We start from the raw sequence: 56360 nt of genomic DNA on the forward strand, positions 1-56360 counted from the left end.
AGGATCACGGCGTTGGACAGGCCGACGTAGCCGGTGCCGACGATGGCGATCTTCATGCTCCGACGGTGGACGGCGGATGCGTCGTGATATGGACGACCGCGCGAACGTCAGGTGGCGGGCAAGAGCACGTTGCGTTCAGGGCTGTCCCACTCCCACAGCGCCGAGATCGGCAGACCCCACATGCCGGGCTGGTACTTGAAGCCGACGGACGCCGTGTTGAGCACGATCCCGCCGCGGAACCGCGATCCGGCGCGGACCGCCAGCGCCTCGAGCGCGCGGAACTGGTGGGGCCGGAAGCCGGCCGCCGTCCTGATCTCGATGCCGTAGACGGTGTCGTCGGGCAGCTCCACGAGGAGATCGACCTCGAGCCCGTTGCGCTCCCTCAGGTGGCCGAGGCGGTACTTCACCTCGCTGGTGCCACTCTGGCGGATCAGCTCGGCGAGGGCGACGCCCTCGAGCAGCGGCGCGAGCCGGCTGCGGCCCTCGAACTCGGTCAGCCGGTCGACGGAGATGCCGGCGAGGTGCCGGGCGACGGCCGGGTCGGTGAAGACGACGCGGGGACGCCCGACCGCGCGTTTCGCGACCGGCGACCCGGTCCCGGGCAGCAGCCGCACCAGTCCGAGCCGTTCGGCCACGTCGATGTACGGCGAGATCGTGGTGGCGGGGATCCGCGCCGCGGCCGCGAGCCGGGCCTTGTTGAGCTCGGCCGACGGCGGTCGCGCCATGGCCTCCAGGAGGGAGAGCAGCCGCGCCGGGTCGAGGCGGCGCAACGAGCGCGCGGCGTCGTACGCCGTCCGACGGAGCTCGTCGTCGATGCCGTCGTCGCGGGCCATGAGGTCGACGTACTCCGCGACACCCCAACGGGAGTGCACCTCCTCCGGCACCGACGCACGCGACCCGAGCCGGGCGACGAAGTCGCTCCCGCTGGTCGAGCCTGTCGAGACCCCCACCAGCGCACCCTACCGACCAAACTCGTAGATTTGTCTACACGATTCGCGCCGATGTCACCCCGCAAGGCGGTGCATGGCACGATGCTCCGCATGTCCCAGACCCACGCTGACTACCGGTTGAGCCAGCTCGACCAGCTCGAGGCCGAGTCGATCCACATCTTCCGCGAGGTCGCGGCCGAGTTCGAGAAGCCCGTGCTGATGTTCTCGGGCGGCAAGGACTCCATCGTGATGATGCGCCTCGCCGAGAAGGCCTTCTACCCGGCCAAGATCCCGTTCCCCGTGTTGCAGGTCGACACCGGGTACGACTTCCCCGAGGTGCTCGCGACCCGCGACAACTGGGTCAACCGGCTGGGTGTCCGGCTGATCGTGGCGTCGGTCGAGGAGGCGCTGGCCAACGGCATCGTCGTCGACGACGGCAAGACCAGCCGCAACCGCCACCAGATCGGCACCCTGCTCAACGCCATCGAGGAGAACGGGTTCACGGCCGCGTTCGGCGGCGGCCGTCGCGACGAGGAGAAGGCGCGGGCCAAGGAGCGCGTCTACTCCCACCGCGACGAGTTCGGCCAGTGGGACCCGAAGATGCAGCGCCCCGAGCTCTGGAACCTCTACAACGGTCGCCTCCACGAGGGCGAGCACATGCGGATCTTCCCGATCTCGAACTGGACCGAGCTCGACATCTGGGACTACATCGGTCGTGAGGGCATCGAGATCCCCTCGATCTACTTCTCCCACCAGCGCCGGGTGTTCGAGCGCGACGGCATGCTGCTGAGCGAGAGCGAGCACAACTCGTGCCGTGAGGGCGAGGTCGTCGAGGAGCGGACCGTCCGGTTCCGCACCGTTGGTGACCTGACCCTGACCGGCTGTGTCGAGAGCACGGCGTCCACGATCGACGAGATCATCGCGGAGGTCGCGATCGCCACGGTCACCGAGCGTGGCGCGACCCGCGGTGACGACCGGTTCTCCGAGGCTGCCATGGAGGACCGGAAGAAGGAGGGCTACTTCTGATGAGCACGACCAACATGGATCTTCTCCGGTTCGCCACGGCGGGCTCCGTCGACGACGGCAAGTCCACCCTGATCGGCCGGCTGCTGCTGGACTCGAAGTCGATCTTCGAGGACCAGCTCCAGGCGGTCGAGGCGACCAGCACGTCGAAGGGCTACGACTACACCGACCTGGCGCTGCTGACCGACGGCCTGCGCTCGGAGCGGGAGCAGGGCATCACCATCGATGTCGCGTACCGCTACTTCGCGACGCCCAACCGCAAGTTCATCATCGCCGACACCCCGGGCCACGTGCAGTACACCCGCAACATGGTGACCGGCGCCTCGACCGCCGACCTGGGCCTGGTGCTCGTCGACGCCCGCCAGGGCCTCACCGAGCAGTCCCGCCGGCACGCGGTCATCCTGTCGCTGCTCCGCGTCCCGCACCTCGTGCTCGCGGTGAACAAGATGGACCTCGTCGACTTTGCCGAGGACGTCTACCAGAAGATCCACACCGAGTTCACGCAGTTCGCGACGAAGCTGAACATCCCGGACCTCCAGGTCATCCCGATCTCGGCGCTCCAGGGCGACAACGTGGTCAACCGCTCCGAGAAGATGGCGTGGTACTCCGGACCCACGTTGATGCACCACCTCGAGCACGTCCACGTCGCCTCCGACCGCGACCTGATCGACGCTCGCTTCCCGGTGCAGTACGTCGTGCGTCCCAAGTCCGACGAGTTCCACGACTACCGCGGCTACGCCGGTCAGGTCGCGGGCGGCGTGCTCAAGCCCGGCGACGAGGTCGTCGTGCTGCCGTCCGGCATGACGTCGCGGATCGCCAAGATCGACCTGTTCGACAAGGAGGTCACCGAGGCGTTCCCGCCGATGTCGGTGACGGTCCACCTCGAGGACGACGTCGACGTGTCGCGCGGCGACATGATCGCGCGGGTGAAGAACGCCCCCGAGCCGCTGCAGGACATCGACGCGATGGTCTGCTGGATGACGACGACGCCGCTCAAGCCGCGGCAGAAGCTCGCCATCAAGCACACCACCCGCACCGGTCGCGCCCTGGTGAAGGACATCCAGTACCGCCTGGACGTCAACACCCTGCACCGCGATCAGGAGACCAAGGAGCTCGGCGTCAACGAGATCGGCCGCGTCCAGCTGCGCACCACGGTGCCGCTGCTGAGCGACCCCTACGCCAAGAACCGCGCCACCGGCTCGTTCATCCTGATCGACGAGGCGACCGGCGTCACCGTCGGCGCCGGCATGATCAACGGCTGACGCCGCCGGATCCAACGCGCCCTGGATGACGGGTCAAGGCCCCGTCGCCAGGTGCTCGGAAGCGGATCTCGTCTCGGTCCGGAGGTATTCCAGGAACGACTCACGCATCCGCGACGAACGTTCAGGGCTGATCACCTTCTGCAAGTTGCGGGTGGCCACTTCGTTCTTGACCTGGAATCCCATCGCGCGCGCGTGGGCGACCACGCGGCTCGTCGTCTCGTCGACGTGCCGGGTCAGCTCTTCGTAGGTCACGAGCAGGCCGAGGTCGGCATGGGCCGCGTGCGCAGTGAGGAGCGCGTTTCGCATCTGGTCTGCCCAGGAAAGCCGCCACAGGATCTGCGCGTTCATGTCCTCGATCGCGTGCGTCGCGTACTCGGGCGTCCGAAAGGCTGGGTCTGTGGAGTGGTAGACCCCGGTCGACTCGGCGACGACCCGCGAGATGGCTTGGTCGACAGCGTTCCTGACGAGGAACACGAGGAAGACCCGGTCGAACCTCTCGCGGGCCCACGAGATCACGCCGGGCAATGCCTCGCTCCGGGGCGCCGAGTGACCGACCAGCGCCTGGTAGGTGAACCCGGCCTGGCCGGGCATCAACTTCGTGGCCGCGACGCCCGGCGCGTCGTCCTGACAACCCCGCGCCAATCGTTCGAGGACGTTCTGCTCCGAGACGGGCTCCTCCAGCGCCTGCTTGTCGAGCCCGGTCATGTACTCCTTGGGGAAGCCCAAGCCCCCGAGGCTGCGAATGTCGCGGCACAGCAGTGAGGACCCGGATCGGGCCGAGGACACCACGAGGGTCAGCGAATGGAGTTCGTCGTTCCTCATGGTCAAACGCCTTCCCTCGGTTCGCGGCCGGTCTCGTTCTTGAGGTAGTCGAGGAAGCCCTCACGGATCTCGGTTGACCACCCCGCGCCGCTCACCTGCTCGCGCTTCCGCTCGACCACGTCGTGCTTCACCTCGAACCCGGCCTTGCGCGCGTGGGTCACCAGCCTGGTCGCGGACTCGGCGGGCTCGAGGTAGAGCTCGTCGTAAGTCAGTAGCATTCCGATGTCGGCGAACATGCTGTAGGACTCGAGCAGGATGCTGCGCTCGCGAACCACCCGGCCCAGGTTGGCCCGGATCAGCCGATGGATGTTCGGGATCTCCAAGTTACGAGCCTCGCCCCCGGGGGCGCCCACGGCTTTGTCGGAGGACGGGCCGCTCCCGGTCGATTCAGCGACGGCGTGCGAGATCGCCTGGTCGAGGGCGTTCCGCACCAGAAAAACCACGAACAGCTTCTCGAACCGCTCCTTCGCCCAGCTGATCACACCGGGAACGGCATCAACCGACGGGACACGTTTCCCGTAAAGCGCTTCGTAGGTGCCTGGAGCCTGGGGCACCATCAGGTTGACGGAAGCCACCCCGGGGGCGTCGTCCTGCACACCCATTGCGACCCGCTTCAGGACGTCCGCTTCGGCAGGGCCTGCCCCCCGCGGCCTTTTCCGGAAACCGCGCAGGTACTCCTTCGGCATCCCGAGTCCACCCAAGCTGTTGATATCGCGGCACAGGAGCTTCGATCCGGAACCCGCGGAGGACAGCACCAGGATGAGGGAGTGCAGGTCCGCCGGGCTCGTACCCGGAGCAGGGTCCGACATCGACACGACTTCTCCTCGCTCATCGTCCTCGATCGCATCGACAACGACCGGAAGGCTCGGCTGGGCAGCCTATAGTCCCGGGCCGTGCGCATGGGACCGTTTCGTCGACAGATCGCTCCGGCAGGGGGTCAGACGACTTTGAAGATCATGTCGTTGGATATCTGTTTCACCGCACGGTCGTAGCGGAACTGCTGGCCGCGTTCGGCGTCCACGTCGCCGAGCTGGTCTGCGTAGAGCGACTCCAGGGCCTTCAGGGTGTCGAGGGCCTCGTCCTTGTGTCCCTTGAGCGTCATCAGGTAGGCGCGAGACAGCTCCATGCGGAACTCGAACCGCCGGTCCAAACCGGGGAACTCCACGGCGTCGTGCATCTCGAGGCACTCCTCGTAACTCGCCTCGACGAACGGGTCAAACGCCGCGACGTCGGCCGGCACCTCCTTGATGCTGCGGTAGATCGAGCTCGAGAGGACCTGGCCCTCCCAGCTGAAGTAGTCCTTCAGGTATCCCATGGTCACCTTGATCCACGGCAGCCGGTCGAAGAAGAAGTCCTGGTTGATCAGGGTCGAAGCACCGGGAATCAGCGCAGGGTAGAACTCCCTCGAGACATGCGCGTTGAGCTGGATCGTCTTGCACACGTCGATGAACGCGATCTCGATCGGTGCATCATGCGGCCAGGTCTCCTCGGTCAGATCGCCGATGTGCAGCCGGACCAGGTCCTCGAACGGCGCAACAGTCTTCTCCAAGATCGGCACGAAGCTCTCACCGAACCGGTACTCGATCCCGTGCCAGACCCGCACCTGCTCCTTCCAGCCGTCAGGCAGGGGCAGGAACCCCAGCTCGTAACCATGGATCGGCTTGCCGTCCGGAAAGTTCTCCAACCTCAGCCTGTCGTGAACGTCGTTGTCACGAATGCCCTCGGCCAAAGCCACGATCGAGGACCCGAAGAAGCTGCCACCGTCGATGATGGCACCCTCGCCCCGCCACGTCCTGGCGACCAGGTTCGTCAGCATGGCCCGCTCGAGGTAGGAGATCATCCCCGGCGCGACCGCGGTGTCGCGAAGTCCGTCAGCGGTCTGGGGTACGTCGAGATCCCGGACGAACTGCGTCCCCAGCGCATCGCGGATCAGCCGCTCAACGCCGTCCGTCTGCCCGCTCGCCCGGTCCGGGGACGGCTGACCGGACTGGTGGCGGAGACCATCGCCGTTCCCGCCCCCGGAGTGGGAGACCTTGAAGATCATGTCGTTCGAGATCTGTTTCACCGCACGGTCGTACCGGAACTGCTGGCCGCGCTCGACGTCGTTGTCGCCGAGGATGTCGGCGTACTCCGACTCCAGGGCCTTCAGGGTGTCGAGGGCCTCGTCCTTGTGTCCCTTGAGCGTCATCAGGTAGGCGCGAGACAGCTCCGTGCGGAACTCGAACCGCCGGTCGAGGCCGGGGAACTCCACGGCGTCGTGCATCTCGAGGCACTCCTCGTAACTCGCCTCGACGAACGGGTCAAACGCCGCGACGTCGGCCGGCACCTCCTTGATGCTGCGGTAGATCGAGCTCGAGAGGACCTGGCCCTCCCAGCTGAAGTAGTCCTTCAGGTATCCCATGGTCACCTTGATCCACGGCAGCCGGTCGAAGAAGAAGTCCTGGTTGATCAGGGTCGAAGCACCGGGAATCAGCGCAGGGTAGAACTCCCTCGAGACATGCGCGTTGAGCTGGATCGTCTTGCACACGTCGATGAACGCGATCTCGATCGGTGCATCATGCGGCCAGGTCTCCTCGGTCAGATCGCCGATGTGCAGCCGGACCAGGTCCTCGAACGGCGCAACAGTCTTCTCCAAGATCGGCACGAAGCTCTCACCGAACCGGTACTCGATCCCGTGCCAGACCCGCACCTGCTCCTTCCAGCCGTCAGGCAGGGGCAGGAACCCCAGCTCGTAACCATGGATCGGCTTGCCGTCCGGAAAGTTCTCCAACCTCAGCCTGTCGTGAACGTCGTTGTCACGAATGCCCTCGGCCAAAGCCACGATCGAGGACCCGAAGAAGCTGCCACCGTCGATGATGGCACCCTCGCCCCGCCACGTCCTGGCGACCAGGTTCGTCAGCATGGCCCGCTCGAGGTAGGAGATCATCCCCGGCGCGACCGCGGTCTTGCGCAGTGCGTTGGCGGTCTGGGGTATGTCGAGATCCCGGACGAACTGCGTCCCGAGCGCGTCTGGGATCAACCTCTCCACCGTCATGAGTACCTGCACCTTTCGGGTCGCCGCCAGGGCCTTCGCTGCGCGGCACAGTACCCGGACGTCGTCGGACAACCGCCGCCTGTGCTCGCTATCTCGTGTCGCAGGTCGACGAGGGGCGGTGCGGGCACAGCACCGGGGCTTCCTTCATCGGCTTCCTCATCACGCCTACCCCTTGCCCGCCGCACGACTCACCGCGCGCCGCCACGCGGACGGTCTGGTCGACACGGGTTGCGCGACCCTCTCCGGGATGCGTCGGAGCAGCGGGGCGCCCTTGCGGTCGACGAAGAACCCGCCGCGGTGCACTGGGGCGGCGCCCTCCCAGATGTTCAGGTGCAGCTCGTCCGCGGCGAGGAAGTCGGGCAGGACGGGGATCCGGAAGCCGTGCGCACCACGACCGGGGACGTCCTCCAACGAGCGGTCGAGGACGTCGGCCGGCACCACCAGCAGCGGCTCGTTTCCGCGCATCACGGCGACGTGGAGGATCCGGTCCGGCTCCTCGCGATCCCACGCCCAGCCCGAGAGCCAGTCACCCTCTGCCCAGCCTCCAGCGGGACGACTCGACGGCCTGAGACCGGATCGGGGGTCGGTGGCGGCCGCCGCTGGCGCGGCCTGCAGGAGCGCCCGGCTGCGCTCGACGACGACCGACGAGTCGGTGGGCACGTTCTCGATCGTCCATTCCGCGCGCTCCCCCTTGGGTGCCCCGGGCGGCCGTTCCATGAGCTCGGCAATGATCCGCGCCGACAGCGCCGGCGTGCGGCCCGAGACCGCGAAGGTCCTGGGACCGATCTTGTTGACGCGCAGGAAGACGTTGCGGAGCTTCTCCTCGCCGTCGTAGAGCCCCCAGATGAGCGGGTACGACGTTGCCGGGCTCCAGGTGTCGGGTAGTCGGAGCACCGAGATGCTGGCATAGCTGTCGGTGCCCTCGACACCGCGGGTGGCGACGAGCTCGGTCGGCACCTCCTCGTCTCGGACGAGGAGTCGACGCTCCCCCGGTCCGCGCGCGTAGAACCAGAGCTCGCCGAGGGTCGTATGGAGACCGATGATCACCCGGCGGTGCTTCGCGAGCTGGATGCTCTCCGGGTCCCACGTCGCAGGGGTCAGCCACTGGGTCGAGTCCCGGTCGACCGTGTCGGTGCGCAGCAGCCACTCGCTCACCGCGCCCACGGGCGCGGGCTGCCGGTCCGGCGTGCTGCTCAGAGCGGCGAGCAGCACCTTGCGCTGCGACAGGGGCGAGGCGTCGATGAGGGGCTTCGCCTTGAGATAGGCGTACATCTGGTCGGACGTCAGCTCGCCGGCGGTCTCGTCCGCGGCCGACCAGGACAGCAACTGCTCGGGCAGCACCAGCAGGTCGTGGCCGTCCTCCGCCGCGCGGGTGACGTACTCGTGGACGATGCCGTGGCGGGCGTCGTACGGCTCGAAGCCGCCGATGACGTCGAACATCTCCTTGCGGAGCGCGATCACCTCGGGCCCGTAGGCCCGGGAGGTGAGAATCTGGGACGCGACGTCGCCGCCGAGCGGCATGCCGACCTTGGTGTCGTCGGTCGCGAAGAACGTGGTGAACAGGGTCGAGGGCCGGTGGCTCAGCGCCAGCCGCGCCGCAGCGAAGAAGCCGAACTGCGGAAGCGTGCTGAGCCCGTCGGCGACCAGCATCGCGTCGGACGACTGGGCCGCGGCCAGGGTGTTGAGCGCGGTGCCCGAGGTCTGCCCGAGGCAGTTGACGACCGCGAGGTTCGGGCACCCCTCCTCGATGAGGCCGCGGACCTTCTCGATCGCGGTGCGCACGCCGACGTCGGTGTAGCCGAGCACCAGCTCGTCGGGCGGCTCGGCGTGGCAGGCCTTGACCAGCTCCTCGAGCGCGTCGCTTCGGCGGACCAGCGCGACGTAGCTGACCGAGCCGACCGGATCTGCCGGCTTGTCGACGCCCTCGATCAGACGGGCGATCGCTTTGGTGCTGCCATGCTCCTCGATCTGCTCGCCGAGGTAGGCGTGGAAGCCGTACCAGACGTCGAGGTTGTCGTCGTTGGAGAACTGAGGGTGGGCGATCATCTGTCCTTCGCGGAGGGCGATCGCGAGCCGGTCCGCCAGGTCCTGCGCGGTGGGCTCGACCAGGCAGGCGGCGTGGTCCCGCTCCGCGACGAGCTCCGGCGTGCCACCGACGGAGGTCGCGATGAACGGCACCCGCTGTTCCAGCGTCTCGTAGACAGCCATCGTCGAGTTCTCGATGAGCGACGGCATGACGGCAATCAGGTCGCGCGAGGTGAGGAAGGCGAGTGCCTCGGGCTGGTTCTTGTCGGTGACCGTGACGACCGGGCACTCCCACGACTCGGCCTTGTCGACCAGATACATCTCCGGCGACATCCCGCCCTGCGCCTGCAGCTTCCCGCCCCACTTGCCGAGAAAGGTGACCGAGTCGGGGATCTCGCCACGCTCGTGGAGCAGGTCGATCGCGTTGCAGAAGATCTCGATGCCCTTGCGCGCCTCGAGGCGTCCGAAGAACACGAGGTCGCGGCTCTTCACCACGTCGCCGTGCTGGCGGGGCGGGCCGGGGCGTCGGTCGACCACGGGGACGTTGGAGAAGTCGACGATGTTGGGCTGCACGAAGACGTTGGTGGGGGGCAGTCGGTAGCCGATCCGCTCCATGAACGACAACAGGTGGGCGGAGCCGCCGATCACCATGTCGGCGAGCTCGACGCACTTCTGCTCGGCGTACGCCGCGGCGACCAGGTTGGTGTCGGTGATCGGCAGCATCTGGTAGTGCCGGTTCCAGATGTGCGGGGACGACGTCTTGACCAGGAACAGGGTGTCGCGGAACGCCAGCCCGAGCCTTTTCGCCATCAGCGCGTAGACCAGGCCACCCCGCCACTCGGAAGTGTGGACGACGTCGAACGGCTCTTGGTCGCGCAGCCACTCGTAGGCGCTGGCGTAGCGGCGCTGCCAGTTCGGGGACGCACACCACAGGGGCGACTCGGAGACGTCGAGGTAGTGCAGTGTCACGCCGAACTCGGCGTACCTCTCCACCCAGAACTCGGGGGTCTCGTCCTGCACGACCGGGCCCTTCAGGAAGAGCACGTGCACCTCGTGGCCCTGGGCGGCTAGACCCTTCGCCAGGTGGTAGTACGTCGACGCGATGCCGCCGTTGCGCACCGGACCGATGATCTCCTCGGTCACGATCGCGACGCGGAGTCGGCTCGGCGCTTCGCTCAATCCCACGGACTCGATCCCGGGGAAGCGCCTCACCTTGAAGTCGTCGCGTTGCATCTGTCTCCCGGGTGCCGGTGGCTGGGGGCGCCATTGCCGCCATGACAATATAGGAGCGACACCCGGGGGCACCGACGCTTCCTTCGATTCAGACCGGGGAGAACGCCAGGTGGATTCACGTGAAGACGCTCCGAACGACGACCGACCGGCGGAGCCTCCCACCTCGAAGAGCCACCGTGACCGTTCCGGAGGTTTCATTCGTCGTCACAAGGCGCTGACGGTCCTCATCGCGCTGGCGACCGTGGCCGCCGTCGTGGTGGCTGGCCTCGGCATCTGGGTGTGGACCCTGAACAACAAGATCGACGACATCCCGCGGGTCGACGTCGACCTCGAGCGCGACGACCGCCCGGACCGCACGCAGCCGAAGGACGCGCTCAACGTGCTCCTGGTCGGGGTCGACGGCCGGGGGACGGACGTCCGACAGCGACTCGAGGAGGGCGACACCGGCCTGCTCAGCGACACGATGATGATCTGGCACCTCGAGGAGGACCACCAGAACAGCCAGGTGGTCTCCTTCCCCCGCGACTCCTGGGTCGACATCCCGGGCTACGGCGAGGCCAAGCTCAACGCAGCCTTCTCGTACGGCGGGCCGGAGCTGCTGGTGCAGACCCTGGAGGACACGCTCGACATCTACATCGACCACATCGCCGTCGTCGACTTCGAGGGCTTCAAGGGAATCACCGACACCCTCGGCGGCGTCGAGCTCGAGACCGCCGGCGGCGGGACGCAGAACTACGACGGCGAGGAGGCGCTGGAGTACGTCCGCGAGCGGAAGTCGCTCCCCGCCGGCGACTTCGACCGCATCGACCGGCAGCAGAACTTCCTGCGCCAGGTCCTGCACGAGGCCACCCGCACCGGGACCCGGATGAACCCGTTCACCGTCGACAACCTGATCGGGGACCTCGGCCAGCTGCTGGTGCTCGACGACGACTGGAGCAACGGTGAGATCCGGGACCTGGGGTTCGACGTGGTCACCCAGGGCGCTGGCGACGTCGTCTGGATGACCGCCTTCAACAACGGCACCGGCACCTCCGCCGACGGCCAGAGCATCGTCCTGCTCGATGTCGAGAAGACCAAGGAACTGATGGCCGCCATCTCGCGGGACGAGTTCGAGGACTACCTCGAGGACAACAGGATCGACCGCCTCCCCAAGCCGGAGGACGTCCCCTGAGCGTCGCTGGTCGAGACTCCTCGAGCTGACGGTCGTCGGCCGGGGAAGGACCGGCCAACCCGGCCCGACGGTCACCCGCCGGGTCTTCCCGAGGACCGCGACCACGGCACCCGAAGCGCGCCTTCGCGCGCCCCCGCACGAAAGCGTCGTGCGTGTCGCACCGGCTGACGAACGTCGTCATCCCTGCCGTCATACGCATCGTGCGATGACGTGCCATCCGATCGATCGGGAGCGTGACACCCGCAACCGCAGCCCGACTTGCACGGACACCCACCGGCACCGGGCACCCACCTCACGAAGGAATCAAGGATGTCCGCAACACCCGAACCCTACGCACGACGTTGGCAGGCGCTAGGGGTCCTGGCCGCCAGCCTGCTCGTCATCACCATCGACAACACCATCCTCAACGTGGCGCTGCCCTCGTTGAGGGCCGACCTTGACGTCGACAGCAGCCAGGCGCAGTGGATCGTCGACAGCTACCTGCTGGTCTTCGCCGGGCTGCTGCTCGTCGGCGGCACACTGGGAGACCGGTTCGGCCGACGCCGGGCCCTGATCCTCGGCCTGCTGGTCTTCGGCGGCGGCTCGGTGCTGGCCGCGTTCGCCGGCAGTGCCAACGAGCTGATCGCGGCCCGTGCCCTGATGGGCGTCGGCGCGGCGGGGATCATGCCCGCCACGCTGTCGATCCTGATGAACATCTTCCCCGAGGAGGAGCGCCCCAAGGCGATCGCCGCCTGGGCCGGTGTGTCGGGCCTCGGCGTCGCTCTCGGCCCCATCGCGGGTGGGCTGCTGCTCGAGGAGTTCAGCTGGGCCAGCGTCTTCCTCGTGAACATCCCGATCGTGATCGGCGCGATCTTCTTCGCGAAGGTGCTCGTCCCCGAGTCGAGCGACCCCGAGACCCCGCGCGTCGACGTCGTCGGGGCAGTGCTCTCGATCGTGGGCCTGACCGCGATCGTCTGGGGCCTGATCGAGGCCTCGGAGCAGGGGTGGACCGACCTGACCATCCTCGGCGCGTTCGCCATGGGCGGTAGCGTCCTCGCGGTGTTCCTGGCGTGGGAGAAGCGGGTTCGCCAGCCGATGATCGACATCACGATCTTCCGCAACCTGCGCTTCAGCGCGTCGAGCCTGTCGATCATGCTGGTCTTCTTCGGTCTCCTCGGGACCGTGTTCATGCTGACGACCTACCTCCAGACCGTCCTGGGGTACACCCCCCTCGAGGCCGGCCTCCGGATGATCCCGGTCGCCGTCGGTCTCGTCGTCGGGTCCCGGGCTGCGATCACCGTTGCCGAGAAGCTGGGCACGAAGGTCGCAGTGGCGGGCGGTCTGCTGATCGTCGCCTGCGGGATGCAGATCCTGTCGCAGGCCGACATGGACTCCGGTTACGGCCTGGTCGCCACCGCGCTGGTCATCATGGGATTCGGGATGGCGGTCGGGATGGGACCGGCCACCGAGGCGATCATGAGCTCGCTCCCGAAGGAGAAGGCGGGCGTCGGCTCGGCGATGAACGACGTCCTGCGGGAGCTGGGCGGCACGCTCGGCGTCGCGGTCCTTGGAAGCATCCTGGCCAGCAAGTACGGCTCCAGCATCGACGGGTCGGTGTCGACGCTTCCCGAGCCGGTCGCCGCGGCGAGCCAGGACAGCGTGGAGGGCGCCCACGTCGTCGCGGCGCAGCTCGGCGGCGACTCGGCGACGAACCTCATCGCGTCGGCGGACCAGGCGTTCGTCACCGCGATGGGTACGACGACCGACATCGCCGCCGCGGTCGCGCTGGCCGGTGCACTCGTGGCCCTGGTCTTCCTCCCGGCCCGGCGCAACCGGCTCGAGGAGGAGCAGGAGGAGACGGCAGAGCCGGTGGAGCACGAGGAGGCCGAGCTGGCCCTGGTCTGATCCGTTGGTGGGGCCGGGCGTTGCCCGGCCCCACCTTCGCTGTTCCTTGATGCCTGATCGATCCGCGCACTAGCGTGCTTCCACCCTGTCGAGGGGGTGACATGACAACCACACCGGGGGCTCCGAGCGAGGCTGCCGCACGTGCGCGGCGCCCGTCCGGCCTGGTCGCTCGCTCGCGTCTGTTCGAGTTGCTCGAGGACGGGGCGGCCGGCCCGGTCACGCTCATCTCGGCACCGCCGGGCAGCGGCAAGACCACCCTCGTGCGCTCCTGGCTCGCGGCACGGCCGTCGGAGACAGCGTCGGCGTGGGTCGACGTGCCTCGCGACGAGACGGACGCGGCGCACTTCTGGGGCCAGGTGCTGGACTCGATCCGGGACACAGCTGCCGTCGCGGCCGACTCGGTGCTGGCAACCCTGGTCCCCACGCCCCACTCGGAACCGGGTGAGCTGGTGGGCCACCTCCTGGTCGGGCTGCGGCACGTCGACCACCCGCTGGTGCTGATCCTCGACGACGTGCAGCACCTCCGCTCGGCGGACCTGGTCTCCGATCTCGAGACGCTGGTGACGGAGGCGCCGCCCGGCCTGCACGTCGTGCTCCTGTCGCGGCGGGACCCGAAGCTCGGGCTGCACCGGCTCCGGCTGGCCGGCCGGCTCACCGAGATCCGCGCTGCGGACCTCGAGTTCACCGCCGAGGAGGCCGGCGAGCTCCTGGCGGGCGCCGGCGTGAGCGTCGGCGCGGACGAGGTCACCAGGCTCCACGAGCGGACCGAGGGGTGGGCGACGGGTCTCCGGCTGGCCGCGATGTCGCTGACGCGGCACCAGTCGCCGGAGCAGTTCGTGGCGGAGTTCGCCGGCAGCGAGCGCACCATCGCCGACTACCTGCTCGGCGAGGTGTTGGCGCGCCAGCCGGCCGAGGTCCGGGACCTGCTCCTCCGCACCTGCATCCTCGACGGGGTCAACGGCGAGCTCGCCGACCTGCTGACCGGGAGGCGCGACGGTGACCGGCTCCTGCACGAGCTCGAGGAGGCGAACGCGCTGGTCGTCGCGACCGACGTGGCCCGCACCTGGTTCCGCTATCACCACCTCCTGCTCGACCTGCTCCGCCTCGAGCTGCGTCGCGAGCTGCCGGGTGAGATCGGCGAGCTGCACGGCCGGGCGGCGCGGTGGTACGCCGCGCACGGTCGAGCGGTCGACGCCATCCGCCACGCCCGGCTGGCCGAGGACTGGGAGCTGACCTGCGAGCTGCTCGGCCAGCACTGGGTGGAGCTCCTGCTCGACGGCGAGGAGACCACCCTCAGCGTGCTCCTGGACGGCATCCCGCGCGGCGTGGTCGACGCCGACGCGGAGGTCGCCGCCATGCTCGCCGCCGACCGGCTCCGGCACGAGCAGTGGGCCGAGGCGGACGCTCTCCTGGCACGAGCGCGGCAGACGATCTCCGACGTGCCGGCGACCCGGCGCGGGCGGGCCGACATCGCCTTCGCGACCGTGCAGCTGTTCCGGGCCCGCCACCTCGGTGGTGTCGAGGATGTGGTGGACGAGGCGAACAGCGCGGTCGAGCGACATCTGGGAACCGTCGAGCAGGGAGGCTCCGAGCTCGAGGGGCTGGCGTTGTTCAACCTCGGTGTCGCGAAGGCGTGGACGCTCCGGTTCGCCGAGGCCGAGGACGACCTCGAGCGCGCCCTCGCGCTCGGCCGCACCATCGGCCGTCCCTACATCGAGATCGGCTGCCTCTCCGCGTTGGGCAACGTGGCCACGCTGTCGGAACGTCTCGAGCGCGGAGAGCAACTCCTACGGGACGCCATCGTCGTGGCGGAGCGCGTGGGATGGACCAGCCACCCGCTGGTCGGCGGCGCGTGCATGGGCCTCGCGGCGACACTGGTCGACCGGGGCATGCTGGCGGAGGGCGAGCTCTGGGCCGAGCGGGCCGAACCGATCCTGGCCCGGGCAGGAGAGCCGTCGGCCAGTGTCGGCCTGAGGCACGTCCAGGGGATCCTCGCCATGGCGCGCAACCGCTACGAAGACGCCCTCGCCGCCTTCCGCGACGGAGAGCGGTTGGTGGAGGTGCTGCGCGCCCCGCATGCGCTCGCAGCCATCACCCGACCGTGGCAGCTCCGCGCCCGGCTCCAGCTCGGCGAGACCGATGCCGTCCGCGCGGACCTGGTCGACGCGCCGATGACGGCCCAGTGGTGCAACGTCGCGGCGCGCTTGTCTCTGATCGCCGGCGACCCCCGGGGTGCCCTGGCCGCGGTCGCACCGGTCCTGAGCGGTGACGCGCCCGTCCTCCACGGGAACTTCCGGATCGAGGCGTACGTGCTCCATGCCTTGGCCAAGCGCGCCGAGGGCGACGCAGACGCGGCGCTCGTCAGCACCGAGCGCGCGCTTGCGCTCTCGGAACCCAACGGCAACGTGGGCATGATCTTGACGATCCCGGGCGCGAGCGAGCTGTTCCGCGACCATCCGAACCACCGCACCGCGCACGGAGCCCACCTCCAGCTGCTCCGCGACCTGCTGGCCGGCGTGGAGCCCGAGCCGACCGCCGCCGCCGCGGTGACGCTCGAGGAACCGCTGAAGGAACGTGAGCTGGCGGTGCTGCGTTTCCTGTCCACCAACCTGACCGCGGCCGAGATCGGCAACGAGCTGTTCCTCTCGGTGCACACCGTCAAGACGCACATGCGCAAGCTCTACGCCAAGCTCGGCGTGCACACGCGTGCGGAGGCGGTCCAGCAGGGTCGTGCGCTCGGACTGCTAGCGCCGGCGCGCCGTACGCACTGAGGGCTTCGTCAACGCCTCATCACCCCGTCATCCGCATCGTGCGATGACGCGTCATACGCGATCTCCTGACGCTGAGGGCATGAAGCCAACGAACTACGCAATCACCGTCCGCGGCCGGCTCGGTCCGGCCCTCATCGACGCCTTCGAGGGTATGAGCGTCACCACCTCGCCGACGCAGACGCTCCTCGAGGGCCGCATCGTCGACCAGGCCGCCCTGCACGGCGTCCTCGAGCTGATCGAGTCCCTCGGCCTCGAGCTGCTCGACGTACGACGCCTCGACACCCCCACCCCCTGACCCCTTCTCACTTCTCGCTTCTCGCATCCCGAAAGGCAGCATCACCATGTCCAGGTTCCTGCACCGACTGGCGGTCTTCTCGGCCCGCCACCGAGCCCTCGTCATCGGCGGTTGGCTCGTCGTCCTCGCCGCGCTCCTGGTGGTCAGCCACCAGGCCGGCACGAAGTACAGCAGCTCCTCCACGGTCGACGGCTCCGACAGCGCCGCGGCCACCGAGCTGATGGAGCGCTCGTTCTCGGCCGAGCTCGCCGACACCAGCCCGATCGTGTTCCACACCGAGGAGGGGTCGATCACCGACCCCGAGCACCGCGCGACGGTGGAGGCCTCCCTGCACGCGCTCTCCCAGGACTCCGACGTCGCATCCGTCACGGATTCTTTCGCGGAGGGCAGCGCGACGGTCTCGGCCGACGGCACGACCGCCTACGCCAACCTCGTTCCCGCCGAGCCGCTCGGTGACCTGAGCGTCGAGGAGGCCGAGGCGATCCTCGACACCGCGACCGAGCCGGCGGAGGGCACCGAGGTCGAGGTCGCTGCCGGCGGTCAGCTCGGCACCAAGGTCTCCAAGCCGGAGACCGCTACCAGTGAGCTGGTCGGGATCCTCGCGGCGATGCTGATCCTGGTGCTGGTGTTCGGCACGATCACCGCGATGGCGCTGCCCATCGCCAGTGCGATCGTCGGCCTGATGGCCGGGCTCAGCATCGTGTCGCTGCTCGGCCACGCCATCGCCGTACCCGACGTGGCGCCGACGATCGCGACGATGATCGGGCTCGGCGTCGGCATCGACTACGCGCTCTTCATCGTCACCCGCGCACGCTCGGCCCGTCACGAGGGCCGGAGCGTCCACGACGCGATCGGCCATGCGGCGGCGACCTCCGGGAGCGCGGTCGCGTTCGCCGGCGGCACCGTCGTGATCGCGCTCCTCGCGCTGGCGGTCTCCGGTCTCTCGTTCATCACCGTGCTGGGTCAGGCTGCCGCGATCGTCGTCGTGGTCGCCGTGCTCGCGTCGATGACGCTGCTGCCCGCTCTGCTCAGCCTGTGCGGCGACGGCATCGAGAAGCTCCGCATCGGACGCGACCGTCGGCCGACCCTCGGTCACAGTGCGGTCTGGCAGCAGTGGGGTGAGCGCCTCGCGCGGCGCCCGCGCCTGTACGCCGCGACGTCCGTGCTGGTGCTGATCGGGTTGAGTGTCCCGGTCCTGAGCCTCGGGCTCGGCCTCACCGACCAGTCCAGCGCGCCGGAGTCGACCAGCTCGCGCCAGGCCTACGACCAGCTGACCGAGTCGTTCGGCGCCGGAGCCAACGCCCCGCTGCTCGTGACGGTGGACCTCGGGTCCGAGCCGGCGACCGGTCCGGACGACCCTCGGCTGGCCCAGCTCCACGGCGGTCTCTCGGCAGCGGACGGCGTCCAGGCCGTCGGCATGCCTCAGCTGTCGCAGGACGGCACCGCCGCGCTGATGAACGTGATCCCCGCGGGTTCGCCGACCTCGGACGTCACCAAGGATCTGGTCGACGAGGTACGGGACGCCACGATCCCGGCCTCGGGGCTCGATGCCCACGTCGGCGGCTCCACCGCGCAGCAGCTCGACCTCGCCGAGCTGATCGGCGACCGACTGCCCCTGATCATCGGGGTGGTGGTCGCGCTGAGCGTGCTGCTGCTGATGATCGCGTTCCGCACGGTGGTCGCGCCGCTCCAGGCGGCCCTGGTGAACCTGCTGGCGGTGGGCGCTGCCTACGGCATCGTGACCGCGGTGTTCCAGGAAGGCATCGGCATCACCGCGATCGGGCTGGACGGAGCGATCCCGATCGTGTCGTACGTCCCGATGATGATGTTCGCCATCCTGTTCGGGCTGTCCATGGACTACCAGGTGTTCCTGCTCAGCCGGGTCCGCGAAGAGGTCGACGCCGGAAGGTCGCCGCGGCAAGCGGTCATCGACGGGCTGGCCGGCACCGGCAAGGTGATCGTCTCGGCCGGCGCGATCATGGTTGCGGTGTTCGCGAGCTTCGTCCTCAACGGCGACCCCACCGTCAAGGAGTTCGGTGTCGGCCTGGCCTCGGCCATCCTGATCGCGGTGGGCATGGTGGTCATCCTGCTGCCGGCCGTGATGCTGCTCATGGGCAGGCGGACCTGGTGGCTGCCCGGCTGGCTCGACCGGATCCTCCCGCACCTCGACGTGGAGGGGGGCAGCGCTTCCGAGGCCGATGAGGTGGCCGAGAAGTCCAGGGAAACGGTGAGTGCCTGAGCACTTCTAGCAGGACCGCACCCCGACCGAGAGATCGGTCGGGGTGCGGTCCGCCCGCTTGTGCGTCAGGCGTCAGGCGTCTGGGTGCTCTCGCGCCGGGTGCCTTCCGGGTCGTCGACCCGGTCGTCCGACTCCTCGAGGATCGCTTCCGCCTGCGCCTCCGGATCGTCGCTTCCAGCCGCCCTCTCCTCGGGCAGCAGCTTCGACCGGCTCTCGATGCGCTCTTCGTCCTCTGGTGATCGGCTCATACGTACGCCGTACCCGCTCAGCGCGCTCGCACACGAACTAGATAGCCGATCACCGCGATCCCGGCAAGCGCGCAGAGTGTGAACCCGATGACGCCGGCAACGTCCTCGCTCAAGCCCAGGGAGGCGTGGGCAAACCCGAGCAGGAGGGCGCCGGTGCCCACGATCAGCACGAACAGGCCGAGCGCGACTCCGATGTCGACCGTCTTCCGATCCCGTTCCTCCTGGGTCTGCACGTGGCCATCATCTCCCGCGGAGACAACCGGACACGGTCCTAGCGGGTGTCCTCGTCCCGGTGCGGGTTTGCGTTCGGTCCCGCCTCGGGCTCGGGCTCCTGCGCTTCTCCGCTCTCACTGTCGGGGTAACCCGCAGCGGCGTCGCCGTCGGCGATCGGGGTGTCGGCGTCGTCACCGTCCATGCTGCCCACCTCTGACACCTGGGCGTCGTCCTTCGCGCTTGGTTCACTCATGAACCGGAGGTACCCAGCCTCCGCGCGGTGAGTCTCGGCAGTCAGGCTGCCGCCGCGCCGGCACCCCAACCGTCGAAGAGCCTGAGGTAGGTCTCGGGGTCCTCGAGCATCAGGGCATGACGCCGGTCGTCGATGACATGGCCCTCCCAGTCGGGACGGGCGGCGAGGACCGACCGCAGCACCTTCGCCGGGACGAGCGCGTCCTTGGTGCCACCGAGCAGCAGCGTCGGCGACTGGATCCCCCGGATGGCGCGCCACGTCTGGCGCGGGTCGGCCCACAGCGACGAGACCGAACAGGTCGCCGCCAGGAGGGCGCGGCGACGGTCGACGCCCTCGATGTCCTCCGCGAAGTCGGCTGCCATGAGGGCGAGCACCGCACGGTCGACCCCGTCCGGGTCCGGGAAGATCAGCTTGAGCAGGGCCCGGTTACGACGCGCGTCGAGCCCGGGTCCTGCTAGCCCGACGGCTCCGAGGGCCAGCGCGGTGAGGGACGACACAGCGACCGGCAGCATGCCGTCGATCGTCGCGCGGCTGGGCCTGAGGAATCCGAGCGGCGAGCGCGGGGGCAACGCCGGTGACACCAGGACGAGGCGGTCGACACGGTCGGGGTCATCGGCCGCGAGGAGGGTCCCGACCAGACCGCCCATCGAGTTGCCGTGCAGGGTGAATCTCTCCCACCCCAGGGCGTCCGCGACGTCGAGCACGAAGGCGACGTACCCGTGCATGGTGAGCGGGTCGTCGTCGGCGATGGGTGTCCGACCGAAACCCGGCAGGTCCACGGCGACCACCGGACCGTGCTCGGACAGGCCTTCCATGACCTCCACCCAGGTGACCGACGAACCGCCGAGACCGTGCACGAGCAGCTGAGGACGGGCATCGGACGCCCCGCGGCCGGGCGCCGAGAGGATCCGGACCTGACGACCGTCCACCTCCAGGAACGTGTCGGTCACGGACGGCCAGTCGGCGAGTTGGGTGCTCACGTCCCTAAGTTTCCCTCCGGCACCCGAACCATCCGGTGCAACGCATCACGTCGGGCGTGCCGGGTACCGCGGCCTCATGACCAGCGGCAAGCCCTCCCCACGCCCGTTGACCGATCCCGCCGAGGACCCGCGGGACGACCCGCAGACCCAGATCGCGCCCGAGCCGGAGGCCCCCCTCGAGGAGCAGGACGAGGAGGAGCAGTAGCGTCCGGTGTGCTGCGGCCCTCCTCACCTCGGCGGCAGGCGCCGTAGGGCGAGCATGGCGATGTCGTCCGCCGCGCCCGCGCCGCGGAGGGCGGTGAGAAGAGAGGTCAGCAGGTCGTCGACCGGCTCGTGGCCGTGCCGCCGCGCCGCGTCGACCAACCGCCGGATGCCGGTGTCGATGTCCTCGCCGCGTCGCTCGACCAAGCCGTCCGTGTAGGCGACCAACGTCGATCCGGGCGGCATCGTGAACGTCGTCGACCGGTACGACGACGCGCCCACTCCGAGCGGAGGACCGACCGGAATCGCCACCTGCTCGCTGCGGTCCGTCGAGATGAGCAGCGGGAGCGGATGGCCGGCGCTGGCGACGACGACCTCGCCCGTGCGCCAGGCTCCCAGGCCGACGACCGCGGTGGTGATGTGGTCGTCCACCGTGACGTCGAACTGGCGCGAGCACTTCTCGAGCGCCTCGTCCGGGGTGTTGCCGTCGACGAGGTAGGCGCGGAGCGTGAACCGCGCCCGCGCCATCTCGGCCACGGCGTCGACTCCGCGACCGGAGACGTCGCCGACGACGAAGCCGAAGTGGTCCTCCCCGATGTCGATGACGCTGTACCAGTCGCCCCCGATCTCGATGCCTTCCGTGCCGGCGACGTACTTGGAGGCGATCTCGATCTGCGGGATCGGCGGCATGACCTGCGGCAGGAGCGCTCGCTGCAGACGCACGAACACCGCCCGCTGCTCCTCGTAGAGGCCGTTGATCTTCTGGTAGAGCGCGTTGATCGTCGCCGAGTCGGTCTCGACCCGGCTACGGATGCCGACCCGCTGGCGAACGACGAAGGCCGTGGCGATGGTCAGCAAGAGGCCGCCCGCAAGCAGGATCAGCCAGAGGCGGTGGCTCAGCGAGCTGCCGAGATGCTCGTCGGGCCGCGTCACCAAAGTCAGCACCGTGTCGCCGAAGGGGATCTCCTCCGCCGCGGTGCGGCCGTCGAGGGGAAGGTCCGCGGGGTCGACGTTGGTCGTCGTCATGTCGACGAGCCGGGTTCCTTCACCGAAGTAGATGGCGTAGTCGATGTTGGCGTACGCCGAGTCGCGGTCGACCGGAGCCCGACGATCGGTCGGGAGCGCTCTCTCGACCTTCACGACGAAACCGGTGCCCGGGTCGGCGAGCGCGTAGGCGATCCGATCCTGCCGACCCGCCGACACGCGCTCCACCACCGACGTCTCGGCTTTCAAAGCACGGCTGAGGAAGTCCTGGACCTCCGGCCCGCGAGGATCCATTCCTGGCGGCCTCCCGAGTGCTGCCAGACGCGTCAGCGTGCGCCCGTCGCGACGCCACAGCGAGGCCGAGACGAACAGGGCGTCGTCACCGACGTTCGCTGCGAACGCGCGGCGGAAGACCGAGGGGTCGCCGTCGGGGCCGGCTGTCGCCTGCACCTGCAACGCCGTGGTCAACGGCTGCTCGATGACGAGGATCGCGGTGGAGAGCACCGTCGCCGCCTGCCGCGTCTGGGTCTCGAGCAGGCGGTCCTCCGTCGACATGTCGGCGCGATAGGCCGCCCACGCGGAGACGCCGGTGAGGACCAGACCGACCAGGACAGTGATGACGACCGCCCGCGCCGGTCGGCTCGCACCGCGCCCGGCAGCGGGTCCGGCGCTGACGTCGTCGCGGACCTCGACGGGACTGTCGCTCGGCTGGATCGCGGGAGGCGTCGGCTCGGAGGCGGTCTCTTGCCGCTCAGGTGCTCGCGACGCCATCTGAGCCCTTGTTGGCGAGGCGGACGTCGAAGACCGCGGCGAGGCCGGTGACCTCGAGCAGCCGGTAGGTGCTCGCCGTCACTCCCCCGAGCGTCAGCGAGGCACCGTTGCGGGCGGCCTCCTTCAGCAGCTGGACGAGTGTCCCCAGGCCGCTCGAGTCGATGAACTCCACGCCCGACAGATCGAGCACCACGGACTCACCGTCCGCGAGGCACGGTCGGACCGCCGCCGCGAGGTCCTGGGCGGTTGACAGGTCGACCTCTCCGACCGCGCGCACCACCGTCGAACCGTCGACACTGGTGTCCTGAGAAAACTGAGCCACAGGACCCCCTTCTGACGACCGGTGACTAGCTGAACGGTAGCCGTTCGAAGCCGGGGGGATGCTGGATTGCGAAAGGTGGGATGGCGGCGGTGCCGAGCACTATGCGACGGACCAGGTCTCTCACACGAGGCGCGCGATCGTCTCCCGGATGACGGTCCGGACCTCTGCCGCCTCCGCGTCCTCACCGGCCGCGACTCGGGCCAGCACCTCGAGGAGATCCTCGGTCCGCTCGTCGCCGGGAAAGTCGTCGCGCAGCACAGCCGCCAGCTCGTTCGCCGCTTCGATCGAGTCGTCGCCGTCGAGGACTCGCTGAGCGGGCTCGAGGAATCGCTCGTGGGTCATGCGTCCCCACCGTAGAGACTGCACGGCGCGGCTGCACGCCCCACCTCCGGAAGGGGCCGGACGCTGCTCCTCAGCGTTGGCGGGAGGCACCCCAGATCGAGAGGACCTGCCGCGGCGCGGTGACCTGCATCCGGCGACGGCTCGGGTGGGCGCCGTACTCCGCGGTCAGCGCGGCTCCACGGAACCGGTTGTTGTACCAGCCGGTCATCGTGCCGTGGCAGACCCCGCCGCAGGTGAACGACTTGCGGGGCAGGTTGAGGGCGCGGGCCACTTTCCGGGAGAACCTCTTGTTCTTGGTGACCGTGTCGACGCCGTACAGCGGCTGGTGGAAGCTGATGATCCACCTCGGTCGGATGTTTCTGAGGAAGCGCATCACGGCTCTGGTCTCCGGCTCCGACCCGGGCCGCGGCCCGGACTCGTAGTCGCCGTCGAGGTCGGCCCAGTTGTTCGGGAAGTTGCGGTTGAGGTCGACGCCGCGGGCGTTCTTGCGGGTGCCGCGGGCCAGGCCGTCGGGGTTGTACGTCGGCAGCACCCACAGGTTGATGCCGTGGATCGGCCGCCCGTCGCGCAGGGCGGTGAGGATCTGCCGGGTGTGCGGCTCGTCGCCGTGCATCGTCGACACCAGCAGCACCTTCGGCTTGCCGACCTCGCCGAGGTGCCACGCGACCAGGGGTCGGCCCCGGACGGAGTGACCGATCACCCGCTTGCCGATCACCGCCGGCCGGTCGCCGGCGACCGCCCGCGCGGGAGCGGTCCCGGCTCCCGCCGAGGTGGTCGGCGCGGCAGAGAGCGTCGAGCCGAGCACCGCGACGAGCACCAGCACGAGGGCGGGGCGCCGCCGCCACCAACCTGCCATGCTCCGGAAGCATGCCACGCCGTGGGGTGGCAGGCTGCGGTCATGCACTTCGTCGGAGTCGACCTCGCGTGGGGCGACCGCAAGCCCACGGGCCTCGCGGTCCTCGACGACGAGGGTCACCTGGTGCAGGTGACGGCCGCGACCACCGACGACGAGATCGTCGAGGCGCTGGCGCCCTACCTCGAGTCGGACTGCCTGGTCGCGATCGATGCGCCCCTGATCGTCGTGAACGCGAAGGGGAACCGACCGGCCGAGGCCGCGCTGAACAAGGACTTCGCCCGGTTCGACGCCGGCGCGCACCCGTCCAACACCGGCAAGCCGGAGTTCCGCGACCAGCCGCGCGGCGCCCGGATCGCGGCTCGGCTGGGTCTCGACATGAACCCGCGGTCGGGAAGACCCCGGCGGGCGATCGAGGTGTACCCGCACCCGGCGACGGTCGCGCTGTTCCGCCTCGGGCGCACGCTGAAGTACAAGAACAAGCCCGGCCGCGACCTCGAGCACCTCCGCGCCGAGCTGATCGTGCTGGTGGGCATGATCGAGGGCCTCGCCGCCGCTGACCCGCCGCTCCTGGTCGACGGCCCCCCCGGCGAGCAGAGCCGCCCGTCGGTCTGGCAGGCGCTCCGCGACACCGTCGCGACGGCGAAGCGCAAGAGCCAGCTCCGGGTCGTCGAGGACCAGGTCGACGCTGTCATCTGCGCCTACACCGCCCTGTTCCGGGAGCGCCGTCCCGCGGACACCACGACGTACGGCGACTTCGAGGGCGGCTACATCGTCACGCCGACCCTGCCCCCCGACCTCGCGGCGACCCCGTTGGGTGCGAGCCCATCGGCGCCACCCCTCGACCCCGGCGCCGCGGTGCGGGAGTACGCCGAGCACCACGCCGACCTGCGGCTGGCGGCGGACCAGTACGTCGCCATGGTGACGTCCATCCTCGACGACGCCGGCATCAACTACCTGACGGTCACCGGCCGCGCGAAGTCCGTCTCGTCGTTCGCCGCCAAGGCCGCTCGCGTCGCCGACGGCCGGCCGGTGTTCACCGACCCGCTGCGGGAGATCACCGACCAGATCGGCGTACGCGTCATCACCTACGTGCACAGCGACGTCCAGGCCGTCGCCGACCTGCTCGAGGACCAGGTCGTGGTCTACGACGACCGCGACCTCGGCCAGGAGACCGCCGGTGAGGGCCGGTTCGGCTACGCCAGCCGCCACCTGCTCGTCGGCCTCGACCCCGTGCGGGAGGGCCAGGACGGCTACCAGCTGCTGCGCGGACGACAGGCGCAGATCCAGATCCGCACCGTGCTGCAGCACGCGTGGGCGGAGTTCGAGCACGACATCCGCTACAAGGGCACCATCCCCGACGAGCATGTGCCCGACTTCGACCGCCGGTTCACGCTCGCTGCCGGGCTGCTCGAGCTCGCGGACCGTGAGTTCTCCACGATCCGGGACCGGCTGCGCGACGGGATGGCGGAGGCTGCCGCCGACGCCGAGGACGACGACCCTCGGATCAGCCCGCGCGAGCTCGCGGCGTTCCTCGCCGGGCAGTACGCCGACTCCGGGTGGTCACGCACCGAGCACTACGCCTGGATCTCGGGCCTGGTCCTCGAGCTCGGCATCTCGTCCCTGGGGGAGCTCGGTGACCTGGTGCGCGCTGTCGACGCCGACGAGCTCAAGGCCCGGATGGACTACCGCTACCCGCCCGGCGCCGTACGCCGCCTCGACGACGCACTGCTCTGGACCTATGGCGACACCTACGTCGACCTGCGCGCCAACGCGCACCGGGTGCCCGCGCTGCGGACCCGGCTGGCGAAGATGCGTGGAGCCGGCTGAGTCGAGCGGGACCCCCGTCCGTCTAGTCAGAACGGGCTGGTGGGCAGCGGCGATCGGACACGGATCCGGCGATCTCGGCCCAAAATGGTCGTCGGGGCCGAAGACTGGGGGTCCACTGATGACCGAACTTCTCGGAGAAGCCTGGCGATGACCAGCACACCCAGCGCCACTGCGGTGGCCGGCACGCGTCGCGGCGCCGTGTTCGACGGGGCCGTCTGTGCCGTCGGTCTGGCGATCTTCGTCGTCGCGGTCGTGGCGGTGGCTCAGGACGGGTTGACGCACATCGCGCCGGCGCTGGTCGGCATCCCTGTGATCTTGATCGTCTCCCGGTTCCCGCTGGTCGTCGACAACAATGACGGCGGCATCGAGGTCGGCTTCGACTCCTGCGTCCTGATGTTCCTGCTGTGCACGCTCCCCGCACACGACGCGGTCTTCATCTGGTCGCTCGGCGTGATGGTCACCCAGCTCACCACGGGCAAGCTGTGGTCGTCGAAGGCGTTCAACATCGGGGTGGGGATCATCGCAGGCAGCATCGCTGCCGCCGTGGTGACGGCGGGTCGAGGCGACTCGATCGGCACTGGGCGCGAGCTGGCCGCGGTGATGATCGCCGCGGTCGCCTACTTCGCCACCGACTACGTCATGTCGGCGGTGTCGGTCGGGATCAGCTCGGGCACCGCCATCCGACGACACCTGCTGCAGCGGGGGACCTGGCTGGCGGTCGCCTGTTTCGTCCCGTTCGACACCCTCGGCTACCTGGGCGTGGTGGTCCACAGGGCGACGCCGGGTTGGATGCTGATCCTGCTCGCCGTACCACTGGTCACGCTGCTCGTCGCCACCCGCGCGGTGACCCGCGCCCGGGAGAACGCGCGTCGCCTGACGGTGCTGTTCGACGCCGCCGTCCGGGCGCAGACGCACACAGACCGGGAGCGCGTCGTGGGCGCGTTGGTCGAAGACGCTCGGGACCTGCTGCACCTCCGCCGGGTCGCGGTCCGGTCGACACCGCCCGACGGCGGTGAGATCGGCGCACGTGTCAACGACGAAGAAGAGCCGCGTTGGCTGGTGGCGAAGGCTCTGGGCCGCGCCCGCTCGACGATCGCCGCGGACGAGCAGGCGCTGAGGGCGCTGGGTGCGGTCGCGTCGGACGCCTTCGCACGGCTTGCGCTCACCGAGGAGATGGTGCACGTCGCTCGCCATGACCCGCTCACCGACCTCCCTAACCGAGGCATCCTGCTGGATCGGTTGCTGGAGGCCCAGGCGAACGCCCGGAAGAACGGCACCCAGGTGACGTTGCTGTTCATCGACCTGGACGGCTTCAAGCCGGTCAACGACCGGTTCGGCCACGCAGCAGGTGACGCCGTTCTGGTCGAGCTCGCCGACCGGTTGCGGTCCTGCGTCCGTGAGTGCGACACCGTCGCCCGACTGGGAGGTGACGAGTTCGCGGTCCTGATCGAGGGTGCCGAGGTCGCCGAGGTCGAGGAGATGTGGGCGCGGGTGCTCGCCGCCACGCGGCGGGGAGTGCTCGTCGCCGGTCACCTGCTGCCGCTGAGCGCGAGCGGCGGCATCGCCTTCGGGGGACCGGGCGACGACGCCGAGGGTTTGTTGCGCAAGGCGGACCTGGCCATGTACGAGGCGAAGGCTCGCGGCAAGGCCCGGGTGGTGGTGTACGAGCACGCCATCGGGCGGGCTCGCGTCGAGCGGCTCGAGATGGTCGACGACCTGCGCCGCGCGGTGGCCCGGGCCGAGATCGAGATCGCCTACCAGCCCATCGTCGACGTCGACTCCGGACGGATCGCCGGCGCCGAGGCACTGGCACGGTGGCGCCGTGACGGGGTCCCGGTCTCGCCCGAGCTGTTCATCGGGATCGCCGAGGAGAGCGGCCTGATCGTCGACCTGGGAGAGTCCGTGCTCACCGCGGTCGCCGCCGATGCCGCCGTGCTCCACGACCAGATCGACGGGCCGTTCGTCATGACCGTCAACATCTCTGCGCGCCAGCTGCGCGAACCCGGCTTCGTGGAGCTCGTCGCGAGATCTTTGACCGCCATGAACGGCACCGCGCTGGTGCTCGAGATCACCGAACGGCAGGGGATCGACCTCGACCCGCTCGTGCTCGACGCGATGCACGCGATCGCGGCCATGGGCGTCCGGTTCGCCATCGACGACTTCGGGGTCGGGTTCTCCTCGATCAGCTACCTGCGGGACATCCCGGTGCAGATCATCAAGGCCGACGGATCGCTGTCGCACGCCATCGACTCGGATGAGCGTGCGAGCGCGCTGCTCCGGTCGGTCGCGCACATGGGTCGTTCGCTCGGCTTGGAAGTAGTCGTCGAGGGGATCGAGCGGGAGGCACAGCTGACGGTGCTCCGCGACCACGGCCACCAGTTGTATGCACAGGGTTTCCTCCTCCATCGCCCGATGCCGATCGACGACCTGCTCACGACGTTGCGTGGTGACCGTACGACGAGCGCACTGACGTCCGTGTCCTGACTTCCCGTCGGAAATGCGAACGTCCCGGTGGCGGGTGACTGATCACCTGGCACCGGGACGTCCTCAGGCCGTTGGACTCACTCCTCCTTGGTGCGAGCCGCGCCCAGACGCTCTTCCTTGGTGCGGTCCGCGGAGACCCGTTCCTCCTTGGTCCGCTCCGTGCTGCTGGAGTCCTGCTCGACCGCGACGGCCGTCCGCTCGGTGTCGGCGTCCGCCGCGTGCGCGTCGGTCGCCGTCGTCGCGGTCAGAGCGGCGACGCCGATCGCGAGTGCCGCGACCGACCTCCTGATCCCTCGGGGCATGCGCATCTCAGGTGTTCCCTCCCTGTTGTCGACGTGCCTCGCGGCACCGGGACCCCTCCCCCGGGTCGGGAACCACGGTAGCGGGAACGGCGCTCCCCCGTCCGGCGATCGACCGAAGCGACGACTGTCGTCACTGGAGCGCGATGTCGAACGTGGGCGCGAAGGCACCTACGCCCGGCAGCGCGACCGGCTCGTCGAGCTGGCCGGTCGCCCGGTCCAGCCGGACGAGGCCCACGTCCTCGTGGGTGATCCACACCGACTGCTCCGAGACCTCGATGTCGTCGACGTTCCCCGCGCCGGTGCCGTCGCGGACCGAGGCCGCGACCGGCTGGAACTGCCCGCTGTCGTCGATCGTCCCGACCATGTCGTCGAGACCGACCCAGAGCTGACCGGTCTCGTCGGCGCTCAACGCGTAGGCGGCCTCCACGCCCTGGATCGTCCGCCGCGGTGCGAGCGTCGCCGCATCCAGCTCGACCAGCCCGCCGTAGTGGGCGACCCACAACGAGTCGTCGATGAGCTGGACGTCCCAGATCACCTCGTCCGGGTTGTAGCGCCCGACCACCTCCCCGGTCGTGAGGTCGATCCTCACTGCTGTGCCGTCGTACGAGTTGGCGGCGAGCATGGAGTCGCCTTGCAACGCCAGGTACTCGAGGTTGAAGTCTGCCGACGGGAGCTGCACCTCGTCCTCCGGCTGACCGCTGGCGAGGTCGTAGCGCACCAGCTTCGGCTCGTCCCGGAGGGACATCCAGATGCCGTCGCCGTCGACGAGGAAGTCGTGGACGTACACCTCCTCGAACAGGATGTCGCTGGGCTGGCCGGTGGTCGGGTCGCGACGCTGGACCTCAGGCGTCTGCACCCACAGCGAGCTCTCGGCGAAGGCCACCTTCCAGGGGCCTTCGTCGACCGGGATCTTCTCCACGGCCCGGGTCGCAGGGTCGACCTTGAGCAACGCACTTGCCTCCGACGACCCGACCCACACCGTCGTGGGCTCCGCCACCGCTGTGGGACCGGCGTCCTCGGTGACCTGACCGGCGCTTCCACCCGAGTCGTCCGAACCCTCGGAGCCGTCGTCACCGCCACAGGCGGTGAGCAGGAGGCCGGCGATGACGAGAGCGGCGGAGCGTGCAGAGACGGACATGGCGACCTCCGGAGAGCGACGGGTCGACTTCAACGCTACGGAGGGAAGGGCCCGCGGTCTGCGGTAACGCAGAAAGATCGTCCCCGGGGATGAGCCGCCTCCATCCCTCCGGCGTCTACGCCACCCGGCCTCGGGTATGCCGGCCGCTCTGATCTCCGCCGAGGGTGCGTCTCCGGTGGGATAATCGCTGCGGCACAAGGGGTCGGTGTGATGCGACGAGAGCAGGCGATCGCGGCGGTGGGGCGTCGGGACTGGCAGGCTGCCTACGACCTGTACGCCGGTCTCTCCGACCGCACCGCGGACGACACCCAGCGGCTCGCGGAGTCCGCGTGGTGGCTGGGCCGCATGGACGAGTCGATCCGGATCTATGCCGACGCCTACCGTCAGCACCTCGAGAGCGGCAGCAAGTCCGGCGCGGCGCGCTCCGCGCTGCTGCTCGCGATCTCGTGCCGGTTGGTCGGGGAGGCTGCCCAGGGCGACGGCTGGCTGGGCCGTTGCGCGCGCCTGCTCGACACCATGCCCGAGGGGGCCGAGCACGGCTACGCGCTCTACTTGCGGATCGCCGCCCTGATGGGCAGTGATCCCGACGCGGCGCTGGAGTCCTCGCGCCGGATGCAGGACCTCGGTCGACGGTTCGCCGACCCCACGCTGGTCTGCCTCGGCGTCTACTACGAGGGTCGCTCGAGCATCAAGCAGGGCCGCGTCCGGGACGGCCTGGCCCTGCTGGACGAGGCGATGCTGTCCGCCCTGTCCGACGAGCTCGCACCGATGTGGGCCGGCGCGATCTATTGCGGCCTGATGGACGCGTGTCACGAGCTGCGCGACCTGCGGCGCGCGTTCGAGTGGACCGAGGCGACCCGGCGCTGGTGCGAGCCGTTGCCGCTGACGTCGCTCTACCCGGGCATCTGCCGGGTCCACCGGGCGCAGGTCCTGCAGACCCGCGGCGACTGGAAGCAGGCTGAGGAGGAGGCGTTGGGCGCCTGCCGCGACATGGTCGGCGTGGACGTCTGGGCGGTGGCGGACGCCCACTACGAGATCGGGGAGGTACGCCGGCTGCGGGGAGACCTCGCCGGCGCCGAGACGGCGTACACCCAGGCCAACGAGTTCGGGCGAGATCCGCAACCCGGCCTCGCGTTGCTCCGGCTCGCACAGGGTCGGGTCGAGGCGGCGACGGCGTCCATCGCCGCCGCCCTCGCCCCGGAGGGCGGCAGCCGCCTCGGGCGGGCGCCACTGCACGCAGCGCAGTCGGAGATCGCGCTCGCGGCCGGGGACCTCGCGCTCGCGGAGGCCTCGGCGCAGGAGGTCGCCGACACGGCCGTCGCCTTCGAGAGCGCCGGGCTGGGCGCGGAGGGCAACCGTTGTCGCGGGGCGGTGCTCCTCGCCCAGGGGCGGGCGGTCGAAGCGATGGCCCTGCTCCGCATGGCGTTCAACACCTGGCAGGAGCTCGATGCGCCGTACGACGCCGCGCGCACGCGCCTGCTGATCGCAGCCGCCTACCTGGCGCTCGGGGACGCCGACGCGGCGACACGGGAGAAGTCGGCCGCGGAGGCGTGCTTCGCGCGGCTCGGCGTCGTCGCGACGCGCGAGGGACTGCCGAAGGGACTGACCGCTCGCGAGGTCGAGGTGGTCCGGCTGGTCGCCGCGGGCGACAGCAACCGCGCCATCGCCGAGAAGCTCGTCCTGAGCGAGAAGACCGTCGCCCGTCACGTCTCGAACATCTTCGGCAAGGTCGGAGCCACCTCCCGTTCCGGGGTGACTGCCTTCGCCTACGACAACGGGCTCATGGGCACAAATACCCACGGCTGACCACGCGGACAGATGGGGATTGCGCCCGATGCCCGGCACCCTGCCGCGTTCCTACTTTGGTGCTCCACCCACCGATGAAGGAGCTCGAAATGCCCAAGTACGTGATCGAACGAGAACTGCCCGGTGCCGGCCAGCTGTCCGCCGACGAGCTGCACGCCATCTCCGGCAAGTCCAACGCCGTCCTCGCCGGGATGGCCCCCCGCGCCCAGTGGCTCCACAGCTACGTGACCACCGACAAGATCTACTGCGTCTACGTCGCGGAGGACGAGGCGGCTGTCCTCGAGCACGCCGAGAACGGCGGCTTCCCGGCCAATGTCATCAGCAGGGTGTCGACGGTCATCGACCCGGTCACCGCGGAGTGACCTGACCGAACTGAGGGGCGGGGACGCAGTCGCGTCCCCGCTCGCTGCAGTGGGCAGCTCGACCTCGTTGGTCGCCCTGGGAGCGTGACAGGGTGGCCACCTCAGCTCGACGACCGCAGCGGCAGCCGGACCCGGACGACGGTGCTCCCGGGCCGCGAGTCGACGTCGATCTCCCCGCCGTGCCGCTCCACGACGATCCGGCGGGACAGGTCGAGCCCGAGCCCGGTGCCCTTGCCCACCTCCTTGGTCGTGAAGAACGGCTCGAAGGCGTGGGCGGCGACCTCCTCGGTCATGCCCGGTCCTGTGTCCCCGATCTCGACGACGACGGCACGCTCGGCGGCGAACGTCCTGACCGTGAGCGTCCCCTCTCCCGCCATGGCGTCGACCGCGTTGTCGATGAGGTTGGTCCACACCTGGTTGAGCTCGCCGGGCGACGCCTCGACCACGGGTACGTCGTCCGCGTACTCGCGATGCACGGAAACGCCGCCAGAACGCAGCTTGTGACCCAGCATCACCAGGGTGCTCTCCAAGCCGTCCTTGATCTGGACCTGCTGGATGGGTGCGCGGTCCAGCTGCGAGTAGGACTTCACGGCCGAGACGAGGTCGGAGATGCGGCGGGTCGCATCTCGGGTCTGGTCGATCAGCGTCGCCGTGGTCAGCGCACTCGCCACCCACTCCAGGCCCGCCTGCAGGGCAGCGTCCTCGAGCAGGACGGCGGCGCGCTCGCACCAGGCGAGGTCGACGCCCGCCCCGGCGAGCGCCGGAGCGATCACCCAGTCGCGGTCGACATCGTGGTCGGCCATCCATGTCGACAGCTCGTCCTCGCGCTCAGCCAGCTCGACGCCGGTCGGCGCGGGCTCGCTGCCGATCTCCCGCCGCAGCTCGTCGAGGGCGACGAACTGGCTTGCGGTGATGCCTTGGGACGCGAGCCGTAGCAGCGAATCGAGGAGGTTGTCGCTGCTCTCCGCGAGGGCGCCGACCGACCGGACCGCCGCGGAGGCCGGGTTGTTGATCTCGTGCGCGAGCCCGGCTGCCAGCGTGCCCAGCGCGACGAGTGCCTCGCGCTGGCGGGCGTTGTGCTCGATCCGGCGCGCGGTCCCGATCAGACCGCGGAGGAGGTGGACCGCGAACGGGAACCACGCCTCGCCGTGCGCGGCGAGCCGATCGGCCGGGAGGCGGAAGACACGGCTCGGCTCCGTGACCCGGCCACTGCCCATGTAGACACCGTGCTCGTCCCAGGCGCGGAAACCCCCGGCCCACTGGCCCGGGACCTGCATCGTGGCCATCACCGTCTCGTCGTGGCCGATGCGCCTCACGAGGTCGATTCGGCCGTCGAGCAACAGCCACCAGTCGTCCGCCGGACGTCCCTCGTCGAAGATGCGCTCGCCCACGTCGAGGAAGACCTCCTCGCCCGCGGCGACGAGGTCGGAGACCTGCTCGTCGGTGAACCCGTCGAGGAGCGCGAGGGCCCGGAGCTCGTCGTACAGCATCAGGTGGTCGCCAGGTAACGGTGGACGAGGTAGACGGACATGGCACCCTCGCCCACCGCGGAGGCGACCCGCTTCATGCTGTCGAGGCGTACGTCGCCGGCGGCGAACACCCCGGGCACGCTCGTCTCCAGCGCGTACGGGCCGCGCTGGAGCGGCCATCCCATGGTCGGTCCCGGCGGTAGGTGGGGTCCGGTGAGCACGAAGCCGCGGTCGTCCCGCAGGACGGCGTCGCCGAGCCAGTCCGTCCGCGGCGCCGCACCGATGAAGACGAAGAGCCAGCGTGCCTCGAGGACCTCCGCGTCGCCTCCGCGCTCGCACAGGGTGATGGCCTCGAGCCGGCCGACGCCACGCGCACCGACGACCTCCGTCCGAAGCCGGACGTCGATGTTGGGTGCCGCCAGGACCCGGCTGACGAGGTACTGGGACATCGACGCCTCGAGGTTGTCTCCCCGAACGACGAGGACCACGCGCTTGGCGTGGCGGGCAAAGTTGAGCGCCGCCTGGCCGGCGGAGTTCGCGGCGCCCACGACGTACACGTCGTCGCCGCTGGTCTGGCTCGCCTCGCTGGCGGTCGCGCCGTAGTGGACGCCGCGCCCGACGACCTCGTCGAGACCGGGGGCCTCGAGTCGCCGGTAGGAGACGCCCGTGGCCACGAGCACCGCGCGGGCCTCGATGTCAGTTGCGCCGTCGAGGAGTACGGCGCGCACCGGGCCGCGTGTCTCGAACCCGACCACGTCGCGGGCCAGCACCATCTCAGCACCGAATCGTGACGCCTGCGCCACCGCGCGGTGGGTCAGGTCGGCGCCGGAGAGGCCCTTTGGGAAGCCGAGATAGTTCTCGATCGACGCGCTCTGGCCGGCCTGTCCGCCGGGGGCGTCACGCTCGACGACGACGGTCTGCAGGCCCTCGGAGGCGGCGTACACAGCGGCGGCGAGACCCGCCGGACCCGCGCCCACGATGCACAGGTCGTAGAGCGGCCGCTCGGCCCGCGTGCGCAGCCCGAGGGCGTCGGCCAGCTCGACCTGGGTCGGTGCTTGGAGCACGGCGCCATCGGGAAGCGCCACGACCGGAAGATCGTCCGGACCGGCGCCGGCGAGGTCGAGCAGCAGGCTGGCCTCGTCGCTCTGGCCGACCTCGAGCCACCGGTAGGGCACGTGGTTGTGGACGAGGAACGTCTTCACCCGATCCGTCTGCTCCGACCAGCGGTGACCGACGACCCGGACCTCAGAGGCGCGGTCGGGGTGGCTGTACGTCCAGTCGCGGAGAAGATCGTCGAGCACCGGGTAGAGCCGCTCCTCGGGCGGGTCCCACGGCTTCATGAGGTAGTAGTCGAGGTCGATGTCGTTGATCGCGCGGATCGCCACGTCCGTATCGGCGTACGCGGTCAGCAGCACCAGCTTGGTGTCGGGCGACTGCTGCCGCACCTCCTGCAGGACCTCGATCCCGGTCATGCCTGGCATCCGCTGGTCGCTGACGACCGCGGCGACCTGGCGGTCCTTGAGCACCAGGTCCGCCAGGAGCTCTAGTGCCTCGGGGCCTGTAGTTGCGCGCACCACCCGGTAGTCCTCGCCGTAACGGACCCGCAGGTCCCGCACGACAGCCGCGACCACCGCGGGATCATCGTCGACCGCGAGGATGATCGGCTTTGCCATCGGCGCCTCCCCAGCTCGTCGCACCGACAGTACCGGCGGGTCAGCCGCCCCCGACAGGCATTGTCAGGACCACGCCTCAGCACGGCACCGGGTCAGATATCGGCGCGGTCGTCGACGACGGCTCGGACGATCCTGAGAAGGGCTCGGTGTGAGCGGTCGCGAAGGCGCTCGAAAGCTGCCTCCGTACGATGACGGTCTCGCGCGACGGTCGAGAAGGAGACGAGATGTCGATCCACGATTTCGAGCGCTACCCGCTCACGTTCGGGCCGAGCCCGGTGCACCCGCTCGAGCGCCTCACCCAGCATCTCGGAGGAGCCCGGATCTGGGCGAAGCGGGAGGACTGCAACAGCGGCCTGGCGTTCGGCGGCAACAAGACACGCAAGCTCGAGTACATCGTCCCCGACGTGCTCGCCCAGGGTGCCGACACGCTTGTGTCGATCGGCGGCATCCAGTCCAACCACACCCGTCAGGTCGCTGCGGTCGCCGCGAAGCTCGGCCTCAAGTGCCGCCTCGTCCAGGAGAAGTGGGTCGACTGGGACGACCCGGTCAACGACAAGGTCGGCAACATCCTGCTGTCGCGGATCATGGGCGCCGACGTACGGCTCGATCCCTCCGGCTTCGACATCGGGATCCGCTCGTCCTGGGACGAGGCGATCGCCGACGTCGAGAATGCGGGCGGCAGGCCCTACGGGATCCCGGCCGGCGCTTCCGAGCACCACCTCGGGGGGCTCGGCTTCGCCAACTGGGCCTACGAGGTCGCGGAGCAGGAGCAGGCGCTCGACGTCTTCTTCGACACCATCGTCGTCTGCACGGTCACCGGCTCGACCCATGCCGGGATGATCGCCGGCTTCGCCGCGCTCGAGGACGCCGGCGGCCGTCCGCGACGCGTGCTCGGCATCGATGCGTCGGCGACGATCGACAAGACGCGCGACCAGGTGGGCCGCATCGCCCGTCACACGGCCCGTCTCATCGGTCTCGGCCGGGACCTGCGCGACGACGAGATCACGGTGCTCGAGGGCTGGGCCGGTGATCTCTACGGGATCCCCGTCGAGTCGACGGTCGACGCGATCCGCCTGTCCGGCCGACTCGAGGGCATGATCATCGACCCCGTCTACGAGGGGAAGTCGATGGCCGGGCTCGTCGATCTGGTCACCTCAGGCGAGGTCGGAGCGGACTCGAACGTCCTCTACGCGCACCTCGGCGGGCAGCCGGCGCTCAACGCCTACAGCGGGATCCTCGGATAAGGCAAGGCTCGCCCGGACCGAGCCCGCCGAGGACGGGCCCGGTCTCGAGCGATGGGGCGTCAGGCCATCTCGGGGACGTGCAGGTGTGCGTAGGCCAGGTCGAACTCGTGGACGTCGATGATCTGGCCGCCCGACTCACTGGCTGCCCGGTTCCGCATGTCGTTCGCCGCCTCTCGGCTGGCTTCCATCGCAGACCGGGACTCCCACGCCGTGGTGGCGCAGCCAAGTCCGGTCGCCCGGTTCACCAGCAGGCTGGCACTGCAGAATCCAGGGGTCTTCTCGAGCTCGGGAAGGATCCCGACCCGGAACGTCTCCGTCATGGTGTCGAGGTCGCCCTCGAGCCAGCTGACCCGGCAGCACTCGCCGTGGTGGCTGCGGTGCATGACGACGATCTCCCACTCGTCGACCTGCATGGAGGCGCCGAGGATGTCCCGGCCGCGATCACGGAGCGGGCGGGTCTGCTCATCGCTGGCGCCCATGGCCGCCTCGCTCTCCCACGAGCTGGTGGCGATGCACTGTCCGGACTCGCGGTCGACCAGCAGCGACAGACCGCGACAGCCGTCGACCTTGTCGAGCGCGGGCCCTGCTTCGTTCTTGACATAGGCGATGCCTGCGTCGATGTTCTCGGGCCTTCCGTGGAACGTCGTGGAACGTGCGTACACGGCCCGCTCCTCTCTCGGACGGGGCAGTGCCCGGCCGGCACCGCCGGTACCACCCTGCATACTCCGCCATGCGCGAGGACGCCATAGCCAGCGTGCGAAATTTGCTCGCGGAAGGACCCACCTCGGCGACCACGCGGCGTACGACGCAGCCACCCGATCGACGAAGCGCTCGGGAGCATCCGGCTGCGTAAGCGGATACCTCCGAGCGCCTCGTCAGGTCTAGGTCTAGCGCAGACGCGCGCAAGTCACAACGATGCTTGAAATCGCAACATCAAATCCGCTCCCGGCGTCTCCCAGGTAGGACGCGCTACCCGCACGCAGCCGGAAGCCCTACGATCAGTGGCCGGAAGCTCGGGATCATTGGAGTGCGCTCATGAGAAGGACCTGGCTGGTACGCGGCAGTGTCGTCGCCGTCCTCGTTGTCCTGGTGGGCGCATGGACCCTGGGACTCGCCGGGCTCGGCGACTCGCCATCGCCCGCCGCCGAAGACAGCGGTCCCGCGTCGCCCGACAGCTCCGCGCTGCCCAACAGCTCCACGGTGAGCGACAACCAACGTGCGCGTGATCGCGAGAATGCGAAGCCTCGGCGCAACCGCGAGTCGGCTCGGTCCGAGGACGCGGCCGCTGACCCGAGCGCGGACGCCGCCACCGAACCGGCGGGCGACGCCCCCGGCACGACTGGCCCTACGGACCCCAACATCCCGGACCCGTCCGATGAGCCGTCGAACTCGCCGCCGCCGGGCAACCCCCCGAGCAACCCGCCCAACCCGCCGAGCAACCCGCCGAGCAGCCCACCGAGCAGCCCACCGGGCCAGTCGACCCAGGACTGCGACCACCTGGGCGAAGTCATCGATTGCGTGCTGGACCCGATCACGAGTCGCCCCTGAGCGCACCCGCGGGCGGGCGCAGCTTTCGAGCGGTCAGTCGACCTTCGCGGCAACGGCCTCGATCTCGACCAGCCACTCCGGTTCCAGGAGCTGCTGCACGACGACGGTGCGCGCGCAGACGTGGTCTCCCAGGTGGCCGCTCAGGATCTCCACGTTCGCGGGATCGTCCGCGGCTGACGCCAGGAAGAAGCGCAGCGAGACGAGGTCTGCATAGCTCATTCCCGCCGAGCCGAGGACGGCCCCGAGGTGCCGCCAGACGAGCTCGGCCTGTCCGGTGAAGTCGGACGGCATCGTCACCCCGTCGGCCCCGTACCCGTTCAGACCGCTGATGTACAGCGTCCGCGCGCCCGCAGGGACTTCGACCGCGTGCGCGTAGCTGCGGTAGGGAGGGAAGAGCTCGGCGGGATTGTGCGGCGTGATCGGCATGGCCGCACCCTGCCATCCGGTCGCTCACCTTGGCGTGCGAGTTTCGCCGCGGCCGCGCGGTGGTCGCGCTCGGCTCAGGCGAGCGTCGCGGTGTCGATGACGAACCGGTACCGGACGTCGGACGCGAGCACCCGCTCGTACGCCTCGTTGACCTGGTCGGCGGAGATGACCTCGATTTCGGCCCCGATGTCGTGCTCGGCGCAGAAGTCGAGCATCTCCTGGGTCAGCGCGATGCCGCCGATCATCGAGCCGGCGAACGAGCGGCGTCCGCCGATGAGCGACATCACGTGCACGCTCAGCGGCTCGGCCGGGGCGCCGACGTTGACCAGGGTGCCGTCGACGGCGAGCAGGCCGAGGTAGGCATTGAGGTCGATGCCGGCGCTGACCGTGTTGACGATCAGGTCGAACCGGTCGGCGAGCTCGTCGAAGGTGCCGGCGTCGGAGGTGGCGTAGTAGTGGTCCGCGCCGAGCCGCAGCCCGTCCTCCTGCTTCTTCAGCGACTGCGACAGCACGGTGACCTCCGCGCCCAGTGCGTGGGCGATCTTGACGGCCATGTGCCCCAGGCCACCGAGGCCGACGACCGCGACCTTCTTGCCGGGACCGGCTCCCCAGCGCCGAAGCGGGGCGTACGTCGTGATGCCCGCGCACAGCAGCGGCGCTGCGGCAGCGGCGTCGAGGCCGTCAGGGACCGAGAGCACGTAACCGGCGTCGACGACGACGTGGGTCGAGTAGCCGCCCTGGGTCGTGCTGCCGTCGCGATCCGTACCGGCGTACGTCGCGACCATTCCGTCGCGGCAGTACTGCTCGTCGCCGTTGCGGCAATTGGTGCACTGGCCGCACGAGTTCACCATGCAGCCGACACCGACGCGGTCGCCGACCTGGTGCTTGGTGACCTCGGCACCGACCTCGGCGACGGTGCCGACGATCTCGTGACCGGGTACGACGGGGAACGGCTGCGGCCCCCAGTCTCCTCGGACGGTATGGATGTCGGAGTGGCAGATGCCGGCGTACTGGATCTCGATGAGCACGTCGTTGGGTCCGATCGCACGTCGTTCGATCGTGGTCGGTGCCAGCGGCTGGCCGGCAGCGGGGGCGGCGTATGCGTTCACGCGCATGCGGGTGTTCTCCTTCGTCAGGGCGCGGTCGACCTGCGGACCGAGTGGGTCCGCCACGGTGCGCCGTCGGTTACTGCTTCCTTGTCTGCTTCAGCTCGTCGGCCAGGGCGCCGGCCTCGCGAGCCACGAGATCTGCTCGTTCGGTGTCACCGGCATCGATCGCCTGCCAGTAACCGACCTTGAGGCGGACGTATCGCTGGCGCACGGCGATCTGCTCGGCCTCGAGCGCCAGCCGCTGCTCCTGCGCCGACAGCAACGCGATCTGCTCGCGAGCCGCTGCGGGCCCCAATTGCCCGTTGGCGACGTACTTCTTCATGTCGCTCACGGACATGCCGGTAGCAGCCAGACACGCGACCCAGGTCAGCTGATCGAGGTCGTCCTCGTCGTACACCCGGTGCTTGCTGCTCTCCCCACGGGCGATCGGGGTGATCACGCCGATCGACTCGTAGTAGCGAAGGGTGCTCGCCGGGAGTCCGGTCAGCGTGGCTGCTTCCTTGATCGTGTAGGTGCGCCGGGTGGTCTGGGTGCTCACGTCTACGACGTTAGGAACTTCAAGTACTTGAAGTCAAAAGTGACGTGCGTCTCACCGAGAGCGAAGGAGTGAGGGCTCGGCTTCGAGCACGAGGGCGTGATGCGCGAGTTCGGTTTCAAGCGCTGAGGGTACGTCGACGCCGTCGTGATGGGGCGAATACGCCGCTGACCTTGTTACGGTCCGAGCCAACGAGAGACCTACTCCACTTGCCGGCGAGAAGGGTGAGCAGCCTTTACGGGCCTGACGCTGTCTTGGAACATGGGCGGGGCAGGCTTGCCGCATGTTCCTCAGGATCCGCACCCGGTTGCCCGAGACCCCCGGGGCTCTGGCCACGCTGGCCGGGTGCCTGGGCGACGCGGAGGTCAACATCCTCGCCCTGCAGATCTACCCCGACCTCGGGACCGTCACCGATGACCTGGTGGTCGAGGTGCCTGACACCGTGTCGCCGGGCCTACTGCTCGAGCTGGCCGAGTCGGCGGGCTGCACCGAGGTCACCGTCGCGGTCTGCTCCGAGCAGGAGCTTCAGGACCAGCCCACTCGGTGGCTGTCGGCGGTGCGCCGGCTCATCGATGACCCGGCCCGCATCCACGCGGAGCTCACAGGACTGCTCGGTCCGAGGGTGAACCTCTCACCGACCGAGCAGGTGCGAGCCGCCGCGCTGACCGACATTGCCGCCGCGCTGGGCCCGCCCGCGACTCCGACGCCCGACCCTGACGCCGTGGTCGCCTACGACCAGACCACAACCGGGGTGAGGGCCAGGGTCGGCACCGGAGTGATCGGCTCCGCGGAGTTCACCCATGTGTTCCCCGCCCGCCCCGCCGAAGGCACCCTCGAGGTGGCCCCGGCCTGGCGGCGGATGGGCATCGGCAGCAACCTGCTGCGTCGGCTGTGCGCACTCGCCGCGGAGGCGGGGGCCGAGGAGCTCGTCCTGGTCGCGCCGGCGGACCAGCGCGGTGCCGCGGCGCTGCTTGCCGCCGCCGGGATGCGCGGCCGGATCCGGCTCACATCGAATGGCCTGCGGGTCCACCTGACGCTGCCCTCATCAGACGGGTCAGCAGGTCCGGGTGATGCTGGGCGCTCGACACCCTTCGGTAGGGAGACCGCGTAGCTGTCGTTGCAGCGGCACGGTCATCGTGGGAGCGCTACTGCGTTACGTTCTTGAAACACCCGGCACCTAGCGTTGCCCGGGTGCATCTGACGCCGTCCGACCAGGAGAAGCTACTGCTGGCCGTGGCAGGGATGGTGGCCCGCGACCGACGGGCGAGGGGGGTGCGACTCAACCATCCCGAGACGGTCGCACTGTTGTCCACCTGGGTGATCGAACGTGCCCGCGAGGGCGCGTCGGTGGCCGAGTTGATGGAGAGCGGCCGCGAGGTGCTCGGTCCGGACGACGTCATGGACGGCGTTGCCGAAATGCTCCACGACGTGCAGGTAGAGGCGACCTTTCCCGACGGTCGCAAGCTGGTCACTATCCACGACCCGATCGGTCGTGGGACCGACGGCTCGGGCCCCGGGGCCGTCCGGGTCGGCGAAGGAATGATCGAGCTGAACGGTGACCGGGGCGCTGACGAACGGCTCCGCCTGATCGTGCTCAACACCGGCGATCGACCGATCCAGATCGGCTCTCACCTGCACCTGCCGGACGCCAATGGGGCGCTGGACTTCGACCGAGCGGCGGCGTCCGGCTTTCGGCTGGACATCCCGTCGGGCACCTCAGAGCGATTCGAGCCGGGCGCCTCGCGTGAAGTGACGGCGGTGGCACTTCGCGGCCGACGCCGAGTCCCAGGCATCCAGCGCGGGAAGGACCTCGATGGTTGAGATCAGCAGGGCGACGTACGCCGCCCTGTACGGCGCCACCGCCGGCGACCAGGTCCGGCTGGGCGACACCGCCCTCTGGGTCGAGGTGGAGCGCGACCTCACCGTCGGCGGCGACGAGGCTGTGTTCGGGGGTGGCAAGTCGATCCGCGAGTCGATGGCCCAGGGGACCACCACGCGCGCTGACGGCGCCTTGGACACAGTCATCACGAACGCCCTCGTCCTGGACTGGTGGGGCATCGTGAAGGCTGATGTGGGGATCCGGGACGGACGGATCGTTGCGCTGGGTCGATCCGGCAACCCGGACATCGCCGACGGCGTACACCCCGACCTGCGGGTCGGGCCAGCAACCGACGTGATCGCCGGCGAGGGCAAGATCCTCACCGCGGGTGCGATGGACTCGCACGTGCACCTGCTCTCGCCGTCCCAGCTGCACGAGGCACTGGCCACCGGGACCACCACGATCGTGGGAGGTGGCACGGGCCCGTCGGAAGGATCCAAGGCGACCACCGTGACACCCGGTGCGTGGCACCTGAGACAGCTCCACCGGGCCCTCGACGACGTACCCGTCAACGTGCTGCTGCTCGGCAAGGGCAACACCGTCTCGGGGGCGGCGCTGGGCGAGCAGGCATTGGCCGGGGCGGCCGGTTACAAGGTGCACGAGGACTGGGGCTCGACGCCCGCTGCCGTCGACGCGGCGCTCACTGCAGCGGCTGAGTGGGGACTGCAGGTCGCCCTGCACTCCGACTCGCTCAACGAGGCGGGGTACGTCGACTCAACTCTCGCCGCGATCGACGGGCGATCGATCCACGCGTTCCACGTCGAGGGAGCTGGGGGCGGGCACGCACCGGACATCCTCTCGATCGCGGCCGAGCCGCACGTCATCCCGGGCTCCACGAACCCGACGCTGCCGCACACGGTCAACACCGTGGCCGAGCACCTCGACATGCTGATGGTGTGCCACCACCTGTCTCCGGATGTCCCCGAGGATCTTGCGTTCGCCGAGTCACGTATTCGGGCCACGACGATCTCGGCCGAGGACTTGCTCCACGATCTCGGGGCGCTCTCGATCACGTCCTCGGACGCCCAGGCGATGGGTCGGATCGGCGAGGTGATCACGCGCACATGGCAGGTCGCGCACGTCATGAAGGCGCGTGTCGGCCCCCTCGGGGGTGGCCTGCCAGCCGACAACGAGCGGGCCCGTCGGTACGTCGCCAAGTACACGATCAACCCGGCCGTCGCGCACGGGATCGACCATGAAGTCGGCTCGGTGGAACCCGGCAAGCTCGCCGACCTGGTGCTGTGGGACCCGCGGTTCTTCGGGGCGCGACCGTCCTTCGTGATCAAGGGCGGCAGCATCGCCTGGGCGGCGATCGGCGATCCGAACGCCTCGATTCCCACGCCGCAGCCCGTGCTGATGCGGCCGACCTTCGGCGATGTCCACGGTTCCGACCTCTCCATCTCGTTCGTCGCACCAGCAGCGATCGAGGACGGTCTTGCCGCTGATCTGGGCCTGCGCCGTCGGCTCGCGCCGGTTCGGGACACCCGCGCGGTCGGCAAGGCGGAGATGCGCAACAACTCGGCACTCCCCGAGATCGACATCGACCCGGAGACCTTTGCGATCGCCGTCGACGGCGAGCAGGTTGTGCCCGCTCCCGCCGAGCGGCTCCCGCTCGCCCAGCTCTACTCGTTGTTCTGACATGGCGACCCCCGAGCTGGTGCTGATGGCGTTGACGGATGCGCGCCTGCCCACAGGTGGACACACGCAGTCGGCCGGGCTTGAGCCCGCTGTCCATGCGGGTCTCGCAGCTGACGGCCGGCGCCTGCACGAGGTCGTCGACTACGCGCGGGACCGCTTGCGCACGGTCGTGCGGGTCGACGCTGGCGCGGCGGTGGTCGCCCGGTTCCTCTCGCGGTCGGGAGGGGACCCGCTGCGCGTCGAGCCGCACTGGGCCGCTCGCACACCCAGTGCCGTGTTGCGGGCGGCGTCGCGGCGTCAGGGACGCGGGTGCCTACGGCTCGCGGCCCGAATCTGGCCGGCGGTCCTGGACCACCTGCCAGCGGACGCCGAGATCGCGCGGCCCGTCGTGATGGGCGTCGTAGCGGCAGTGACAGGGCTGTCTGCGGAGCAGACTGCGCTGATGGTCGGGTACGACGACGCCCAGACGGTCGTCGCCGCCGCGCTCAAGCTGCTCCCTGTCGATCCTGTCGAGGCTGCAGGCTGGGGTGTCGCGCTGCACCCACAGATCGCGGAGCTGGCGGCGGATCTCTCTGACCTCATCGAGCCCGAGCGGATCTCGGGTGCCGGTGCCCCGCTCGTTGACGTGTTCGCCGAGCAACATTCGAGAAGAAGATTGAGGTTGTTCCATGCTTGACCCGTACCGCTCGTTCCGACTCGGAGTCGCCGGGCCGGTCGGCACGGGCAAGAGCTCGCTGATCGCGACCGTCTGCCGGGCGCTGGCCGCTGAGATGCAGATGGGTGTGGTCACCAACGACATCTACACCGACGAGGACGCCAAGTTCCTGCGCGCGGAAGGCGTCCTCGCCGCAGATCGGATCGTCGCCGTCGAGACCGGCGCCTGCCCCCACACCGCCATCCGCGACGACGTCACGGCCAACCTGATCGCGGTGGAGACGCTGGAAGCAGACCACGCCCCGCTCGACGTGGTGCTCGTGGAGTCGGGAGGCGACAACCTCACCGCGACGTTCTCGCCAGCGCTGGTCGACGCGCAGATCTTCGTGCTGGATGTCGCTGGCGGCGGCGACGTCGCCCGGAAGGGGGGACCGGGGATCGCCAGAGCAGACCTGCTGATAGTCAACAAGACCGACCTTGCGCCGTACGTCGGGGTGGACGTCGCCACGATGGTCAGCGACGCCGAAGGCGCTCGGGACGGCAGGCCCGTGATCGCGCTGTCGCGCACGGATCAGAACTCAGTCGCCGAACTCGCCGGCTGGGTGCGGCAGTCTGTGGAACGACACCGCAGCGGCGAGCATGCCCCCATCGACCCCGGACCCATGCCCCCGCATGCCCACCACCACTCGCATTGAGGTGTGCGCGACGCCGGGGAGCGGGTCGCCGCGCGTCGCCATCGCCCACGGAGCCCTGCTGGCACGCCGATTGCGCGAACACGGCTCGACGGTGCGCCTCGCCTTGGTGGCCGGCCAGGCCCTGCTGCTGGCCGGGGACGAGGTGCGTATCGAGGTGCTCGTCCAGGGACCCGTGGACGTGGAAATCGTCGAGACCGCCGGCACCGTCGCCTACGAAATGCGCGGCGGTGCCGCCCGGTGGGAGGTTGCTATCGACCTTCGTGACGGCGCGACGGTGACCTGGGGCGGTCAGCCGTTCGTGGTGTCGGCCGGCGCGGAGGTCCGCCGCGACACGACGATCGACATTGAGGCCGGGTGCAGGGCCACGATGCGAGAGACGCTCGTGCTCGGCCGAGCCGGCGAGACGGGCGGCATCTTGCACAACCAAACACGGATCGACCTGGCCGGCACACCACTGCTGATCGAGGACCTCGATCTGGCGCCGGAAGCCAGGGTCGGATGGGCGATCCTTCACCACCATCGCTGCCTCGACAGCACCACCACGGCCGGATACCGGCTTCCCCACGGGCACAACGTCCTGCAGCTGGAGGGATGCGGCTCAGTTCATCGGTGGATCGGCGACGATCTGCACCTCTCCGAGCGACCTGCTTCCGCTCGATAGGCGCAGCTACTGAGGCATCAGGGAACCAGCTCGGCTGGCATGACGAAGATATTGAGTCCGGAGGGCGCGCGGTCGCCGAGCTCGGTGAGGTTGCCGTCGCGGTCGTTCTCGAGCATGCGGTAGTCGTGGCTGGCGAGCAGGTCCAGCAGGGCGGCGCGGTCCTCGACCGTCATGCCCTCGTCGAGCCCCCACTCGAGCTGCATCAGGGTGATCCGGCGTTCGGACAGGGCGCGGGAGGCGCCATGGAGAACGGCTTCCTCCGCGCCCTCGACATCGATCTTGACCATCACCGTGCGGTCGCCGATCACGTCGTCGAGGGTGGTGGCCTCGACGGTCTGACCGTCGCTGCCGGCGGGCAGCAGGTGGTTGCGCTCGTTGAGGTCGGTCGTCATGGTGACGGTGCCGGGCTCGCGATCGAGCGCCTTCGCGACGACCACGGCGTCGGCGCCGTTGGCCCGCAGGTTCTCGCGGACCCGCTCCGCGTTGACCGGGTCCGGCTCGATCGCGACCACCGACGCGCCGCACTCGAGGGCGTAGATCGTGTAGAGGCCGATGTTCGCCCCGACGTCGATGAAGGTGTCACCGGGCTTGAGGTGGCGTCGCCAGACGGCCATCTCCGTGTTCGGCGGATTGCGGATGACGGCGTGCAGCGGGTTGAACTCACCGGGCCGCGCGATGACCTTCGAGCTCCGACCCATCCGCACGACGGAGGGCCGGCGGAACAGGATCGTGCGGACGACGTACAACGCCGCACGGGCGGCCGCTCGCAGGCGCTCTCCGCGGTGGCTCGGATGGAGGGCTGCTGCTGGGACCAGGTACAGGGCCGGTCTGCTCAGGATCGCCCGCTCGATCGACTTTCGGCCACCCACCCGCGGATCGTAGCCCAACCCGGGCGCGCCCACCGGAAGATGTCTTACCGCGGCCGGAAGTGGAGGCCGACCTCGGGATCGACGAGGACCTCCTGGGCCGCGGGCAGCCCGTCGACGACCAGCGGCGCGTCGGTCGGCACGTTGCGCTTGAGGAGGGCGAGCGCGATCGGGCCGAGCTCGTGGTGACGTGCGGACGACCCGACCCTGCCGACGACCCGACCGGCCGCGTCGGTGACGTCGACGCCCACGGTCGGCAGCCGGTTCTCCGAGCCGTCGAGGTGGAGGAGGGTCAGCCGGCGAGGCGGGCGGCCGAGGTTGTGCACGCGCGCGACCGTCTCCTGCCCGCGGTAGCAGCCCTTGTCGAGGTGGACGGCCGGACCGATCCAGCCGACCTCGTTGGGGATCGTGCGGTGATCGGTGTCGATGCCGAACCGCGGCTCGCCGCGCTCGATCCGGAGCGCCTCGAACGCCCAGAGGCCGGCGGCGGGGCCGGCAACGTCGGCGTACGTCGTGAGCTGGTCGCGCGGGACCAGGTCGTACTTGCCGGCCGGGCGCCAGGCGACCGCGATCTCGGGCGTGACGTCGACGACCTCGACCTGCATGAGGAACCGCATTCGGCCGAGGAACTCGACGAGCGCGGCCGCCGCACCCGGCTCGGTGTGGGCGGTGAACGAGGTGCCGTCGTCGACTCCGGCGAACGCGTGCTCGACGTGGCCCTGCGGACTGAGGACCAAGGCCTGGGTCCAGCTGCCCGGCTCGAGACCTTCGAAGACCTGGGTGGTCAGCGAGTGGAGCCACGCCAGCCGGTCCGGCCCACTGATCCGTACGACGTCTCGGTGGGACAGGTCGACGAACCCCTCACCCGCGGCGAGGGCGTGCTGCTCGCCGTACAGCGAGCCGTAGTGCGCGGCGACCGGCGCGTCGATCCCGTCACCGGCCACGGCGCCGGGCAGCTCCAGCAGCGGACTCGTCGCGGTGGTCATGGTTTCCCTTCACAGTCGTGGCACTGGCCGAACACGGTCAGATGCCCCAGGTCTGGGGTGAACGCATGACGGGTACCCAGGGATTCCACGAACGGCGCGGCATCTTCCGCACTCACCGAGACGACCTTGTGGCAACCGCGGCAGACCAGGTGGAAATGCTCGTGCCCGCGGGTGGAGTGGTACGTCGGCGCGCGGTCGCTCAGGTGGGCATGGCGGACCAGCCCGAGCTCCTCGAGCACCTCCAGCGTGCGGTAGACGGTGGAGGCGTTGACGGTCGACGCGTGCTGCTGGACGTGGGCGAGCACCTCGTCGGGAGTGGCATGGCCGAGGTCGTCCACGGCCGCCAGGATCAGCTCGCGTTGCGGGGTGAGGCGGTAGCCCTTCTCACGGAGGGCCTGCCGCCAGTCCTCCGGTTTCGAGGCTTCGCGCTGCACTCGTCGCACCTCGACCACCTCAACCACCGTGTCGACGGAGTCTCGCCCACAGGTGTGGCTGGAGCGGCTGCCCCATCGCGGCCATGTCGTAGGCGTAGAGGAGGTCGCCCTCGACGTTGCCGTAGAGGCGCTTGCCGCCGACGTACTCCTTGGCCGACTCGGTGCGGGCCACCGCGTCGGTCACGATCTCGAGCTTCCCGTCGCCCGCGTCGCCGTGCCAGATCTCGACGAAGCCGGTCATGTGCGCGAGGAGCACCTCGACCTTGCCCTCGGGCCGGGCCCGGATGAAACCGGTCTCCTGCGCCGCGTCGCGGACCTTGTTGCCCTCGGCGTCGACGATCCACGAGCGCGCGAGGTAGTGGAAGAAGGGACGCCCGTCCTGCTGGAAGATCAGCTCCTGACCGAACTGGAACGGATCGATCGTCGGGTAGTCACCGTGACCGTTTCCCTGCCACGTGCCGAGCATCCAGGCGATCGGAGCGCAGTCCGGGTGCAGGTTCTCAGGGATCTCGAAGGCCACGATCAGCCAGTCTAGGAGAGGCCCCGTCCAGACGAGTCTAGGCTGACGACCGTGGCGCGCGAGCTGGTGGTCAAGGTGACGTGTGGGACCGACGCACCCGAACGCGCCAACCAGGGGTTCACGGTCGCGGCGACCGCGGCCGCGTCCGGCGCGGCGGTCTCACTGTGGCTCACCGGTGAGGGCGCCTGGCTCGCGGTCCCCGGCCGAGCCGCGGAGCTGGTGCTGCCGCTAGCGACGCCGCTCCCCGACCTGCTGGCCAGCATCCTCGAGCTCGGCAGCGTCACCGTCTGCTCCCAGTGCGCCGCGCGCCGCGAGATCGGGGAGGCCGACCTGCTGTCGGGCGTGCGCATCGCTGGTGCGCCGGTCTTCGTCGAAGAGGCCCTCCGCGAGGGTGCGCAGGCCCTCGTCTACTGACACCACCCGGACCGTAGGATTCTTGCGTGAGAGGGTCGCTCGTCGCCGCCGCCAGGCAGCGTTTCGCCCTCCCGGTGGTTGCTGTCGCCGTGGCAGCCGGGCTCACCGCCTGCGACGACGAGCCGTCGCGGCCGAGCCCCGTCGCCCACGTCCTCGGCGAGGGCGACCAGTACGTCGCGCTGGGAGACTCCTACACCGCGGCGGTCAACACCGGGCCCGTGGCGACCACCAACGGCTGCGCCAACTCGACGGTCAACTACCCGCACCGGATCGCCGACGCGACCGGGATGGACCTCGTCGACAACAGCTGCGGCGGCGCGACGACCGACGCGCTGACCCTCCCGCAGCCTCTGGGGCCGGACCGCGAGCATCCCCCTCAGCTCGACGACGTCGACGAGGACACCGATCTGGTGACGATCCGGCTCGGGGCGAACGACGACGACATGTACCTGCGGATCATCCAGTGCGCTCAATTCTTCGGCGCGGAAGCCTCGGGCACCCCCTGCGCGGACGCCGACGCTGCGAAGGGCGAGGACGCCCTGCCGCTTGCCCTCGCCGACCTGGAGGACAGCCTGGTCGACGGGCTCGAGGAGATCGAGGCGCGCGGGCCGAACGCACGCATCATCGTGATCGGCTACCCGCACGTCATCCCGGAGGAGGGCACCTGCGAGCTGCTGCCATTGCCCGCAGATGACTACGCCTATGCGCGTCGGATCATCGACGGCCTCAACACGGCCCTCGAGTCGGCCGCGGACGAAGCCGGGGTCACCTTCATCGACATGTACGCGGTGAGCGAGGGCCACGACATCTGCGGCGCCGAGCCGTGGGTCGCGGGAGCGGCGATCGCCCCGCCGGGCGCGACCGCGTGGCACCCGTACGCCGCCGAGAGCCAAGCGGTCGCCGAGCTGGTCCTGGACGAGCTCGAGGAGGAGTAGCGGGGCGACTGCTCAGCGCGAGACGCCGACCAGGATCTCCTCGAACTTGGACGCGCAGAGCGTCAGCTGGAACTCGCGCTCGGCGAGCTCGCGAGCGCGACGGCCGAGCTTGTCCCACATGTCGTTGTCGTCGAGCAGCTCGGTCACCCAGTCGGCGGCGGCCGGGATCGACGTCCGGTCCGGCGCCAGCACGCAGCCCCCAGCGGCGTCGATGAGGTGCGCGGCCAGGTTCTCGTCGGGCATCAGGCCGAGGATCGGACGGGCGGCGCAGAGGTAGGACAGTGTCTTGGACGGCACCGAGAACGCGCCGGCCGACTTGTCGAGCACCACGAGCAGGGCGTCGGCCGACCCGAGGACCTCGGACAGGCGCTCGTAGGGCTGGAACGGCAGGAGCGTGATCGGGACGTCGAGCTTGCTCGCCTCGTCCGCGAGCTCGTCGACGGCGCTGCCCTCGGTGATCACGGTCAGGTGCGCCGGCGTACCGCGGTCACGCACCGCACGCGTCAGCTGCACGAGCAACCGCGGATTGTGCTTGAGCCCCAGGGTGCCGGAGTAGACGAGGTTGGGTACGTCGACGAGATCGTGCTCGTGGGCCCACGCGTTGTCGCGCGGGGTCGGCACCAGCTCGTCGAGCGGGGCCCAGTTGGGGATCACCGTGGTCTTGTCGGCCGTGCCCCACTCGCGGTGCACGTCCATGAACGACTCGGCGATCACGACGATCGCGTCGGCGCGACGGTTGCACCACCGCTCCGCCCAGCTGGCGACGTGAGCGAAGACCAGGAACGCGTGGCTGAGCTTCGTGCCGGCGAAGGAGCGCATCGCGATGCCCTGGACGTCCTGCTGCCAGGACACCCACGGCGTGCGCGTGACGAACAGGAACAGGGTGACGACGACCATCATCGGCACCGGCACGTTGCCGAAGAGGACGACGTCCGGCTTCCGGCGGCGGATCTGACGCGCCAGCTGACCGCCGTAACGCATCTCCTGGACGAGGCGCCGCGCGAAGCTGAGCTTCTCGACCACCTCACCCCGGCCGATCGACTCGAACCGCAGGTGGTCGTGGCCACCGAGGTTGCCCTTGCCCGAGACGTGGGCCTCGCACCAGGAGTGGGTCACGTCGTGGCCGCGACGGGCCAGCTCGGCGCTCAGCTCGACTTGAAAGGGATGACCGCTGTAGTCATGAACGAGGACGTGCATTGAGGTGGTACCGCTTCCTCTGAATCGTTCGAACAGGTCCCCGAGACTTCCCCCGGTCCTGTCCAACGAGCGGCACTGCGTCAGGTCACACGTCCCGGTCGACCTATTTCATTCGGAGAAGAGTCCGGGCCTCCGCGGTGGTCATCGGCCGGCGTTGTGCCAGGTCGCCGAGCGCGACGGCGCGCTCGACCAGCTGCCGGTTGTTCACGACCTGTTCGCCCTTGCGGATGGTGAGCACGTCCTCCATGCCCACCCGGAGGTGGCCGCCCTTGCTGAGCGAGGCGAGCGCGACCGGCAGCGTCGTCCGGCCGATCCCGGTCGCGGACCAGCTGGTGACCTGGCCCGGGAGAGTGGCCACGGCGGCGACCAGCGCGTCAGCGGTGCCGGGCATCCCACCGGGCACCCCCATCACCAGGTCGCAGTGGACTGCGCCGCCGTGGGGCAGTCCGTAGCGGTCGAGGAGCCGGTGGAGGGCCGCGACGTGACCGAGGTCGAAGAGCTCGAACTCCGGCACCACCTGGCGCTCCTGGCTGAGCTGGTAGAGGTCGCAGACGAACGGCCACGGGTTGCTGAAGACGTCGTCGCCGAAGTTCGTCGTACCCATGGTGAGGCTGCAGGAGTCCGGCGCTGCGTCCAGGACCTTGAGCCGGTCCTCGAGCGGGTCGTGGACGGAGCCGCCGGTGGACAGCTGCACGACCAGGTCGGTGCTCTCGCGCAGCGCCGCGACGGTGTCGGTGAGCCGGGCCAGGTCGAGGGTCGGCCGGTGCTCGTCGTCGCGGATGTGCACGTGGATCATGGCGGCGCCGGCCGCCTCGCAGTCCTGCGCGGTCTGCACCAGCTCCTCGAGGGTGGTCGGGAGCTGCGGGAAGTCCGCCTTCGCGGTCTCCGCCCCGGTGGGGGCGACGGTGATCAGCAATGCTTGCGGGTCGACGGCGCTGCTCCTCTGTTCCATCCGGTCATCGTGTCAGATCGCCGGACGATCTGCCGCCTGGGGCCGACCGCGAGAATGGCCGCATGCGAGCTGTCGTGCAACGGGTCCTGTCGGCGTCGGTGCGGGTCGACGGCGAGGTGGTCGGCGCCCTCGATGACCCCGGCCTCCTGGTCTATCTCGGCATCACGCACGACGACGGACCGGCCGACGTCGCGTGGATGGCCCGCAAGACCCGCGACCTCCGGATCCTCCGGGACGAGCAGTCGGCGTCCGACGTCGGCGCGCCGGTGCTCGTGGTCAGCCAGTTCACGCTGTACGGCGACGCGCGCAAGGGCCGTCGGCCGACCTGGACCGCGGCCGCGCCGGGCCCGGTGAGTGAGCCGCTGTACGACGCCTTCTGCACCGAGCTGGAGCGGCTCGGCACCCACGTCGAGCGCGGGGTCTTCGGGGCGATGATGGAGGTGTCGTCGGTCAACGACGGGCCGTTCACGGTGCTGCTCGAGAAGGGCGGGGAGTGAGCCGAGCTCGTGGTCGAAGCGTTTGCGCGACTGAGCGGGCTCACGGGACGCCGGCGGTCGGCGCGGAAAGGTACACCCGCAGTGCCAGATCGGCATCAGTGCCGGTGAACCCGGTCGAGCCGAGCTTGTCGAGCGAGAGCACGCTCCAGCGCGGGCGCGGCGCGAGTCGGCGGCCGCTGCCGTACTCCTCGGTCGTGGTCGATACGACGTCGGCCGGATCCCGGCCGGACAGCTCGAAGACGCGACGAGCGATCTCGGCCCAGGACATCGGCGGGCCTGGATTGGTGACGTTGTACGTCCCGGGTGTCGCGCCGACCGCGAGGAGGTGACGGGTCGCTCGCGACAGCTCGTCGACGAATGTCAGGCGGCCGATCTGATCGTCGACGACCGAGGGGCTCTTCCCCTCGGTCGCCAGGCGTTGCATCGTTCGGACGAAGTTGGCGCCCTCACCGATCAGCCAGGACGTCCTGAGGATGTAGTGGCGAGCCACCGTCGCCACCGCTAGGTCACCCGCCGCCTTTGACTGCCCGTAGACACCAAGCGGCGAGAACGCCTCGTCCTCCCGGTGTCCGCCCTCGATGAACGCTCCGTCGAACACGTAGTCCGTGGAGTAGTGCACCAGGGTCAGGCGGTGCCGGTCGGCCACTTCGGCCAGAGCCGCGGGAACGGACCCGTTCAATGCCCACGCCGCTCTCCTGCCGACGGGCTCCTCGGCTTCGTCGACCGCGGTGAACGCCGCGGCGTTGACCACCACCTCGTAGTCGCCCCACGGGAACTTCGCGAGTGCGGCCCGGTCGGTCAGGTCGAGCTTGTGCGAGTCGCTCAGGGTCGCGTGGGGGAACGTCGCAGCCAGGGCCCGGCCGAGCTGACCTCCACTCCCGAGGATGAGCGTCCTGCGGGGTGCCATCGCGGACACCTCGCCCAAAGCAGGGTTGCTGCGATCCTTGTCCGAGATCTCAGCCTCGCCGGAGTCCAGCGATATCGGCCAGGGAATCCTCGCCGTCGAGTCCGCCAGGTTGACCGCTGGATAGGTGCGGTCGGACCGCCAGTGGTCGTTGACCAGGTAGGTGTAGACCGTGCCGTCCTCGAGGGCCTGGTACGCGTTGCCAACCCCCCTGGGCACGAACACCGCCACCGACGGATCGATCTCGACGTCGTAGGTCGCCCCGAACGACTCGCCTTCACGCAGGTCGACCCACGCTGCGTGGACCCGACCCGTCGCAACCGTGACGAACTTGTCCCACGGCTCGGCGTGGATGCCGCGGGTCGCGCCCCGGCGGGCGTTGTAGGACAAGTTGGCCTGCACGGGGCCGAAGTCCGGTACTCCGAGCGCCGTCATCTTCTCCCGGTGCCACACCTCCTTGAACCAGCCACGAGCGTCGATGTGCACAGGCGACCGGACGACCAGCAACCCGGGAATCGGTGTGCCGGCCACCGACAGCGAAGCGGCCATCGGGTCACATCCGCTTGGCTGCGTAGGACGCCTCGACGGCATCTTTGTGCGGACGCCACCAATCGACGTGACGTTCGTACCAGGCGATCGTCCGAGCGAGACCTTCCTCAAAGTTGCTGTGGACCGGCTTCCAGCCAAGTTCCGCGCGCAGCTTCCGGGCATCGATGGCGTAGCGCAGGTCGTGACCCGCACGATCTGCCACGAGGTCGTAGTCGTCCTCGGGCCTGCCCATCAGGCGGAGGATCATCCTCACCACATCGAGGTTGGTCTGCTGCCCGTCGGCTCCTACCAGGTAGGTCTCGCCGATGCGGCCGCGCTCGAGCACCGCCAGGACCGCAGAGTTGTGATCCTCGGTGTGGATCCAGTCGCGGACGTTCTCCCCGCTGCCGTAGACCTTGGGCCGTCCGCCATTGATCACGTTGGTGATCTGGCGCGGAATGAACTTCTCGACGTGCTGCCACGGCCCGTAGTTGTTGGAGCAGTTCGAGATGGTCGCCTCGACACCGAAGCTGCGGACCCAGGCACGGACGAGGTGGTCGGCGGCTGCCTTCGAGGCGGCGTACGGACTGCTGGGTCGGTATGGCGACTGCTCGGTGAACCGCTCTACGGCGTCGAGCCTGAGATCGCCATAGACCTCGTCGGTCGAGACGTGGTGGAAGCGGACGCCCTCTCGGCGGACTGCTTCCAACAACACGTACGTGCCTACGACGTTGGTTTGAACGAATGGCGACGGATCCTCGAGCGCGTTGTCGTTGTGAGACTCGGCTGCGAAGTTGACCACCACATCGTGGGCTCCTACGAGCCGGGCGACCACCGCGGGGTCGGCGATGTCGCCGACCACGACCTGCAGCCGAGCCTCAGGCAGCCCGACGAGCGCGTCGCGGCTCGATGCGTACGTCATCTTGTCGAGCACGGTCACTCGCGCGTCGGTGTTGGAGACGACGTGACGGACGAAGTTGGAGCCGATGAAGCCAGCGCCCCCGGCTACCAGGATCTTTTGCACGGTCACACCCTATGGATGAGGATTGCGGCGAGGTTGGCGAATCGAAGCTCGAGCGAGTGAGGACTACATGCGGGGAATCATCTTGGCCGGAGGAACGGGTAGCCGGCTGAGTCCGATCACCCAGGCGATCAGCAAGCAGCTGATGCCGATCTACGACAAGCCCATGATCTACTACCCGCTGTCGACTCTCATGTTGGCGGGAATCCGCGACATTCTCCTCATCACGACGCCGCACGACGCCGATCAGTTTCACCGGCTGCTCGGCGACGGCCGCCAGTTCGGGATCGACCTGAGCTATGCGGTCCAGCCGAGTCCCGATGGTCTCGCCCAAGCGTTCGTCATCGGAGAGGCGCATCTCGCCGGCGAGAGCGCCGCGCTCATCCTCGGCGACAACATCTTCTACGGCTCCGGGCTGGGCACTCGGCTGCGCCGCTTCGATTCTGTCGACGGCGCGGCCGTGTTCGGCTGCCGCGTCGCTGACCCCTCGGCGTACGGCGTGGTGGAGTTCGACGCCGACGGTCGCGCGCTGTCTCTCGAGGAAAAGCCGACAGCGCCGCGCAGCAGCTACGCCGTGCCCGGTCTGTACTTCTACGGACCGGACGTGGTCGAGCGGTCGAAGGCGCTGACTCCCTCGCCCCGAGGGGAGCTCGAGATCACCGACCTCAACCGGACGTACCTCGAGGAGCAGCGCCTTCGCGTCGAGGTCTTGCCCCGAGGATCGGCCTGGCTCGACACCGGCACCTTCGACGACCTCAACGACGCAGGCAACTACGTTCGCGCACTGGAGGCGCGGCAGGGAATGAAGGTGGGCGCACCCGAAGAAGTGGCGTGGCGCATGGGGTTCATCGACGACGAGCAGCTCGTCAGCCTGGCGACGCCGCTCCTCAAGAGCGGATACGGCAGCTACCTGTTCGATCTGCTGCACGAGAGAGGCTGAGTGCCTCACCGACGTTGCCTTGCTCGCCACAGATCCGACGAGCGGCCCTGGATCAGCCAGACTGTGGGGGTGCTGACCCCCGCCGCCGTGTCCGAGGTGCGCCGGGCCGTGCGGGCGGCACTCGCGCTCGAGGACGGCGACGCGACCGTGCGCTGGACGTGGCGGGCCAGGGTGCCGGAGTCGGACTTCGTCGACGCGGTCGAGCGGCACCGGGCAACGATGGTGCTCGCCGACCACGTCGACGTCCTCGGCCTGCCCACCGCGGTGCGACGGGAGGTCGTGGCGCAGCGTGACCGGGAACGGATGGGGGCCCTCGCCCAGATCCGGCTGACGGCAGCCGTCGACGGTCTGCTCGCCGGTGTCGACCACCTCTTCTTCAAGGGCGTCGCGCTGGCGGCGCTCACGACCGGCGATCCCGGGGCGCGTGGCGACGGGGACGTCGACGTGATGGTGTCGCCCGACCGGCTCGCCGACGCGGCCCGCGCCCTGCAGGCGGACGGGTGGACGGTGCGGCCGACGTACACCTCGGACCAGACGAGCTGGGCTTGGCGCTACCAGCGCTGGGGTGCGCACGAGATGGCGTACGACCGTGACGGCCAGACCATCGACCTGCACTGGCGGCTGGACCCGACGTACGACGGCCTCCCGGGCTTCGCCGACCTGTGGGCCCGGCGCGAGCGGGTGCGGATCGGGCCGGTCGCGGTCGACACCCTCGGCTCCATCGACGCGTTCGCGCACACACTGCGGCACGCGGCCAAGGACGGCTGGGAGTCGCTGCGCAGCCTGGTCGACGTGCACCGGCTGGCCCGCGATCCCGCGCTCGCCGGGCTGCCTGTCGACCGCGTCGCCGCCGCCACC

At 69.5% G+C, this 56360-nt stretch carries 55 protein-coding genes (2 of these 55 only partly in view); 25 read left to right on the forward strand and 30 right to left on the reverse strand.

The window, feature by feature from the left end:
* Both SHK19_RS18365 and SHK19_RS18370 read right to left on the reverse strand, forming a co-directional pair.
* Nucleotides 1-56, reverse strand: partial view of a nucleotide sugar dehydrogenase gene (locus SHK19_RS18365; RefSeq protein ID WP_322937094.1) — the start only. Its footprint begins 1129 nt before the window's first position; only the first 56 of its 1185 coding nucleotides appear in the window; it begins with the start codon at nucleotides 54-56; its stop codon lies off the left edge, out of view.
* Nucleotides 57-107: 51 nt separating this feature from the next.
* Nucleotides 108-950 (reverse strand): DUF4143 domain-containing protein, encoded by an 843-nt coding sequence (locus SHK19_RS18370; protein ID WP_322937095.1) that lies wholly within the window; start codon nucleotides 948-950, stop codon nucleotides 108-110.
* 90 nt (nucleotides 951-1040) lie between these two features.
* On the opposite strand from SHK19_RS18370, the gene cysD reads away from it, so the two are divergent.
* A complete protein-coding gene (gene cysD, locus SHK19_RS18375) occupies nucleotides 1041-1955 on the forward strand; it encodes a sulfate adenylyltransferase subunit CysD (RefSeq protein WP_322937096.1) in 915 nt (304 codons plus the stop codon).
* Nucleotides 1955-3214, forward strand: coding sequence for a sulfate adenylyltransferase subunit 1 (locus tag SHK19_RS18380; protein ID WP_322456120.1), 1260 nt, complete (start codon nucleotides 1955-1957; stop codon nucleotides 3212-3214). Before cysD ends, SHK19_RS18380 begins: the two co-directional genes overlap by 1 nt.
* Before the next feature lie 33 nt (nucleotides 3215-3247).
* Here SHK19_RS18380 and SHK19_RS18385 read toward each other — a convergent pair whose 3' ends face one another.
* The 4 genes from SHK19_RS18385 to SHK19_RS18400 all read right to left on the reverse strand — a co-directional run bounded on the left by SHK19_RS18385 (nucleotide 3248) and on the right by SHK19_RS18400 (nucleotide 10307).
* Nucleotides 3248-4036, reverse strand: a complete 789-nt coding sequence (locus SHK19_RS18385; protein ID WP_322456119.1) for a Stf0 family sulfotransferase — start codon at nucleotides 4034-4036, stop codon at nucleotides 3248-3250.
* Nucleotides 4037-4038: 2 nt separating this feature from the next.
* Nucleotides 4039-4851, reverse strand: a complete 813-nt coding sequence (locus tag SHK19_RS18390) for a hypothetical protein (protein ID WP_322456118.1) — start codon at nucleotides 4849-4851, stop codon at nucleotides 4039-4041.
* Nucleotides 4852-4973: 122 nt separating this feature from the next.
* On the reverse strand, nucleotides 4974-7070 hold the full coding sequence (locus tag SHK19_RS18395) for a hypothetical protein (protein ID WP_322937097.1): 2097 nt from the start codon (nucleotides 7068-7070) through the stop codon (nucleotides 4974-4976).
* A gap of 165 nt (nucleotides 7071-7235) precedes the next feature.
* The gene (locus SHK19_RS18400; protein ID WP_322937098.1) at nucleotides 7236-10307 is read right to left on the reverse strand and encodes a glycosyltransferase family 4 protein; all 3072 of its coding nucleotides are present in this window, start codon (nucleotides 10305-10307) and stop codon (nucleotides 7236-7238) included.
* 130 nt (nucleotides 10308-10437) lie between these two features.
* On the opposite strand from SHK19_RS18400, the gene SHK19_RS18405 reads away from it, so the two are divergent.
* The 5 genes from SHK19_RS18405 (at nucleotide 10438) to SHK19_RS18425 (ending at nucleotide 18688) form a co-directional block, all read left to right on the forward strand.
* Nucleotides 10438-11499 carry an LCP family protein gene (locus SHK19_RS18405; protein ID WP_322937099.1) on the forward strand — a complete coding sequence of 354 codons (1062 nt, stop codon included), beginning with the start codon at nucleotides 10438-10440 and terminating at the stop codon, nucleotides 11497-11499.
* A gap of 309 nt (nucleotides 11500-11808) precedes the next feature.
* On the forward strand, nucleotides 11809-13383 hold the full coding sequence (locus SHK19_RS18410) for an MFS transporter (RefSeq protein ID WP_322937100.1): 1575 nt from the start codon (nucleotides 11809-11811) through the stop codon (nucleotides 13381-13383).
* A 101-nt stretch (nucleotides 13384-13484) separates the two neighbouring features.
* Nucleotides 13485-16154, forward strand: coding sequence for a LuxR C-terminal-related transcriptional regulator (locus SHK19_RS18415; protein ID WP_322937101.1), 2670 nt, complete (start codon nucleotides 13485-13487; stop codon nucleotides 16152-16154).
* Nucleotides 16155-16233: 79 nt separating this feature from the next.
* On the forward strand, nucleotides 16234-16449 hold the full coding sequence (locus tag SHK19_RS18420) for a hypothetical protein (RefSeq protein ID WP_322454948.1): 216 nt from the start codon (nucleotides 16234-16236) through the stop codon (nucleotides 16447-16449).
* 46 nt (nucleotides 16450-16495) lie between these two features.
* Complete coding sequence (locus tag SHK19_RS18425; protein WP_322937102.1) at nucleotides 16496-18688, forward strand: MMPL family transporter; 2193 nt, start codon at nucleotides 16496-16498, stop codon at nucleotides 18686-18688.
* A 65-nt stretch (nucleotides 18689-18753) separates the two neighbouring features.
* Here the strand turns inward: SHK19_RS18425 and SHK19_RS18430 are convergent, their stop codons facing one another.
* Genes SHK19_RS18430 through SHK19_RS18445 form a run of 4 tightly spaced genes read right to left on the reverse strand, consistent with a single transcriptional unit; the run spans nucleotide 18754 to nucleotide 20382 of the window.
* A complete protein-coding gene (locus SHK19_RS18430) occupies nucleotides 18754-18936 on the reverse strand; it encodes a hypothetical protein (RefSeq protein ID WP_322454946.1) in 183 nt (60 codons plus the stop codon).
* A 17-nt stretch (nucleotides 18937-18953) separates the two neighbouring features.
* Entirely contained in the window at nucleotides 18954-19169 is a 216-nt protein-coding gene (locus SHK19_RS18435; RefSeq protein ID WP_322937103.1) for a hypothetical protein, read from the reverse strand.
* Nucleotides 19170-19207: 38 nt separating this feature from the next.
* Nucleotides 19208-19402, reverse strand: a complete 195-nt coding sequence (locus SHK19_RS18440; RefSeq protein ID WP_322454944.1) for a hypothetical protein — start codon at nucleotides 19400-19402, stop codon at nucleotides 19208-19210.
* Between the two features lie 41 nt (nucleotides 19403-19443).
* Nucleotides 19444-20382, reverse strand: coding sequence for an alpha/beta fold hydrolase (locus tag SHK19_RS18445; protein WP_322937104.1), 939 nt, complete (start codon nucleotides 20380-20382; stop codon nucleotides 19444-19446).
* 76 nt (nucleotides 20383-20458) lie between these two features.
* Between SHK19_RS18445 and SHK19_RS18450 the strand changes: the two genes are divergently transcribed.
* Nucleotides 20459-20587 carry a hypothetical protein gene (locus SHK19_RS18450; protein ID WP_322454942.1) on the forward strand — a complete coding sequence of 43 codons (129 nt, stop codon included), beginning with the start codon at nucleotides 20459-20461 and terminating at the stop codon, nucleotides 20585-20587.
* A gap of 23 nt (nucleotides 20588-20610) precedes the next feature.
* Here SHK19_RS18450 and SHK19_RS18455 read toward each other — a convergent pair whose 3' ends face one another.
* The 4 genes from SHK19_RS18455 to SHK19_RS18470 all read right to left on the reverse strand — a co-directional run bounded on the left by SHK19_RS18455 (nucleotide 20611) and on the right by SHK19_RS18470 (nucleotide 23858).
* Nucleotides 20611-22338 (reverse strand): PP2C family protein-serine/threonine phosphatase, encoded by a 1728-nt coding sequence (locus tag SHK19_RS18455; RefSeq protein ID WP_322454941.1) that lies wholly within the window; start codon nucleotides 22336-22338, stop codon nucleotides 20611-20613.
* Nucleotides 22319-22660, reverse strand: a complete 342-nt coding sequence (locus tag SHK19_RS18460) for an STAS domain-containing protein (RefSeq protein WP_322454940.1) — start codon at nucleotides 22658-22660, stop codon at nucleotides 22319-22321. The genes SHK19_RS18455 and SHK19_RS18460 overlap by 20 nt, the downstream gene beginning before the upstream one ends.
* Before the next feature lie 120 nt (nucleotides 22661-22780).
* Entirely contained in the window at nucleotides 22781-23002 is a 222-nt protein-coding gene (locus SHK19_RS18465; protein WP_322454939.1) for a hypothetical protein, read from the reverse strand.
* A gap of 70 nt (nucleotides 23003-23072) precedes the next feature.
* Entirely contained in the window at nucleotides 23073-23858 is a 786-nt protein-coding gene (locus SHK19_RS18470; RefSeq protein WP_322454938.1) for a M14 family zinc carboxypeptidase, read from the reverse strand.
* A 42-nt stretch (nucleotides 23859-23900) separates the two neighbouring features.
* On the opposite strand from SHK19_RS18470, the gene SHK19_RS18475 reads away from it, so the two are divergent.
* Both SHK19_RS18475 and SHK19_RS18480 read left to right on the forward strand, forming a co-directional pair.
* Complete coding sequence (locus SHK19_RS18475; protein WP_322454937.1) at nucleotides 23901-25685, forward strand: DUF429 domain-containing protein; 1785 nt, start codon at nucleotides 23901-23903, stop codon at nucleotides 25683-25685.
* Between the two features lie 147 nt (nucleotides 25686-25832).
* On the forward strand, nucleotides 25833-28169 hold the full coding sequence (locus tag SHK19_RS18480; protein ID WP_322937105.1) for a putative bifunctional diguanylate cyclase/phosphodiesterase: 2337 nt from the start codon (nucleotides 25833-25835) through the stop codon (nucleotides 28167-28169).
* A gap of 77 nt (nucleotides 28170-28246) precedes the next feature.
* On the opposite strand, the gene SHK19_RS18485 is transcribed toward SHK19_RS18480, so the two are convergent.
* Nucleotides 28247-28477 (reverse strand): hypothetical protein, encoded by a 231-nt coding sequence (locus SHK19_RS18485; RefSeq protein WP_322454935.1) that lies wholly within the window; start codon nucleotides 28475-28477, stop codon nucleotides 28247-28249.
* Between the two features lie 124 nt (nucleotides 28478-28601).
* Nucleotides 28602-29609, reverse strand: coding sequence for an NHL repeat-containing protein (locus SHK19_RS18490; RefSeq protein WP_322937106.1), 1008 nt, complete (start codon nucleotides 29607-29609; stop codon nucleotides 28602-28604).
* Nucleotides 29610-29819: 210 nt separating this feature from the next.
* Here SHK19_RS18490 and SHK19_RS18495 point away from each other — a divergent pair, with 210 nt between their 5' ends.
* Nucleotides 29820-31415, forward strand: a complete 1596-nt coding sequence (locus SHK19_RS18495; RefSeq protein WP_322937107.1) for a LuxR C-terminal-related transcriptional regulator — start codon at nucleotides 29820-29822, stop codon at nucleotides 31413-31415.
* Between the two features lie 89 nt (nucleotides 31416-31504).
* Nucleotides 31505-31777, forward strand: coding sequence for a DUF4242 domain-containing protein (locus tag SHK19_RS18500; RefSeq protein WP_322454932.1), 273 nt, complete (start codon nucleotides 31505-31507; stop codon nucleotides 31775-31777).
* Nucleotides 31778-31878: 101 nt separating this feature from the next.
* Here the strand turns inward: SHK19_RS18500 and SHK19_RS18505 are convergent, their stop codons facing one another.
* Both SHK19_RS18505 and SHK19_RS18510 read right to left on the reverse strand, forming a co-directional pair.
* Nucleotides 31879-33267 carry a sensor histidine kinase gene (locus SHK19_RS18505; protein ID WP_322937108.1) on the reverse strand — a complete coding sequence of 463 codons (1389 nt, stop codon included), beginning with the start codon at nucleotides 33265-33267 and terminating at the stop codon, nucleotides 31879-31881.
* Complete coding sequence (locus tag SHK19_RS18510; RefSeq protein ID WP_322937109.1) at nucleotides 33267-34919, reverse strand: FAD-dependent oxidoreductase; 1653 nt, start codon at nucleotides 34917-34919, stop codon at nucleotides 33267-33269. Before SHK19_RS18510 ends, SHK19_RS18505 begins: the two co-directional genes overlap by 1 nt.
* Nucleotides 34920-35143: 224 nt before the next feature.
* On the opposite strand from SHK19_RS18510, the gene SHK19_RS18515 reads away from it, so the two are divergent.
* Complete coding sequence (locus tag SHK19_RS18515) at nucleotides 35144-36163, forward strand: 1-aminocyclopropane-1-carboxylate deaminase (RefSeq protein ID WP_322454929.1); 1020 nt, start codon at nucleotides 35144-35146, stop codon at nucleotides 36161-36163.
* 59 nt (nucleotides 36164-36222) lie between these two features.
* Here SHK19_RS18515 and SHK19_RS18520 read toward each other — a convergent pair whose 3' ends face one another.
* A complete protein-coding gene (locus SHK19_RS18520) occupies nucleotides 36223-36825 on the reverse strand; it encodes an antibiotic biosynthesis monooxygenase (RefSeq protein ID WP_322454928.1) in 603 nt (200 codons plus the stop codon).
* 373 nt (nucleotides 36826-37198) lie between these two features.
* Here SHK19_RS18520 and SHK19_RS18525 point away from each other — a divergent pair, with 373 nt between their 5' ends.
* The gene (locus tag SHK19_RS18525; protein WP_322937110.1) at nucleotides 37199-37711 is read left to right on the forward strand and encodes a hypothetical protein; all 513 of its coding nucleotides are present in this window, start codon (nucleotides 37199-37201) and stop codon (nucleotides 37709-37711) included.
* Nucleotides 37712-37744: 33 nt separating this feature from the next.
* Here SHK19_RS18525 and SHK19_RS18530 read toward each other — a convergent pair whose 3' ends face one another.
* From SHK19_RS18530 to SHK19_RS18540, 3 genes are all read right to left on the reverse strand, one after another.
* Entirely contained in the window at nucleotides 37745-38137 is a 393-nt protein-coding gene (locus SHK19_RS18530) for a RidA family protein (RefSeq protein ID WP_322454926.1), read from the reverse strand.
* Between the two features lie 74 nt (nucleotides 38138-38211).
* Nucleotides 38212-39252, reverse strand: coding sequence for an NAD(P)-dependent alcohol dehydrogenase (locus tag SHK19_RS18535; protein ID WP_322937111.1), 1041 nt, complete (start codon nucleotides 39250-39252; stop codon nucleotides 38212-38214).
* A 70-nt stretch (nucleotides 39253-39322) separates the two neighbouring features.
* Nucleotides 39323-39784, reverse strand: coding sequence for a MerR family transcriptional regulator (locus SHK19_RS18540; RefSeq protein ID WP_322454924.1), 462 nt, complete (start codon nucleotides 39782-39784; stop codon nucleotides 39323-39325).
* A gap of 280 nt (nucleotides 39785-40064) precedes the next feature.
* Between SHK19_RS18540 and SHK19_RS18545 the strand changes: the two genes are divergently transcribed.
* The 6 genes from SHK19_RS18545 (at nucleotide 40065) to SHK19_RS18570 (ending at nucleotide 45308) form a co-directional block, all read left to right on the forward strand.
* Entirely contained in the window at nucleotides 40065-40892 is an 828-nt protein-coding gene (locus SHK19_RS18545) for a GNAT family N-acetyltransferase (protein WP_322937112.1), read from the forward strand.
* An 80-nt stretch (nucleotides 40893-40972) separates the two neighbouring features.
* Complete coding sequence (locus SHK19_RS18550) at nucleotides 40973-41602, forward strand: urease subunit gamma (protein WP_322937113.1); 630 nt, start codon at nucleotides 40973-40975, stop codon at nucleotides 41600-41602.
* Nucleotides 41595-43298: an urease subunit alpha gene (locus tag SHK19_RS18555; protein WP_322937114.1), complete on the forward strand. Its 1704-nt coding sequence runs from the start codon at nucleotides 41595-41597 to the stop codon at nucleotides 43296-43298. The genes SHK19_RS18550 and SHK19_RS18555 overlap by 8 nt, the downstream gene beginning before the upstream one ends.
* Nucleotide 43299: 1 nt before the next feature.
* Entirely contained in the window at nucleotides 43300-43974 is a 675-nt protein-coding gene (locus tag SHK19_RS18560) for an urease accessory protein UreF (protein WP_322937115.1), read from the forward strand.
* The gene (gene ureG, locus SHK19_RS18565; RefSeq protein WP_322937116.1) at nucleotides 43967-44647 is read left to right on the forward strand and encodes an urease accessory protein UreG; all 681 of its coding nucleotides are present in this window, start codon (nucleotides 43967-43969) and stop codon (nucleotides 44645-44647) included. The genes SHK19_RS18560 and ureG overlap by 8 nt, the downstream gene beginning before the upstream one ends.
* A complete protein-coding gene (locus SHK19_RS18570) occupies nucleotides 44625-45308 on the forward strand; it encodes an urease accessory protein UreD (protein WP_322937117.1) in 684 nt (227 codons plus the stop codon). Before ureG ends, SHK19_RS18570 begins: the two co-directional genes overlap by 23 nt.
* 17 nt (nucleotides 45309-45325) lie before the next feature.
* Here SHK19_RS18570 and SHK19_RS18575 read toward each other — a convergent pair whose 3' ends face one another.
* The 4 genes from SHK19_RS18575 to SHK19_RS18590 are packed head-to-tail and all read right to left on the reverse strand — an operon-like array spanning nucleotide 45326 to nucleotide 48114.
* The gene (locus tag SHK19_RS18575; RefSeq protein WP_322454917.1) at nucleotides 45326-46177 is read right to left on the reverse strand and encodes an FkbM family methyltransferase; all 852 of its coding nucleotides are present in this window, start codon (nucleotides 46175-46177) and stop codon (nucleotides 45326-45328) included.
* 44 nt (nucleotides 46178-46221) lie between these two features.
* Complete coding sequence (gene ygfZ, locus SHK19_RS18580; protein WP_322937118.1) at nucleotides 46222-47160, reverse strand: CAF17-like 4Fe-4S cluster assembly/insertion protein YgfZ; 939 nt, start codon at nucleotides 47158-47160, stop codon at nucleotides 46222-46224.
* Nucleotides 47157-47612 carry a Fur family transcriptional regulator gene (locus SHK19_RS18585; RefSeq protein ID WP_322454915.1) on the reverse strand — a complete coding sequence of 152 codons (456 nt, stop codon included), beginning with the start codon at nucleotides 47610-47612 and terminating at the stop codon, nucleotides 47157-47159. Before SHK19_RS18585 ends, ygfZ begins: the two co-directional genes overlap by 4 nt.
* A 1-nt stretch (nucleotide 47613) precedes the next feature.
* Entirely contained in the window at nucleotides 47614-48114 is a 501-nt protein-coding gene (locus SHK19_RS18590; RefSeq protein WP_322454914.1) for an FABP family protein, read from the reverse strand.
* Between the two features lie 51 nt (nucleotides 48115-48165).
* Here SHK19_RS18590 and SHK19_RS18595 point away from each other — a divergent pair, with 51 nt between their 5' ends.
* Nucleotides 48166-48528, forward strand: coding sequence for a DsrE family protein (locus SHK19_RS18595; protein WP_322454913.1), 363 nt, complete (start codon nucleotides 48166-48168; stop codon nucleotides 48526-48528).
* Between the two features lie 26 nt (nucleotides 48529-48554).
* Complete coding sequence (locus SHK19_RS18600; RefSeq protein WP_322937119.1) at nucleotides 48555-49463, forward strand: SGNH/GDSL hydrolase family protein; 909 nt, start codon at nucleotides 48555-48557, stop codon at nucleotides 49461-49463.
* Nucleotides 49464-49475: 12 nt separating this feature from the next.
* Here the strand turns inward: SHK19_RS18600 and SHK19_RS18605 are convergent, their stop codons facing one another.
* Both SHK19_RS18605 and SHK19_RS18610 read right to left on the reverse strand, forming a co-directional pair.
* A complete protein-coding gene (locus SHK19_RS18605; RefSeq protein ID WP_322454911.1) occupies nucleotides 49476-50660 on the reverse strand; it encodes a glycosyltransferase family 4 protein in 1185 nt (394 codons plus the stop codon).
* Between the two features lie 103 nt (nucleotides 50661-50763).
* The gene (locus SHK19_RS18610) at nucleotides 50764-51612 is read right to left on the reverse strand and encodes a BKACE family enzyme (RefSeq protein WP_322937120.1); all 849 of its coding nucleotides are present in this window, start codon (nucleotides 51610-51612) and stop codon (nucleotides 50764-50766) included.
* 62 nt (nucleotides 51613-51674) lie between these two features.
* Between SHK19_RS18610 and dtd the strand changes: the two genes are divergently transcribed.
* Nucleotides 51675-52109, forward strand: a complete 435-nt coding sequence (gene dtd, locus SHK19_RS18615; protein ID WP_322454909.1) for a D-aminoacyl-tRNA deacylase — start codon at nucleotides 51675-51677, stop codon at nucleotides 52107-52109.
* 40 nt (nucleotides 52110-52149) lie between these two features.
* Here the strand turns inward: dtd and SHK19_RS18620 are convergent, their stop codons facing one another.
* Nucleotides 52150-53562 (reverse strand): bifunctional dTDP-4-dehydrorhamnose 3,5-epimerase family protein/NAD(P)-dependent oxidoreductase, encoded by a 1413-nt coding sequence (locus SHK19_RS18620; protein ID WP_322937121.1) that lies wholly within the window; start codon nucleotides 53560-53562, stop codon nucleotides 52150-52152.
* Between the two features lie 4 nt (nucleotides 53563-53566).
* Nucleotides 53567-54565, reverse strand: a complete 999-nt coding sequence (gene rfbB, locus SHK19_RS18625; RefSeq protein WP_322937122.1) for a dTDP-glucose 4,6-dehydratase — start codon at nucleotides 54563-54565, stop codon at nucleotides 53567-53569.
* A gap of 67 nt (nucleotides 54566-54632) precedes the next feature.
* Here rfbB and rfbA point away from each other — a divergent pair, with 67 nt between their 5' ends.
* Nucleotides 54633-55502: a glucose-1-phosphate thymidylyltransferase RfbA gene (gene rfbA / locus SHK19_RS18630; RefSeq protein ID WP_322454906.1), complete on the forward strand. Its 870-nt coding sequence runs from the start codon at nucleotides 54633-54635 to the stop codon at nucleotides 55500-55502.
* Between the two features lie 69 nt (nucleotides 55503-55571).
* On the forward strand, nucleotides 55572-56360 hold the 5' portion of the coding sequence (locus SHK19_RS18635; RefSeq protein ID WP_322937123.1) for a nucleotidyltransferase family protein. Its footprint extends 336 nt past the window's final position; 789 of the gene's 1125 nt are visible here — the first part of the coding sequence; its start codon is at nucleotides 55572-55574; its stop codon lies off the right edge, out of view.

This window comes from Nocardioides bizhenqiangii (genome assembly GCF_034661235.1).
Lineage (GTDB): Bacteria > Actinomycetota > Actinomycetes > Propionibacteriales > Nocardioidaceae > Nocardioides > Nocardioides bizhenqiangii.

Excerpts from the sequence above, each read along its gene's own strand:
- cysD (WP_322937096.1), top strand. The coding sequence starts at position 1,041 with ATGTCCCAGACCCACGCTGACTACCGGTTGAGCCAGCTCGACCAGCTC.
- SHK19_RS18380 (WP_322456120.1), top strand. The coding sequence starts at position 1,955 with ATGAGCACGACCAACATGGATCTTCTCCGGTTCGCCACGGCGGGCTCC.
- SHK19_RS18385 (WP_322456119.1), bottom strand. The coding sequence starts at position 4,036 with ATGAGGAACGACGAACTCCATTCGCTGACCCTCGTGGTGTCCTCGGCC.
- SHK19_RS18395 (WP_322937097.1), bottom strand. The coding sequence starts at position 7,070 with ATGACGGTGGAGAGGTTGATCCCAGACGCGCTCGGGACGCAGTTCGTC.
- SHK19_RS18410 (WP_322937100.1), top strand. The coding sequence starts at position 11,809 with ATGTCCGCAACACCCGAACCCTACGCACGACGTTGGCAGGCGCTAGGG.
- SHK19_RS18415 (WP_322937101.1), top strand. The coding sequence starts at position 13,485 with ATGACAACCACACCGGGGGCTCCGAGCGAGGCTGCCGCACGTGCGCGG.
- SHK19_RS18420 (WP_322454948.1), top strand. The coding sequence starts at position 16,234 with ATGAAGCCAACGAACTACGCAATCACCGTCCGCGGCCGGCTCGGTCCG.
- SHK19_RS18425 (WP_322937102.1), top strand. The coding sequence starts at position 16,496 with ATGTCCAGGTTCCTGCACCGACTGGCGGTCTTCTCGGCCCGCCACCGA.
- SHK19_RS18430 (WP_322454946.1), bottom strand. The coding sequence starts at position 18,936 with ATGAGCCGATCACCAGAGGACGAAGAGCGCATCGAGAGCCGGTCGAAG.
- SHK19_RS18440 (WP_322454944.1), bottom strand. The coding sequence starts at position 19,402 with ATGAGTGAACCAAGCGCGAAGGACGACGCCCAGGTGTCAGAGGTGGGC.
- SHK19_RS18450 (WP_322454942.1), top strand. The coding sequence starts at position 20,459 with ATGACCAGCGGCAAGCCCTCCCCACGCCCGTTGACCGATCCCGCCGAG.
- SHK19_RS18455 (WP_322454941.1), bottom strand. The coding sequence starts at position 22,338 with ATGGCGTCGCGAGCACCTGAGCGGCAAGAGACCGCCTCCGAGCCGACG.
- SHK19_RS18465 (WP_322454939.1), bottom strand. The coding sequence starts at position 23,002 with ATGACCCACGAGCGATTCCTCGAGCCCGCTCAGCGAGTCCTCGACGGC.
- SHK19_RS18470 (WP_322454938.1), bottom strand. The coding sequence starts at position 23,858 with ATGGCAGGTTGGTGGCGGCGGCGCCCCGCCCTCGTGCTGGTGCTCGTC.
- SHK19_RS18475 (WP_322454937.1), top strand. The coding sequence starts at position 23,901 with ATGCACTTCGTCGGAGTCGACCTCGCGTGGGGCGACCGCAAGCCCACG.
- SHK19_RS18480 (WP_322937105.1), top strand. The coding sequence starts at position 25,833 with ATGACCAGCACACCCAGCGCCACTGCGGTGGCCGGCACGCGTCGCGGC.
- SHK19_RS18485 (WP_322454935.1), bottom strand. The coding sequence starts at position 28,477 with ATGCGCATGCCCCGAGGGATCAGGAGGTCGGTCGCGGCACTCGCGATC.
- SHK19_RS18490 (WP_322937106.1), bottom strand. The coding sequence starts at position 29,609 with ATGTCCGTCTCTGCACGCTCCGCCGCTCTCGTCATCGCCGGCCTCCTG.
- SHK19_RS18495 (WP_322937107.1), top strand. The coding sequence starts at position 29,820 with ATGCGACGAGAGCAGGCGATCGCGGCGGTGGGGCGTCGGGACTGGCAG.
- SHK19_RS18500 (WP_322454932.1), top strand. The coding sequence starts at position 31,505 with ATGCCCAAGTACGTGATCGAACGAGAACTGCCCGGTGCCGGCCAGCTG.
- SHK19_RS18505 (WP_322937108.1), bottom strand. The coding sequence starts at position 33,267 with ATGCTGTACGACGAGCTCCGGGCCCTCGCGCTCCTCGACGGGTTCACC.
- SHK19_RS18510 (WP_322937109.1), bottom strand. The coding sequence starts at position 34,919 with ATGGCAAAGCCGATCATCCTCGCGGTCGACGATGATCCCGCGGTGGTC.
- SHK19_RS18515 (WP_322454929.1), top strand. The coding sequence starts at position 35,144 with ATGTCGATCCACGATTTCGAGCGCTACCCGCTCACGTTCGGGCCGAGC.
- SHK19_RS18525 (WP_322937110.1), top strand. The coding sequence starts at position 37,199 with ATGAGAAGGACCTGGCTGGTACGCGGCAGTGTCGTCGCCGTCCTCGTT.
- SHK19_RS18530 (WP_322454926.1), bottom strand. The coding sequence starts at position 38,137 with ATGCCGATCACGCCGCACAATCCCGCCGAGCTCTTCCCTCCCTACCGC.
- SHK19_RS18535 (WP_322937111.1), bottom strand. The coding sequence starts at position 39,252 with ATGCGCGTGAACGCATACGCCGCCCCCGCTGCCGGCCAGCCGCTGGCA.
- SHK19_RS18545 (WP_322937112.1), top strand. The coding sequence starts at position 40,065 with ATGTTCCTCAGGATCCGCACCCGGTTGCCCGAGACCCCCGGGGCTCTG.
- SHK19_RS18555 (WP_322937114.1), top strand. The coding sequence starts at position 41,595 with ATGGTTGAGATCAGCAGGGCGACGTACGCCGCCCTGTACGGCGCCACC.
- SHK19_RS18560 (WP_322937115.1), top strand. The coding sequence starts at position 43,300 with ATGGCGACCCCCGAGCTGGTGCTGATGGCGTTGACGGATGCGCGCCTG.
- ureG (WP_322937116.1), top strand. The coding sequence starts at position 43,967 with ATGCTTGACCCGTACCGCTCGTTCCGACTCGGAGTCGCCGGGCCGGTC.
- SHK19_RS18570 (WP_322937117.1), top strand. The coding sequence starts at position 44,625 with ATGCCCACCACCACTCGCATTGAGGTGTGCGCGACGCCGGGGAGCGGG.
- ygfZ (WP_322937118.1), bottom strand. The coding sequence starts at position 47,160 with ATGACCACCGCGACGAGTCCGCTGCTGGAGCTGCCCGGCGCCGTGGCC.
- SHK19_RS18605 (WP_322454911.1), bottom strand. The coding sequence starts at position 50,660 with ATGCACGTCCTCGTTCATGACTACAGCGGTCATCCCTTTCAAGTCGAG.
- SHK19_RS18610 (WP_322937120.1), bottom strand. The coding sequence starts at position 51,612 with ATGGAACAGAGGAGCAGCGCCGTCGACCCGCAAGCATTGCTGATCACC.
- dtd (WP_322454909.1), top strand. The coding sequence starts at position 51,675 with ATGCGAGCTGTCGTGCAACGGGTCCTGTCGGCGTCGGTGCGGGTCGAC.
- SHK19_RS18620 (WP_322937121.1), bottom strand. The coding sequence starts at position 53,562 with ATGGCCGCTTCGCTGTCGGTGGCCGGCACACCGATTCCCGGGTTGCTG.
- rfbA (WP_322454906.1), top strand. The coding sequence starts at position 54,633 with ATGCGGGGAATCATCTTGGCCGGAGGAACGGGTAGCCGGCTGAGTCCG.